Source organism: Janthinobacterium sp. J1-1 (assembly GCF_030944405.1).
GTDB lineage: Bacteria > Pseudomonadota > Gammaproteobacteria > Burkholderiales > Burkholderiaceae_D > Janthinobacterium.
In genome coordinates, this window is sequence record NZ_CP132339.1 from 5,346,398 (window position 1) to 5,403,575 (window position 57,178).

At 63.2% G+C, this 57,178-nt stretch carries 50 protein-coding genes and 2 pseudogenes (2 of these 52 cut by a window edge); 20 read left to right on the forward strand and 32 right to left on the reverse strand.

Going from position 1 to position 57,178, the window contains the following annotated elements:
• From Q8L25_RS24495 to Q8L25_RS24545, 11 genes are all read right to left on the reverse strand, one after another.
• Positions 1-285 carry the 5' portion of a hypothetical protein gene (locus Q8L25_RS24495; RefSeq protein ID WP_308921883.1) on the reverse strand. The gene continues 231 nt to the left of window position 1, outside the view, so the window shows 285 of its 516 coding nt (coding positions 1-285); its start codon is at positions 283-285; the stop codon falls past the left edge of the window.
• A gap of 111 nt (positions 286-396) precedes the next feature.
• Positions 397-2,046, reverse strand: coding sequence for a methyl-accepting chemotaxis protein (locus Q8L25_RS24500; protein ID WP_308921884.1), 1,650 nt, complete (start codon positions 2,044-2,046; stop codon positions 397-399).
• 166 nt (positions 2,047-2,212) lie between these two features.
• Positions 2,213-3,601 (reverse strand): copper oxidase, encoded by a 1,389-nt coding sequence (locus Q8L25_RS24505; RefSeq protein ID WP_308921885.1) that lies wholly within the window; start codon positions 3,599-3,601, stop codon positions 2,213-2,215.
• 2 nt (positions 3,602-3,603) lie between these two features.
• Positions 3,604-4,956 (reverse strand): TolC family protein, encoded by a 1,353-nt coding sequence (locus tag Q8L25_RS24510; protein WP_308921886.1) that lies wholly within the window; start codon positions 4,954-4,956, stop codon positions 3,604-3,606.
• Position 4,957: 1 nt separating this feature from the next.
• A complete protein-coding gene (locus Q8L25_RS24515; protein WP_308921887.1) occupies positions 4,958-5,299 on the reverse strand; it encodes a hypothetical protein in 342 nt (113 codons plus the stop codon).
• 89 nt (positions 5,300-5,388) lie between these two features.
• A complete protein-coding gene (locus Q8L25_RS24520) occupies positions 5,389-5,793 on the reverse strand; it encodes a hypothetical protein (RefSeq protein ID WP_308921888.1) in 405 nt (134 codons plus the stop codon).
• 41 nt (positions 5,794-5,834) lie between these two features.
• Positions 5,835-6,353: a hypothetical protein gene (locus Q8L25_RS24525; RefSeq protein ID WP_308921889.1), complete on the reverse strand. Its 519-nt coding sequence runs from the start codon at positions 6,351-6,353 to the stop codon at positions 5,835-5,837.
• Complete coding sequence (locus Q8L25_RS24530) at positions 6,350-7,921, reverse strand: sensor domain-containing diguanylate cyclase (RefSeq protein ID WP_308921890.1); 1,572 nt, start codon at positions 7,919-7,921, stop codon at positions 6,350-6,352. Before Q8L25_RS24530 ends, Q8L25_RS24525 begins: the two co-directional genes overlap by 4 nt.
• Positions 7,922-8,055: 134 nt before the next feature.
• Positions 8,056-8,613, reverse strand: a complete 558-nt coding sequence (locus Q8L25_RS24535; RefSeq protein WP_308921891.1) for an NAD(P)H-dependent oxidoreductase — start codon at positions 8,611-8,613, stop codon at positions 8,056-8,058.
• A gap of 99 nt (positions 8,614-8,712) precedes the next feature.
• Positions 8,713-9,870 carry an alanine racemase gene (alr, locus tag Q8L25_RS24540; RefSeq protein ID WP_308921892.1) on the reverse strand — a complete coding sequence of 386 codons (1,158 nt, stop codon included), beginning with the start codon at positions 9,868-9,870 and terminating at the stop codon, positions 8,713-8,715.
• A 6-nt stretch (positions 9,871-9,876) separates the two neighbouring features.
• Positions 9,877-11,166, reverse strand: a complete 1,290-nt coding sequence (locus Q8L25_RS24545) for a D-amino acid dehydrogenase (RefSeq protein ID WP_308921893.1) — start codon at positions 11,164-11,166, stop codon at positions 9,877-9,879.
• 115 nt (positions 11,167-11,281) lie between these two features.
• Between Q8L25_RS24545 and Q8L25_RS24550 the strand changes: the two genes are divergently transcribed.
• Positions 11,282-11,782 (forward strand): Lrp/AsnC ligand binding domain-containing protein, encoded by a 501-nt coding sequence (locus tag Q8L25_RS24550; RefSeq protein ID WP_065308736.1) that lies wholly within the window; start codon positions 11,282-11,284, stop codon positions 11,780-11,782.
• Between the two features lie 150 nt (positions 11,783-11,932).
• The gene (locus Q8L25_RS24555) at positions 11,933-12,280 is read left to right on the forward strand and encodes a hypothetical protein (protein WP_308921894.1); all 348 of its coding nucleotides are present in this window, start codon (positions 11,933-11,935) and stop codon (positions 12,278-12,280) included.
• Between the two features lie 3 nt (positions 12,281-12,283).
• On the opposite strand, the gene Q8L25_RS24560 is transcribed toward Q8L25_RS24555, so the two are convergent.
• Positions 12,284-12,577 carry a hypothetical protein gene (locus tag Q8L25_RS24560; protein ID WP_308925792.1) on the reverse strand — a complete coding sequence of 98 codons (294 nt, stop codon included), beginning with the start codon at positions 12,575-12,577 and terminating at the stop codon, positions 12,284-12,286.
• Positions 12,460-12,777: a methyl-accepting chemotaxis protein gene (locus tag Q8L25_RS24565; protein WP_308925793.1), complete on the reverse strand. Its 318-nt coding sequence runs from the start codon at positions 12,775-12,777 to the stop codon at positions 12,460-12,462. The genes Q8L25_RS24560 and Q8L25_RS24565 overlap by 118 nt, the downstream gene beginning before the upstream one ends.
• On the opposite strand from Q8L25_RS24565, the gene Q8L25_RS24570 reads away from it, so the two are divergent.
• The 3 genes from Q8L25_RS24570 (at position 12,680) to Q8L25_RS24580 (ending at position 16,455) form a co-directional block, all read left to right on the forward strand.
• Positions 12,680-13,093, forward strand: coding sequence for a hypothetical protein (locus tag Q8L25_RS24570; RefSeq protein WP_308925836.1), 414 nt, complete (start codon positions 12,680-12,682; stop codon positions 13,091-13,093). The genes Q8L25_RS24565 and Q8L25_RS24570 overlap by 98 nt on opposite strands.
• A 297-nt stretch (positions 13,094-13,390) precedes the next feature.
• Positions 13,391-15,070, forward strand: coding sequence for a PAS domain-containing methyl-accepting chemotaxis protein (locus Q8L25_RS24575; protein ID WP_308921895.1), 1,680 nt, complete (start codon positions 13,391-13,393; stop codon positions 15,068-15,070).
• A 2-nt stretch (positions 15,071-15,072) separates the two neighbouring features.
• The gene (locus tag Q8L25_RS24580; RefSeq protein ID WP_308921896.1) at positions 15,073-16,455 is read left to right on the forward strand and encodes a chemotaxis protein CheW; all 1,383 of its coding nucleotides are present in this window, start codon (positions 15,073-15,075) and stop codon (positions 16,453-16,455) included.
• On the opposite strand, the gene Q8L25_RS24585 is transcribed toward Q8L25_RS24580, so the two are convergent.
• Positions 16,389-17,402, reverse strand: coding sequence for a helix-turn-helix domain-containing protein (locus Q8L25_RS24585; protein WP_308921897.1), 1,014 nt, complete (start codon positions 17,400-17,402; stop codon positions 16,389-16,391). The genes Q8L25_RS24580 and Q8L25_RS24585 overlap by 67 nt on opposite strands.
• A gap of 94 nt (positions 17,403-17,496) precedes the next feature.
• On the opposite strand from Q8L25_RS24585, the gene Q8L25_RS24590 reads away from it, so the two are divergent.
• The gene (locus tag Q8L25_RS24590) at positions 17,497-18,123 is read left to right on the forward strand and encodes a cysteine hydrolase family protein (RefSeq protein WP_308921898.1); all 627 of its coding nucleotides are present in this window, start codon (positions 17,497-17,499) and stop codon (positions 18,121-18,123) included.
• A 26-nt stretch (positions 18,124-18,149) separates the two neighbouring features.
• Positions 18,150-18,701 carry a YdcF family protein gene (locus tag Q8L25_RS24595; RefSeq protein ID WP_308921899.1) on the forward strand — a complete coding sequence of 184 codons (552 nt, stop codon included), beginning with the start codon at positions 18,150-18,152 and terminating at the stop codon, positions 18,699-18,701.
• Positions 18,702-18,705: 4 nt separating this feature from the next.
• Here the strand turns inward: Q8L25_RS24595 and glpK are convergent, their stop codons facing one another.
• The 8 genes from glpK to glpD form a co-directional block, all read right to left on the reverse strand.
• Positions 18,706-20,199 (reverse strand): glycerol kinase GlpK, encoded by a 1,494-nt coding sequence (gene glpK / locus Q8L25_RS24600; RefSeq protein ID WP_308921900.1) that lies wholly within the window; start codon positions 20,197-20,199, stop codon positions 18,706-18,708.
• Between the two features lie 77 nt (positions 20,200-20,276).
• Positions 20,277-22,007 (reverse strand): ABC transporter substrate-binding protein, encoded by a 1,731-nt coding sequence (locus tag Q8L25_RS24605; RefSeq protein WP_308921901.1) that lies wholly within the window; start codon positions 22,005-22,007, stop codon positions 20,277-20,279.
• A 65-nt stretch (positions 22,008-22,072) separates the two neighbouring features.
• The gene (locus Q8L25_RS24610; RefSeq protein ID WP_308925794.1) at positions 22,073-22,348 is read right to left on the reverse strand and encodes a DUF2160 domain-containing protein; all 276 of its coding nucleotides are present in this window, start codon (positions 22,346-22,348) and stop codon (positions 22,073-22,075) included.
• Between the two features lie 31 nt (positions 22,349-22,379).
• The gene (locus tag Q8L25_RS24615; RefSeq protein ID WP_308925795.1) at positions 22,380-23,183 is read right to left on the reverse strand and encodes a carbohydrate ABC transporter permease; all 804 of its coding nucleotides are present in this window, start codon (positions 23,181-23,183) and stop codon (positions 22,380-22,382) included.
• Complete coding sequence (locus tag Q8L25_RS24620) at positions 23,183-24,052, reverse strand: sugar ABC transporter permease (protein ID WP_308921902.1); 870 nt, start codon at positions 24,050-24,052, stop codon at positions 23,183-23,185. Before Q8L25_RS24620 ends, Q8L25_RS24615 begins: the two co-directional genes overlap by 1 nt.
• Complete coding sequence (locus tag Q8L25_RS24625; protein WP_308921903.1) at positions 24,052-25,143, reverse strand: ABC transporter ATP-binding protein; 1,092 nt, start codon at positions 25,141-25,143, stop codon at positions 24,052-24,054. The genes Q8L25_RS24620 and Q8L25_RS24625 overlap by 1 nt, the downstream gene beginning before the upstream one ends.
• 1 nt (position 25,144) lies before the next feature.
• Entirely contained in the window at positions 25,145-26,236 is a 1,092-nt protein-coding gene (locus Q8L25_RS24630) for an ABC transporter ATP-binding protein (protein WP_308921904.1), read from the reverse strand.
• 76 nt (positions 26,237-26,312) lie between these two features.
• On the reverse strand, positions 26,313-27,821 hold the full coding sequence (glpD, locus tag Q8L25_RS24635; protein WP_308921905.1) for a glycerol-3-phosphate dehydrogenase: 1,509 nt from the start codon (positions 27,819-27,821) through the stop codon (positions 26,313-26,315).
• A gap of 167 nt (positions 27,822-27,988) precedes the next feature.
• Here glpD and Q8L25_RS24640 point away from each other — a divergent pair, with 167 nt between their 5' ends.
• Positions 27,989-28,750, forward strand: a complete 762-nt coding sequence (locus Q8L25_RS24640; protein WP_308921906.1) for a DeoR/GlpR family DNA-binding transcription regulator — start codon at positions 27,989-27,991, stop codon at positions 28,748-28,750.
• Positions 28,751-29,078: 328 nt separating this feature from the next.
• Complete coding sequence (locus Q8L25_RS24645) at positions 29,079-29,594, forward strand: MarR family transcriptional regulator (RefSeq protein ID WP_308921907.1); 516 nt, start codon at positions 29,079-29,081, stop codon at positions 29,592-29,594.
• Here Q8L25_RS24645 and Q8L25_RS24650 read toward each other — a convergent pair.
• Complete coding sequence (locus Q8L25_RS24650; protein WP_308921908.1) at positions 29,591-31,606, reverse strand: diguanylate cyclase domain-containing protein; 2,016 nt, start codon at positions 31,604-31,606, stop codon at positions 29,591-29,593. The genes Q8L25_RS24645 and Q8L25_RS24650 overlap by 4 nt on opposite strands.
• Before the next feature lie 144 nt (positions 31,607-31,750).
• On the reverse strand, positions 31,751-32,296 hold the full coding sequence (cysC, locus tag Q8L25_RS24655; RefSeq protein ID WP_374694198.1) for an adenylyl-sulfate kinase: 546 nt from the start codon (positions 32,294-32,296) through the stop codon (positions 31,751-31,753).
• Between the two features lie 299 nt (positions 32,297-32,595).
• Here cysC and Q8L25_RS24660 point away from each other — a divergent pair.
• The 3 genes and pseudogenes from Q8L25_RS24660 to Q8L25_RS24670 all read left to right on the forward strand — a co-directional run.
• A pseudogene (locus tag Q8L25_RS24660) lies at positions 32,596-33,626 on the forward strand (IS3 family transposase); the annotation flags it as partial.
• A 55-nt stretch (positions 33,627-33,681) separates the two neighbouring features.
• Positions 33,682-34,934, forward strand: a protein-coding gene (locus tag Q8L25_RS24665) for an IS3 family transposase (protein ID WP_308921909.1) whose coding sequence is annotated in 2 segments (ribosomal slippage) — positions 33,682-33,961 and positions 33,961-34,934 — 1,254 coding nt in all. Because the reading frame shifts where the segments join, the coding sequence is not laid out codon by codon here.
• A gap of 34 nt (positions 34,935-34,968) precedes the next feature.
• Positions 34,969-35,322 (forward strand): annotated as a pseudogene (locus tag Q8L25_RS24670) (transposase); the annotation flags it as partial.
• A 113-nt stretch (positions 35,323-35,435) separates the two neighbouring features.
• Here the strand turns inward: Q8L25_RS24670 and Q8L25_RS24675 are convergent.
• The 5 genes from Q8L25_RS24675 to Q8L25_RS24695 are packed head-to-tail and all read right to left on the reverse strand — an operon-like array spanning position 35,436 to position 43,611.
• Positions 35,436-38,132, reverse strand: a complete 2,697-nt coding sequence (locus Q8L25_RS24675; protein WP_308921910.1) for a molybdopterin-dependent oxidoreductase — start codon at positions 38,130-38,132, stop codon at positions 35,436-35,438.
• 22 nt (positions 38,133-38,154) lie between these two features.
• A complete protein-coding gene (locus Q8L25_RS24680; RefSeq protein ID WP_374694326.1) occupies positions 38,155-39,336 on the reverse strand; it encodes an NAD(P)/FAD-dependent oxidoreductase in 1,182 nt (393 codons plus the stop codon).
• 53 nt (positions 39,337-39,389) lie between these two features.
• Positions 39,390-39,752: a nitrite reductase small subunit NirD gene (nirD, locus tag Q8L25_RS24685; protein WP_308921912.1), complete on the reverse strand. Its 363-nt coding sequence runs from the start codon at positions 39,750-39,752 to the stop codon at positions 39,390-39,392.
• Between the two features lie 3 nt (positions 39,753-39,755).
• Positions 39,756-42,308, reverse strand: coding sequence for a nitrite reductase large subunit NirB (gene nirB, locus Q8L25_RS24690; RefSeq protein ID WP_308921913.1), 2,553 nt, complete (start codon positions 42,306-42,308; stop codon positions 39,756-39,758).
• A gap of 10 nt (positions 42,309-42,318) precedes the next feature.
• Positions 42,319-43,611, reverse strand: a complete 1,293-nt coding sequence (locus Q8L25_RS24695) for an MFS transporter (protein ID WP_308921914.1) — start codon at positions 43,609-43,611, stop codon at positions 42,319-42,321.
• 322 nt (positions 43,612-43,933) lie between these two features.
• On the opposite strand from Q8L25_RS24695, the gene Q8L25_RS24700 reads away from it, so the two are divergent.
• Positions 43,934-45,565, forward strand: coding sequence for a CehA/McbA family metallohydrolase (locus Q8L25_RS24700; protein ID WP_308921915.1), 1,632 nt, complete (start codon positions 43,934-43,936; stop codon positions 45,563-45,565).
• A 100-nt stretch (positions 45,566-45,665) separates the two neighbouring features.
• On the forward strand, positions 45,666-46,067 hold the full coding sequence (locus tag Q8L25_RS24705) for an RcnB family protein (protein WP_308921916.1): 402 nt from the start codon (positions 45,666-45,668) through the stop codon (positions 46,065-46,067).
• Here the strand turns inward: Q8L25_RS24705 and Q8L25_RS24710 are convergent.
• Positions 46,051-46,980, reverse strand: coding sequence for a LysR family transcriptional regulator (locus Q8L25_RS24710; protein WP_308921917.1), 930 nt, complete (start codon positions 46,978-46,980; stop codon positions 46,051-46,053). The genes Q8L25_RS24705 and Q8L25_RS24710 overlap by 17 nt on opposite strands.
• A gap of 131 nt (positions 46,981-47,111) precedes the next feature.
• Here Q8L25_RS24710 and Q8L25_RS24715 point away from each other — a divergent pair, with 131 nt between their 5' ends.
• The 4 genes from Q8L25_RS24715 to Q8L25_RS24730 all read left to right on the forward strand — a co-directional run bounded on the left by Q8L25_RS24715 (position 47,112) and on the right by Q8L25_RS24730 (position 52,043).
• The gene (locus tag Q8L25_RS24715) at positions 47,112-47,507 is read left to right on the forward strand and encodes a RidA family protein (protein ID WP_308925797.1); all 396 of its coding nucleotides are present in this window, start codon (positions 47,112-47,114) and stop codon (positions 47,505-47,507) included.
• A gap of 289 nt (positions 47,508-47,796) precedes the next feature.
• A complete protein-coding gene (locus tag Q8L25_RS24720; protein ID WP_308921918.1) occupies positions 47,797-48,891 on the forward strand; it encodes a type IV toxin-antitoxin system AbiEi family antitoxin in 1,095 nt (364 codons plus the stop codon).
• The gene (locus Q8L25_RS24725) at positions 48,885-49,748 is read left to right on the forward strand and encodes a hypothetical protein (RefSeq protein WP_308921919.1); all 864 of its coding nucleotides are present in this window, start codon (positions 48,885-48,887) and stop codon (positions 49,746-49,748) included. The genes Q8L25_RS24720 and Q8L25_RS24725 overlap by 7 nt, the downstream gene beginning before the upstream one ends.
• Before the next feature lie 180 nt (positions 49,749-49,928).
• Positions 49,929-52,043 (forward strand): prolyl oligopeptidase family serine peptidase, encoded by a 2,115-nt coding sequence (locus Q8L25_RS24730; RefSeq protein ID WP_308921920.1) that lies wholly within the window; start codon positions 49,929-49,931, stop codon positions 52,041-52,043.
• On the opposite strand, the gene Q8L25_RS24735 is transcribed toward Q8L25_RS24730, so the two are convergent.
• The gene (locus Q8L25_RS24735) at positions 52,044-52,667 is read right to left on the reverse strand and encodes a glutathione S-transferase family protein (RefSeq protein WP_308921921.1); all 624 of its coding nucleotides are present in this window, start codon (positions 52,665-52,667) and stop codon (positions 52,044-52,046) included.
• A gap of 211 nt (positions 52,668-52,878) precedes the next feature.
• On the opposite strand from Q8L25_RS24735, the gene Q8L25_RS24740 reads away from it, so the two are divergent.
• A complete protein-coding gene (locus tag Q8L25_RS24740; RefSeq protein WP_308921922.1) occupies positions 52,879-55,548 on the forward strand; it encodes a M1 family metallopeptidase in 2,670 nt (889 codons plus the stop codon).
• Positions 55,549-56,055: 507 nt separating this feature from the next.
• The gene (locus tag Q8L25_RS24745; protein ID WP_308921923.1) at positions 56,056-56,772 is read left to right on the forward strand and encodes a YceI family protein; all 717 of its coding nucleotides are present in this window, start codon (positions 56,056-56,058) and stop codon (positions 56,770-56,772) included.
• On the opposite strand, the gene Q8L25_RS24750 is transcribed toward Q8L25_RS24745, so the two are convergent.
• Positions 56,735-57,178, reverse strand: the 3' portion of a protein-coding gene (locus Q8L25_RS24750) for a LysE family translocator (protein WP_308925798.1). 186 nt of this gene lie beyond the right edge of the window; the window shows 444 of its 630 coding nt (coding positions 187-630); the start codon falls outside the window, past its right edge; its stop codon occupies positions 56,735-56,737. The two genes, Q8L25_RS24745 and Q8L25_RS24750, sit on opposite strands and share 38 nt — an antisense overlap.

A 57,178-nucleotide genomic window follows, 5' to 3' on the forward strand; every position in this document is an offset into this window, starting at 1 on the left:
GACAAAATAAACTTCTTGGTTACAGGCATTATACCGGCGGCAGTGCTTGGACCAGTTCCTGGCGTGGCCAGGCGGCACGCGCAGGTAGATCGGCCGCGCCGAATAATATTGCGGGCGTTCGACGATGACGGGCTGGGCGTAGATCAATTCCGGTGCGGGATAGTTGCCCACATCGATGCGCCCGTAAAAGCCGGGCTGGCCGATGCTGACCGTGACGGCGGCAGAGGCGGTGGCCGCGCTGGCGGCGGCCAGCAGCAGGCTGGCGGCAAGAACGAGGTTTTTCATGGGGACACTCCTTGATAGATGCCCCGATTGTAGTGCTCTGAGTAAAAACCGTATGTTCGCAAGGACACATAAGCACGCGCGGCCCGGCAGGCGGGCCGCGTGGCGGCTATCTCAGGCGAGGCGGCGCATGGGCTGCGGCCTGGCTGCGGGTGGACGGCGCAGCGGCGTGACATTGCTGGCCGCCACCGCGGCCGGCGCCGTGCCGTCCAGGCGAAACACGCTGACGATCTCGCTCAGGGCCGTGGCCTGGTCCTGCATCGATTCGGCAGCCGCGGCCGCCTGTTCCACCAGGGCCGCGTTCTGCTGCGTCACCTGGTCCATCTGCACGATGGCCATGTTGACCTGCTCGATGCCGGCGCTCTGTTCGCTGCTGGCGGCGGTAATGTCCTGCATGATATCGGCCACCCTGCGCACGCTGCCCACCACCTCTTCCATCGTCAGGCCGGCGTCACGCACCAGCTTGCTGCCCACCTCCACCTGCTCGACCGAGTCGCCGATCAGGGCCTTGATTTCCTTCGCCGCAGCGGCCGAGCGTTGCGCCAGGTTGCGCACTTCGGACGCCACCACGGCAAAGCCGCGTCCTTCCTCGCCGGCGCGCGCCGCTTCCACGGCCGCGTTCAGGGCAAGGATATTGGTCTGGAAGGCGATGCCGTCGATCACGCTGATGATGTCGACGATCTTGCGCGAGGAGGCGTTGATCGATTCCATGGTCCGCACCACCTGCCCCACCACGGCGCCGCCCTTGCCGGCCACGTCCGAGGCGGCGCCGGCCAGGGTATTGGCCTGGCGCGCATTTTCCGCATTCTGGCGCACGGTGGACGTGAGCTCTTCCATCGACGAGGCGGTTTCTTCCAGCGAACTGGCCTGCTCTTCCGTGCGCGACGACAGGTCCAGGTTGCCCTGCGCAATTTCACTGGACGCGGTGGCGATGGTTTCGGTGCCGGCGCGCACCTGGCTGACAATACCGACCAGCTTGTCGCGCATGGTTTTCATGGCAAACAGCAGGCTGCCGCTGTCGCCGTTGCGGGTATGGATGGCCATCGTCAGATCGCCTTCGGCAATCGCGCCGGCGATGCGGGCCGCATAGGCCGGCTCGCCCCCCAGCTGGCGTGTCAGGCCACGCGTGATCAGCGCACCGAGCGACAGGCCAGCCGCCACGCTGCCCAGCACCAGCGCGATCATGAAGCTGCGGCTGGTCTGGTAGACGCTGGAGGCCTGCTCGGCCGCTTCTTTCGCGCGCGTTTCCTTCTGGAGCGACAGTTTTTCCAGCACGCTGTCGAGTTCATTCGCATGCTCGCGCGTTTTATTGAGCAGGACGGTCAGTTCCGGGCTGCGCTGCGCCAGCGGCTCGGCCGCCGCCATCGTCAAGGCTTGGGCCATGGTGCTGGCATAGTCCGCCTCGACGGCGGCAAAACGGGCAAACAGTTCCCTGGCGGCTGGCGTGACGAACAGCGGCTGCGCCTTGGCCAGGTTTTCCTTGTTGGCGGCGAGGAACTTGGCGATGTCGGCGCGGCGCGTGGCGCGCTCTTCATCGGTGGTGGCCAGCAAAAAATTGCTGCGCGCGCGGCCCACCTTGATCAGGGCGATATTGGCTTCCTTGATATATGACAGGCCCAGCAATTCGTTGTGGTACATCTGGCCGGCCATGGTATCGATCTTGCCCATATTGTAAATGCCGATGCCGGCCACGATGGCGCCCAGCAAGGCCACGCAAAAAAACGCCGCCAGCAAGCGCGTCCCCACCTTCATTTGATTCAACATACTTTCTCCCATTCAGTATTGCTGCCTGCGCATTAACGCTTTGAATATAGAGAAAAAGCCGCCGAACATATGCTCGGATTGTCACCCCAAGACAATTCCTTAATCCTGCACAACACAATTGGTGGCCGATCGTGCTAATCAGACCACCAATCTTTACAAAAGAAAATCAGTGTCCGGCATGGCCAGTTGGCTTGCGTACACTCATTTCCACGGCACCCGATTTGATCGCGGCCGGCTTGCCCGCACCCTGCCCCCGCACCGGTTCCGGCAAGGCGCCCGTCCATTCATACGCGAGCGTACCTGTCGGGTGCCGGTACCAGCCCGGATCGCGGTAGTCGCCCGGTTTCTGGTCCTTGCGCACCTTGACGGTGGTAAACATGCCGCCCATGCCGATCGCGCCGAAAGGACCGTCACCGGCCATCATCGGCAGGGTATTGTCGGGAATCGGCATCTGCATCTCGCCCATGTCGGCCATGCCGCGCTCGCCCATCACCATATAGCCGGGCACCAGCTGGTTGATTTTCGCCGCCACGCCCTGGTGGTCGACGCCGATCATGGTCGGCACGTCGTGGCCCATGGCGTTCATCGTATGATGCGATTTGTGGCAATGAAAGGCCCAGTCGCCCGGGTCGGTGGCGGTAAATTCCACCGCGCGCATCTGCCCCACGGCGATGTCGGTGGTCACCTCGGGCCAGCGCGACTCGGGCCGGGTCCAGCCGCCATCGGTGCCGGTCACTTCGAACTCATGGCCGTGCATGTGGATCGGGTGATTCGTCATGGTCAGGTTGCCCACGCGCACGCGTACCTTGTCGCCCTGGCGCACCACCATCGGATCGATGCCGGGAAACACGCGGCTGTTGAAGGTGAACAGATTAAAATCCGTCATGGTCATGATCTTCGGCGTATAGCTGCCCGGATCGATATCGTAGTTACTCAACAAAAACACGAAATCACGGTCCACCTTCATGAAATTCGGGTCTTTCGGATGCGTCACCCAGAAACCCATCATGCCCATCGCCATCTGCGTCATTTCATCGGCATGCGGGTGGTACATAAAGGTGCCGGGGCGCTTGGCAACGAATTCATAGACAAAGGTCTTGCCGGGTGCAATGCCGGGCTGGGTCAGGCCCGTGACGCCATCCATGCCATTCGGCAAGCGCTGGCCATGCCAGTGCACGCTGGTGTGTTCCGGCAATTTATTCGTGACAAAGATGCGCACGCGGTCGCCCTCCACCACTTCGATGGTGGGACCGGGCGACTGGCCGTTATAGCCCCACAGATTGGCCATCATGCCGGGCGCCAGTTCGCGTACCACCGGTTCGGCCACCAGATGGAATTCCTTGACATTGTTATTCATGCGCCAAGGCAAGGACCAGCCGTTCAGGGTCACCACCGGATTGTAGGGCCGGCCATTCGGCGGCGGTGGCGGCGCCTGGGTCTCGGCACCAGCCATGCTGGCCGCTTCCGGCAAGGAGGCCGCGCCGACCCGGCTGACGGCCGCCGCACTCAAGGCGACGGCGCCCGCGTTCATGAAAAAGTTTCTACGTGTGATCATCATTATTCCTTGTTGGCTGCGCCGCTGCCATTGATGGCCGACTGCAATTCGGTTTGCGCGATCCAGAAGTCGCGCTGGGTTTCAATCGCGCCATTGACGCTGGCCACCTGCTCGCGCGCGTCCGACAGCAGTTCGAACACGCTGGCCAGCATGCCGTTGTAGCGCAGCAGCACCTCGTGTGAAATCGTTTTGCGCAGCGGCACCACTTCATCGCGGTAGTGGCGCGCCAGGTCATAGGCCGTGCGGTAGCTCGAATACGCCTCGCGTACCTGCGAGCGGGCATTGATGGCCGTGCCCGCCGTGCGCTGCAGCGCCTGCTCATAGACGGCCTGCGCGCGCGCGTGGCGGGCCGTGCCCCAGTCGAACAGCGGCAGTTCCAGCGATACCTCGTAGCCGTTTTCGCGCGGCGCGGTGCTGGTGCTCTTGTTGGTGTAACCGACGTCGAGCACATTCACAAAGCGCGTCACGTTCGACAGGCCCAGGGCGCTGGCGGTGGCTTGCGCGTCGCGTTTGCTCATCTGCACGTCGAGCCGCTGCTCCATCGCCTGCGCTTCGATATTGCCGGCCTCTTCCACCTTGGCCGGCAAATCCGGCAGCCGGTCGGGCAAGGTAAACGCTGTTTGCCGGCCCCACAGGCCCAGCAAGCGCGTCAGCCGTTCGCGCGCGGCCAATGCCTGGTGGCGCGCACGGGCCAGGTCGCTGACGGCATCGGCGTAAAACACTTGCTGGCGCGCCTGGTCCAGCCGGCTCCAGTTGCCGGCCTGCTGCAAGCGCGTGGCCAGCTGGGCGCCGGCCTCGGCCGACACCAGCGCGCGCCGCATGAACTGCTCGGTCTGCACGGCGGCCACCGCCGTGAAATACGCGCGGCGCGTGTCGCTGGCCAGTTGCACGGCGCTGCCTGCCGCCTGCAGCTTGGCCTGCTCGAAACGGCCGCGCTCGATATTCACGCGCATAGTCATCGTCAGCAGGCCGGCCAGGTCAAAAGTGACGCCACGGTCGATTTCACGGCCTTCGCTGCCGTGCGAGCGGCCGAACGACAGGCCGGGATTGCGCAGCCGGCCGGACTGCACCAGGTCGGCTTCGGAAGCACCGAGCGCGGCCAGGGACGCTTTCAGGCCCAGATTATTCATCAGCGCGATGCGCACGGCGCTGTCGGCATCCAGCGGCTGGGCCAGCAAGGGCGCCAGGCGGTCTTCGCCATTGCCTGCGGATAAGGCGGCTGGCGCGCCGCTGCGGGCGTCGGTGAGCGCCGCAACGTCGCGCAGGCCGCCATCGGGGCTGAAGCTGGTACAACCGGCCAGCAGCAAGGCGGCCGCCAGCGGACTCAAGCTTGGAAAAGTACGGAAGATGGCCATCTCAGTGCCCCTGGTGTTCATGATGCGGCTCGGCCGGGGCCTCGGGCGCAGCAGGCTTAGCCATTGGCATATTCATCGGCATATTCATCGGCATAGTCATCGGCATCTTGTGCCCTTTCATCATATGGCCCATATGGCCGCCGGCGTCGCCCACTTTCCGGTTGACGGCGCGCCAGGTCTGGTCGGGCGTGGCCTCGTCTTCGGCGGCGGGTTGATACGTTTCGAAAGCGGAACGGTAGACGATGGACGGCACGGATGCCTGCGCATCGTGCGGTGCGGGAGTTGCTGCATGGGCGGCCAGCGGCAGGCATGCGGCCAGGGCCAGGCTGAACAATTGCTTCATGGGTAATCTCGATAACAGGACGGTCGTGCGGCAAAGGCACGAAAATAAAACTCTGGCGCAGGGAAACTCCCCGCCAGGTTCACGGGCGGTCAGGCGGAGCGGGGGCTTCTGGGAGGACGTTCTGGCCCGGACGGGATATGGCCGGCAAACAGCGGCGACAGCGCGGCAGGCGGCTGCGGCGCGCCCAGCATCAATGGATGCAGCGCGGCCATCGGTGGCGGCGCCGTGGCGCCCACGGTGCAGGCGCCATGGTTGCCGCAATCATGACCATGACTCATGTCCATGGCTTTGCCGACATGGTCTTCCATATCGGCCATATCGGTCATGGCGTGGCAATGCGGCGCATCTTCCTGTGCCATCTTCATCGTCACTGCTGGACCTGGCTGTTGCAAACAGCAGCTGCGCATGGCTGCGGCGAAACCCTGCAAGGGCAGCGCGGCGACCAGCAGCCAGAGCAGCAAACGGACGAGGTGGCGATAAAAGACACGATTCATGGCAGCATGATAAACCTTGACATGGGAGGAAGGTCAAGCAGTTACGTCCGTTCGGCCAGCCAGATGATCCAGGTGCCGAAATAGCCCTGCCCTTCCAGCACGATCTCGCCTTCTGCGACATGCACTTTCCGCAGCGCGTTGACGGTAAAGTGACGCCGCCCGTCCGCGCCACGCGGATCGCCGCCGCGGCGCGGGCGGTAGAGTTCGGCGCCGCTGCACATGGCAATGGCGTCGAGCAGGTCGCGGTACAGATGATCGACCAGCAGCTCGGCCAGCAGCGGCTGGTGCCGCGCCAGCATGGTGGCAAGAGGGGGATAGCCGGCGTCGCGCAGGGCCGGCAGGTCGGACTCGTCCAGCACGGCGTCGTCTTCGCGGCAGGTCTGCACGAACGCATCGCAGGCCTCGCCCACCAGGCTGTCCAGCATGCCGGCAGGCAGCCGCAAGCGAAACGGCCGCAAGGGCAGCTCGCTGCGCTGGCCATAGCCCATGTCGCGGCAGCCGAGCCAGCGCGGGTCGAACGGCTGGCCGTCCACCTCGCAGCGAATGTTCAGCTTGTTCATCCGTGGCGCACCAGCGCGTCCCTGACGCCCACGCAATTGCGCCCGCGTTCCTTGGCCACGTACAGCGCCGCGTCGGCGCCCAGCAGGATGGAGGCGCTGTCGCTGTCCTGCTCGCTGGACGAGACCACGCCCAGCGAGACGGTCACAGCACCGGCGCCGGGAATCTCGGCCTCGGCGACCCGCGCGCGCAGCCGTTCGGCCACCTGCAAGGCGATGTCCAGGCTGGCGTCGGGCAGCAGCATGATGAATTCATCGCCACCATTGCGGCACAGCACGTCGGCGTCGCGCGAACAGGCGCGCATCAGGTGGGCCAGGCGCTGGATCACGGCGTCACCCACCGCATGGCCGCAACGGTCGTTGACCTGCTTGAAATGGTCGATATCGATGGCGATCACGGAAAACGGCCGCGCCTGCGCCTGCCACGCCTCCAGCGCGGCCGCCATGCCGCGCCGGTTGGCCAGCCCCGTCAACGGGTCGGTCTGCACGTCGGACTTGAGCTTGCCGATCTTTTTCTGCAACAACGACATGCCCAAGAGCAAGGCGCGCTTGATCTGCGCCGCTTCCAGGTACCACACGCCGATGCGGCCGATGCGCTCGGCCATGCCAGGCGCATCCATGCGGCTGGCGCCTTCGGCCAGTTGCACCAGCGGCCGCGAGATCAGGCGCGCCAGCCACCAGATCAATGGCAGGCTGAACAAGGCGATCGGCAGCGTATGCCAGAAGGTATTGAGCATCAGCTGCTTGAGCGGCGCCAGGGTGGCGGTCGTCGGGCGCTGCGCCACGATGCCCCAGCCCGTCGACGGCAGCACGGCGTAGCCTGCCAGCATGTCGACGCCGAGCGTATTGACCGTGCTGCCGCTCCCGCTTTCGCCGCGCACGATGGCGTCGATCACCACATTGGCGCCGGCGGTGGCACCGAGCCGGCCGGGATCGGGATGGTACAGCAGGCGCCGCCGCTGGTCGACCACATACAGATAGGAGCCGTCGCGGTAGTAGTGCTGGCCGAGCAGGCTGGAGAGAATATTTTTCTGTTTCAGGTAGATCGAGCCGCCCACATAGCCCAGGTAGTTTCCGCTCGCATCAAAGATGGGATGCGAGATAAAGATTACCAGGTTGCCCGCCGTCGACATATACGGCTGGGTGATCAGGGGACGGCGTTCGCGCAGCGCCTGCAGCGCCCCGCTTGACGCCAGCTGGCTGTTCTGCAAGGCCAGGGTTTCCGGCGAGACAGCCAGCACGATGCCGCGCGCGTTGACGATCAGCACGGAATTAAAACTGTTGGTCTGGCCGCGCAGGCGCTCGGCCTCGGCCGTCAGGGCGGAGGCATCGCCAAACCGGCGCGCCAGCAGGCCGGCGCTATACGCCAGTTGCTGGCGGTTCGACTGCAGGAAATCCTCGGTGCTGCCGGCCAGCTTGTGCGCATAGGCCTGGTTCGCTTCCAGGGTGGTATCGATCAGCAACTGCCGCTGCACCCGATACGTGGCGTAAAAGGTATTGGCCAGCGCGATGATGGCGCTGGCGAACGCCACCAGCACGATCAGCCGGCGCAGGTTTATTCGCAAAGGCAACTTGGGGTGATGCGGCATGAGGAGAACGCGCCTGAAAAAGACGCATTATACATATCTATAGAGCAACAAACGACGATGGCAACCGTTTGTTGTCCGCGATATCAAGGACGCGTCAAGTTCAGGCAATGGTGTGATCAGGCGTGAATCGCGTGCTTTTGCACCCACGACACATATTGCTTCATCCAGCCCTGGAAGAAGCCCAGGCTGGCCGCGCCGATATTGCCGTTTTCATCGAACAGGCCTTCCTTGGCCTGGATAAACATTTCCGGCTGGCCCAGCAGTGGCACGTCGAGGTAGGCCAGCACATTGCGCAAATGCTGCTGCGCCAGCGCGGTGCCGATGGCGCCGACCGACACGCCCAGCACGGCGCCCGGCTTGCCGGCCCACACGCTCTGGCCGTAAGGGCGCGAGCCATGGTCGATGGCGTTTTTCAGCACGCCGGGAATCGAGCGGTTGTATTCGGGAGTGATGAACAGCAGGGCCTGGGCATCGGCGATCTCGGTTTTCAGGCGCAATACTTGCGGTGCCTGGGCGCCGTCGTCGTCCTGGTTGTACAGCGGCAGGTCGCCGATCTCGATCTGCTTGAAGGAAAATTCAGGCGGCGCCAGCTTGACGATGGCGTCCGCCAGCTGGCGGTTGAAGGAATCCTTGCGCAGGCTGCCGACGATGATTGCAACTTGGTATTGACTCATGTAAATCCCCCTGTGGTGGTTAAAGAAAAGGCCTGAAGTGAAGATCACGACAGGCCTATCTTGCCATACAAGTATTGCCGGCGTCTGCACGCCAGAAGGTCAGGTGGCGCCTGACGCAAGACCTGCAAGACCTGTATACACGCGGAAATACCGTCCCCCGAGATTGGTCAGCACTTCATAGCCGATGGTATGGGCCATGGCGGCCACCGCATCGACCGGGTGTTCCGGGCAGATCAGGTCGACCAGCTGGCCCGGCGCGACCCGGCCGGCATCGATGTTGCTGACGTCGAGCGTGATCGAATCCATGGAAATGGCGCCCACCTGCGGCACGCGCACGCCATCGATCACCGCCACGCCCTGGTTGCTCATGCTGCGCAGCCAGCCATCGGCGTAACCGACGGACACGGTCGCCACCACGCACGGGCCGGTGGCCGTGTAGCGGCAACTGTAGCCGACATGGTCGCCGGCATTGATGCTGCGCGTCTGGATCACCTTGCCCTGCAGGCGCACCACCGATCGCAAGGGATTCGGCTCGCCCGCCTGCGGCGTGATGCCGTACAGGGCCGCGCCGGGGCGCACCAGGTCGAAATGGTAGTCGGGCGACAGGAACACGCCCGAGGAATTGGCCAGGCTGGCCGGATACTGCGGCAGGCGCGCGCGGATTTCCAGGAAGCGCGCCAGTTGCTGCGCGTTGGCCGGATGATAGCGCTCGTCGGCGCAGGCCAGGTGGCTCATGATATACCGCACCTTGATGCCATCAAGAAAATGCGCATCGGCCAGCCAGCCATCGATTTCCTGCGGCGACATGCCCATGCGCGACATGCCCGTATCGACCTGGACGATGGCGTCCAGCTCACGGTCGAGCGCGGCGGCATGCGCGCGCCAGCCGGCCACCTGTGGCTCGCTGTTGAGCACGGGGATCAAGCCATGCCGCGTGAATTCGCCTTCCGTGCCGACCGGCGGGCCGTGCAGCACAAAGATGGCGGCGTCCGGCGCCACGTGCGGACGCAGGCTGATGCCCTCTTCCAGGTGGGCGACAAAAAAATGCCGGCAACCCTCTTCATGCAGGGCCGCGGCCACCTGCGCCGCGCCGAGGCCATACGCGTCCGATTTCACCACCGCCGAACAGGCGGCCGGCTGCACGCACTCGCGCAACAGCCGGTAATTGGCGCGCACGGCGTCGATATCGATGGTCAGAATGGCGCCGCTGCGCGCCTGTGCCGCCACCTTGCTGCTTGCTTCTGTTACCTTGCTCATTTCTGCTTACGCCCCCGCATATTGCAGCTTGCCGCGCTGCTCCCCGCCATTGTAGCGGCCCACGGACAGGTCGTCGGCCTGGATCGCCGGCTGTTTCGACGACATCAGGTCGGCCAGCAACTGGGCCGAACCGCAGGACATGGTCCAGCCCAAGGTGCCGTGGCCCGTGTTCAGGTACAGATTGCGCAGCGGCGTGCGGCCGACGATGGGCGTGCCATCCGGCGTCATCGGGCGCAGCCCGGTCCAGAAGGTGGCCTGCGCCGTGTTGCCGCCGCCGGGAAACAGGTCGTTGACCACCATTTCCAGGGTTTCGCGACGGCGCGGGTTCAAACGCAGGTCGTAGCCGGCGATCTCGGCCATGCCGCCGACGCGGATGCGGTCGTCGAAACGCGTCACCGCGATCTTGTAGGTCTCGTCCAGGATGGTCGAGACGGGCGCCTTGGCCGCGTTGACGATGGGCACGGTGATCGAATAGCCCTTCAGCGGATACACGGGGATGCCCAGCAAGGGGTTCAGCAGGGTGGTCGAATAGGAACCCAGCGCCACCACGTAGGCGTCGGCCTTGACCACTTCGCCGCCGCACTGCACGCCGGCAATGCTGTCGCCCTGCGTCAGCAGCGCGTCGATCGATACGCCGTAGCGGAACTGCACGCCCAGGTTGACGGCCATGTCGGCCAGGCGGGTAGTGAACAACTGGCAGTCGCCGGTTTCATCGTTGGGCAGGCGCAGGCCGCCGAACAATTTGTCCTTGACACCTTCCAGGGCCGGTTCGGCGCGCGACAACTGATCGCGCTGCAACACTTCGAACGGCACGCCGGCGTCGCGCAGCACGTCGATATCCTTGGCCGCGTCGTTGTACTGCTTTTCAGTGCGGAACAATTGCATCGTGCCTTGCTGGCGGCCTTCGTAGGTGATGCCGGCCTCGGCCCGCAAGACCTTGAAGCAGTCGCGGCTGTACTCGGCCAGCCGCACCATGCGCTCCTTGTTGACGGCATAGGCGTCGGGGGTGCAGTTGCGCAGCATCTGCCACATCCATTTCAGCTGCGACAGGCTGCCGTCGAGCGAGATCGACAATGGCGCGTGGCGCTGCATCATCCATTTCACCGCTTTCAGGGGAATCCCGGGCGCCGCCCACGGCGAAGCGTAACCAGGAGAAATTTGCCCCGCATTGGCGAAGCTGGTTTCCAGTGCCGGACCCGGCTGGCGGTCGATGACGGTCACGTCATGTCCTGCCCGGGCCAGATAGTAAGCACTGGTGACGCCAATGACGCCGCTACCCAGAATCACGATACGCATAATTTCCTCTATTTATTTTAGGGCAGATTGCCAGATTTACCGCTATGATATTGGTAAGTGCCCAGCATATGTTCACGTATAAATCGAGATATTCAGCAAATAATCATAAAAATCCATGAGAATTCTAAAAGAATCGTCACGCGGCCTGGACAAGCTGGATCGGCACATCCTGCGCATCCTGCAACAGGACGGCCGCATCTCGATGAAAGACCTCGGTGAGCAGGTGGGTTTGTCGATCACGCCCTGCATCGAACGGGTCAAGCGCATGGAGCGCGACGGCGTCATCACGGGCTACCACGCCAAGGTCAATCCGGCCGCGCTGGGGGCAAAATTGCTGGTCTTTGTCGAGATTACCCTCAATCAAAAATCGGCGTCGGCCTTCGAGCAATTTCGCCGCGAAGTGCTGCAGATTCCCGAGGTGCAGGAATGCCATCTGGTGTCAGGCGATTTCGACTACCTGATCAAGGCGCGCATCCATGAAATGGCGGAGTACCGCAAATTGCTGGGCGACATGCTGCTGCAGCTGCCGGGCGCGGCGCAATCGAAAAGCTATGTGGTAATGGAAGAAATCAAGGAAACCCTGGCGGTCTCGACCGAAGTGCTGCAGGGCCGCTGAAAAGTAGCGACTACCGGCACCATCGGTATCGATTTGCGCGCCTTTATAGAATCCGGTAGCACATCGTTACAAACGCAAGCACACTCCCCCTCGACATCACGCCCGTCCCCTCTGAGATTGGAAGCAGTGATGCGCACCGGGACTACTGCTATGAACACATTCTTGAAACTGGCGTTTTCTTGCCTCGCGGGCCTCAGCGTGGCCATGTGCACCGCCAGCGAATACACCGTCAACCGCGCGCCCGCCAACGGCGCCATCTACCAGAATATTACTGTCGGCAAGACCACCCGCCTCGACCTCGACGCGGCCTTGGGCAGCGCCACGGTGGTCAGTTTCGACCCCGGCTATGAAGTCTGGGTCTACAAGAACCAACTGCAAGCGCCGTCCGCCAGCCGCTACCTGCCTCTGCTCAACGCCAAGGGCACGCGCGAAGTGGCCGTCATGTTCGACCGCGCCGGGGTGGTCAGGAAATTCCGCATCCACGAGCCGCGCGAATAGCGTCTATTGCAGCGCCGGCAACGCACCGGCCAGCACCTTGCGCGGCTGCGCCCGCGCCACCGGCCCGCTTTCTTCTGCCAGCAGGAAGGCACCCACCACGGCCGTCATCTGCACGGCCTGCTCCTTCAATCGTTCGGCCGCCGCGGCCGTGTCCTGCACCATGGCGGCATTTTCCTGCGTCATCTGATCCAGGTGGCACACGACGGTATTGATTTGCGCGATGCCCTCGCTCTGCTCGCCGGCCGCCACGCTGATTTCACCGATGATGGCCGCCACCTGCGCCACGCTGCCGACGATGTCGTGCATGGTATTGCCCGCCTCCTTGACCAGGCGCCCGCCCTGGCCGCTTCGACGGCGGCGTTCAAGGCCAGGATATTGGTCTGGAAAGCAATCGCGTCGATGGTGCCGAGGATGTCGGCGATCTTGCGCGAACTGGCGTGTATCACGTCCATGGTGTCGACCACCCTGGCCACCACCTCGGCGCGGCGCCCTGCCACCGTGGAGGCCGAGACCGACAGCTCGCTGGCCTGCCTGGCGGCGGCCGCCGTCTGCCCGACGCCCTCGGTCAGCTCTTCCATGGAAGCGGCGGTCCGCTCCAGGTTCGACGCCTGCTCTTCAGTGCGGGTGCTGAGACTGGCATTGGCCGAAGCGATCTCGATCGCGCCGGAGGTGATCGCATGCGCACTGGCACGCACCTGCCCCACCAGATTCGCCAGAGCAAGACGCATGGCGCCCAGCGAGCCCATCACGCTGCCCGGCGGCACCCCTGCTGCGCTTGACCCGGCCAGGCTGTGGACAACGCGTATTGGCTGAAAACTGTCTCGCTGTCGCTGCGAGGCGACAGCGAGCGCGATCTTAATGCCACGCAGCAACCCTCTAAATTTTATTTTATTTGATTTATTTAATTTTAAATTCAAACTATTCGTGTACTATTGTGAAAATATGTGAAATTTAATTTAATTTGACAGACCTGATGTTCTACCTTCCCATCACCATATGCCGTTCTTGCTGGCTGCCCCAGCAACCCGATCCGGCGCGGTCTGGCAATCAAGAAACATGGAGAGCGCAATGAACCACACGACAACGAGGGCGATAGGGCCGGCATGCGACATGGATAGCACCGGGCTGGTCAGGACACTGACCCGCACGCAGGGACTGCTGAAGTTTGATGCGCGCGGCATCGTGTGCGACGCGAACCAGCTTGCGCTGGACTTGTTCGGCTATCAGCGCGACGAACTGGTGGGCCAACATCACAATGTGCTGTGTCTCGCCACGCAGGAGCGCACGGGCGCAGAGCTGGAACTCTGGCGCCAGCTGGCAGCGGGCCAGTCGCAGTCAGGCAAATACCGCCGCATGGACCGGCAAGGCCGCGAGCTGTGGGTACACGCTCATTACGTAGCGCTGCCGGGCGATGGCGGGCCGGTCGATCAGGTCATAGCCTTGCTCGACGACATCAGCGCCGACATGCGCGCGCAACTGGACTTTTCTGGCAAGATCCAGGCCATCGAACGGGTCCAGGCGGTGATCGAGTTCAATCTGCAGGGCCAGATCCTGCGCGCCAACGACAATTTCCTGCGCGCCTTCAGCTATCAGGAGCAGGAACTGCTCGGGCAGCACCACCGCATGTTCTGTACCGACGAGGATGCGCAAGCGGCCGACTACCGGCAGTTCTGGGACAACCTCGGACACGGCCAGTTCCAGTCCGGCGAATTTCGCCGCATCGACAAGCACGGACGCGAAGTATGGATACAGGCATCGTATAACCCCATCCTCGATGCCGGCGGCAAACCCGTGAAAGTGGTCAAGTTTGCCACCGATATTACCGCCGCCAAGCGTCTCAGTTCGGACACGGCCGGCAAGATCGACGCCATCGCGCGTTCCCAGGGCGTGATCGAATTCGATATGCAAGGCAATATACTCACGGCGAATGGCAATTTCCTGCGCGCCGTCGGGTATACGCTGGACGAGGTCGTGGGGCAGCACCACAGCATGTTCTGCGACCCGCAACTGGTGCAGAGCGAAGACTATCGCCACTTCTGGGCAGACCTGGGTGAAGGCAAGTTCAAGAGCGCCCGCTTCCACCGGCTGGGCAAGCATGGCGCCGCCATCTGGCTGCAGGCCACCTACAATCCCGTGCTCGACACCGACGGCCGCGTCTTCAAGGTCGTCAAGTTTGCGATGGACATTACCCAGCAGGTCAAGCGCGAGCAGACCATCTGCAGCCGCGTCGCCGGCATGGGCGATGTCATGCAAGAACTTGCCGGCGCAATCGACAGCATCGGCAAGAGCGCCGCGCATGCGAACATCATCGCTCAGCAGACCGAGCAGTACGCACAGCAGGGGCGTGTATTGCTGGGCCAGTCGATCGAATCAATCCTGGAAATCCAGAAATCGTCGCAGGATGTGCACGACATCGTCAATACCATCAGCGAAATTGCCATCCAGACCAACTTGCTGGCCTTTAATGCGGCCGTCGAGGCGGCACGTGCCGGCGTGCACGGCCAGGGCTTTGCCGTGGTCGCCGACGAGGTTCGCAAGCTGGCGGAAAAATCGGGCACCGCCGCACGCAATATTGCACGCCTGATCGATACGACCATCAGCCGCGTCGACCAGTCCGGCAAGCTGTCCGAACAAGTGCGCCAGTCCTTCGAACAGATTCGCATGTCAGTGCATAACACCACCAAGTCCATCGGACTGATCGACGAGGCCACGGCAACCCAGGTCGATTCGAGCCGGCATGTAACGCAACTGCTGGCGGAGCTGCGTGCATCGACTACCCCGGCGCACTGACCATGGCAACCAGACACTATGCACAGGTGCGCATCGGTCCGCTATATCTGGGCATCGCGGCGTCTCATGTACGCCATGCGCTGCCGCGCCCCGCCGACCTGCAGCCCATGCCGCCTGGCGGCGGTCCCCTGGCCGGCGTGTTTTCCTACCAGGGCCAGGCAGTACCACTGATCGACCTGCGCCGCTGGCTCAATCAGCCTGCCGATACGGACTGCCCCTATATGGTCGTGCTGGCAGCCGATGGCCGCCTGGCCGCCCTGGCCGTCGATGCCATCGCCAGCGTACGGGAAATCGAGGCCGCTCACATAGAACAGGTAAGCCATAGCGAGGATACCGACCATTTTTTCCGCTACGTCGCGCGGCCCGCCGGCGACGACAAGATACTGAACCTGCTGGAGCCCGAGCGCCTGATGCGCCGTGCACAAGCGTGGAGCGATCAGGCCGGCACGCCCACTGTGAACGACCTGCCAGGCGCATTGGCGGCAGCCGGCGACAGTGTATCGCTGGCAACGTTCGAGCTGTCAGGCCGCGTGCTGGCGCTGCCGTCGACACTGATTGCGGCAGTGTTGCCTTGCCCGCCCCTCGACACCGTGTTCGGCTGGAATGGACAACTGGCGGGGGTGATCCACTGGCGCGGACGCGAAGTGTATGTCCTCAATGGCGCCATGTTCGACGGCGTCCTGCCGGCGCCAGCGGTGCTGCCGCCACTGCTGGCCGTACTGGAGCGCGACGGTCGCTGCCTGGGGGTGCGCCTGGACCGAACCCTGGCCGTCGCGGCAGTGCCTTCCGGCCAGATCCAGTACGGCACGGGCGGCCCCTGCGCCCATGCGCTGGTGACGGCAACGGTCACGCTACCACCCGGACCACCGCAACTGGTGCTCGATGACGCGGCACTGATGGCACTGTGTCCGCAGGCATCGCAAGCAAGCACACCCTCGGCGCCGGCGGCGGACACGCGCAGCGCCGACGCCTACATCGTCTGCGACGCAGGTGTGGAACTGGCCCTGCCGATGGCATCCATCGTCACCATCATCGTACCGCCCGCGGACATGCAGGCACCGACGTTCAATGCCACTGGCGCGCCCGACGGCAGTTGTACCTGGCAAGGGCGCATGCTGCCCCTGGTCGCGCTCGGCCCCGATGGCGTGCCGATCGAACGTATCGTGGTGCTCGAACACGGCGCGCGCCAGGTTGGCGTGGCGGTACGCAATCTCGTCACGCTGGTGCCAGCCCATGCCGCGATCAAACTGTCTTACCGTCAGTTCGGTGGCGGCACACACACGGTGATCACGGTCGACACGCCCGCAGGGCAGGCCAGCTATCGGGTGCTGGACCCGGCCACGCTGACAGCGCCTGGTGTCCTGTCCTCGAACAGCTTGCGATAAGCCGATGGCGACATCTGCAACGCGGCCCGAAAATGCTGGCGCAGCGACAGGGCCGTGCCAAAGCCGGCCGCTTGCGCCACCATATCGATCGAGACGGCACTTTTTTCCAGCATGCCCTGCGCGTGCGCCAGGCGCTGGGCCAGCAGCCATTGCTTGAACGAGGTCCCGGTCGCCTGGCGAAAATGCCGGGTAAAATTGCGCCGGCTCATGGCGGCCCGTTCGGCCAGCGCATCGATGCTGTGCACGGCGCCCAGGTGTGCGCTCACATGGGCCAGCACCTCGGCAAAGCGTCCTTCGCTGCCCGACACCGGCAGCGGCCGCTCGATAAATTGCGCCTGGCCACCCTGCCGGTGCGGCGCCACCAGCAGCCGGCGCGCCACGCGGTTGGCCAGTTCGGCGCCGGCCAGCTGGCGCAGCAGATACAAACAGCAATCGAGGCCGGCGGCCACGCCGGCCGAGGTCAGCACCTCGCCATCATCGACATACAGCATTTCCTGCTCCACCATCACCCGCGGATGGCGCGCCGCCAGCATCGCCGCCATGCCCCAGTGGGTGGTGGCCCGCTTGCCATCGAGCAACCCCGCCTGCGCCAGCGGAAACGCGCCCAGGCACAGGCCCACCATGCGTGCGCCGCGCCGGTGGGCGCCCTGCAGCGCCGTCACCAGCGATGCCGGCGCCGCGCGGCAATCGTCATGCCAGGACGGCATGATGACGATATCGGCCGTCTCCAGCAGCGACAGGTCATGCCCGGGCACGATGGCAAAGCCGGCCGCGGTGGGCAGCGGCGCGGCAATGGCGGCGCAGACCTTGACGGCAAACAGCGCCGCGTCGGGCTCGCCCACCTGCGCGCCAAACACCAGGCAAGGCACGGACAAATGAAACGGCGTGATGCCGTCATAGGCGATCACGGCAACTTGCAAGGGACGGCGAACGGAGAGTGTGAGCATGGCCCGATTGTATCGCAGACAGGCCTTCAGGCCACTGTCGGGCGCGTGCCGCATGGCTCAGAATGGTCCTCAGTCCACCTTGAAAGGAAACGCCATGTCCAACGCCACCCCGCGCCGCGCCCTGCTGGTCATCGATGTCCAGAACGAATATTTTACCGGCCAGCTGCCGATCGAATATCCACCGGTCGAACTTTCCCTGCCGAATATCACGGCCGCCATGCACGCCGCCCGCGCGGCCGGCGTGCCCGTGATCGTGGTGCAGCACGACGCGCCGGAAGGCTCGCCGGTTTTCGCCAAGGGCAGCGCCAGCTGGCAGTTGCACCCGCAAGTGGCCGCCATCGAAGCCGACCATCATCTCCACAAGACCATGGGCAGTGCCTTTGCCGGCACGGATCTGCGTACATGGCTCTCTGCCAAGAACATCGACACGCTGACCATCGTCGGCTACATGACGCACAATTGCGACGCGGCCACCATCTACCAGGCATCGCACGACGGCTTGCAGGTGGAATTCCTGATCGACGCCAGCGGTTCCCTGCCCTACGCTAACGCGGCCGGCCAGGCCAGCGCCGAGGAAATCCATCGCGTCTACCGCACCGTGTTCCATTCAAACTTTGCCGCCGTGGCCAGCACGGCCGACTGGCTCAAGGCGGTGCAGGAAGGCCAGCCTTTGGCCAAGGACAATATTTATCTGTCCAGCCAGCGCGCGCGCCAGGCTTGAAAAGCTGCCGGCAGGTATGATGCGCCATGCTCAAATACCTGCTGATTTTTCCCGCTACCCTGCTGCTGGCGTCGGCGGCCATCGTTGCCGCCGGTCTCGATGACCAGATCGCGCCGGCCGACATGATCGTGGTGCCCGGCAATACGGTGGCGCCGGACGGCACGCCCAGCCCGCGCCTGCAGGCGCGGCTCGATGTGGCGCTACAACAATTCAGGAACCGGCAGGCGCCGCGCATTTTCGTCAGCGGCGGCACCGGCAAGGAAGGGTTTGACGAAGCGGCCGCCATGGCCGGCTATCTGAAACGCCAGGGCGTGCCGGCGGCGGCGATTATCGAAGACAACCAGGGCCGGACCACGGAAGCGACGGCAAGGAACGCCGCCATCTACCTGCAAGCGCATGGCTTGACCACCGCCATGGTGGCCACCCAATACTTTCATGTGCCGCGCTTCCGGCTGGCGCTGGAGCGCGCCGGCGTCACTGTCAGCGCCCAGGTGCACGCCCCCTATGGCGAGCTGCGCGACCTGTACTCGACACCGCGCGAAGCCATCGGCTACGCGGTGTACTATCTGAAAAAGTGATACCTCATTCGCTCCAGTCGCGCGACCGTTCCACCGCCCGTTGCCATTTATGCAGGCGCGTCAGCCGCTCGTCGTCCGCCATTTTTGGGTCGAAACGGCGCGCCACCCGCCATTGCGAGGCGATCTCGTCGAGCGAACTCCAGAAGCCCACGGCCAGGCCGGCCAGGTAGGCCGCGCCCAGCGCCGTCGTTTCCGTCACTTCGGGTCGCACCACCGGCACGTTCAGGATGTCTGACTGGAACTGCATCAGCATGTCGTTGCGGGCGGCGCCACCATCGACGCGCAGTTCGGATAGCGCAATACCGGCGTCATCCTGCATCGCCGACAGCACGTCGACGTTCTGGTAGGCCACGCCTTCGAGCGCCGCGCGCGCGATATGCGCCTTGCCGGTGCCGCGCGTGATGCCGATCAGGGTGCCGCGCGCATACGGGTCCCAGTACGGCGCGCCCAGGCCGGCAAACGCCGGCACGAAGACCAGGCCGCCCGTGTCGGGCACGCTGGTGGCCAGCGCTTCGACTTCGGACGAGTGCTCGATGATGCCCAGGCCATCGCGCATCCATTGCACGGCGGCACCGGCGACAAAAGCGCTGCCTTCGAGCAGGTAATCGGTGCTGTCGGGGCCGTTACCGAGGCGCCAGCCGACCGTGCTCAGCAAGCGGTTTTTCGATGGCAGCGGCTTCTTGCCGACATTCATCAGCATGAAGCAGCCGGTGCCATAGGTATTTTTCGCCATGCCCGGTTTCAAACAGGCCTGGCCGAAGGTGGCGGCCTGCTGGTCGCCCGCGATGCCGGCGATCGGCAAGGACACGCCCAGCAACTCGGCATGCGTGTGGGCGGCCACGCCGCTCGACGGCACCACTTGCGGCAACAAGGAGGCGGGAATATCGAGCAGCGCCAGCAGGTCGCCATCCCATTGCTGGGCATGAATATTGAACAGCATGGTGCGCGAGGCATTGCTGGTGTCGGTAAGATGGGCGCCGCTCAGCTTCCAGATCAGCCAGCTGTCGATGGTGCCGAAGGCCAGCTCGCCCCGTTCGGCCCGCGCGCGGGCGCCGGGCACGTTGTCGAGCAGCCATTTGAGTTTGGTGGCGGAAAAATACGCGTCCAGCACCAGCCCGGTTTTTTGCTGGATCAGTTCGGCCTTGCCTTCCGCCTGCAATTGCTCGCAGAAGGCGGCGTTGCGGCGGTCTTGCCAGACGATGGCGTTGGCCACCGGCTGGCCCGTGGCGCGGTCCCACAGCACCGTGGTTTCGCGCTGGTTGGCGACGCCGATGGCTGCCACGTCCGCTGCAGCCACGCCGCTGTCGCGCATGACCTGGCGCAGCACGCCCAGCTGCGAGTCCCAGATCTCGTTCGCGTCGTGTTCGACCCAACCCGGCTGCGGAAAGATCTGGCGAAATTCGCCCTGGGCGCAGGCGTGCAGGTGGCCGGCATGGTCAAACAGGATGGCGCGCGAACTGGTGGTGCCCTGGTCTAAAGCGAGTATGTATTTAGTCATTGTCTGCTACTACAAAAAAACCGGTAAAAACAGGCGCAAGCGACTGGGTGCTTGCGCCCTCATGACAGCGCGGCAGTTTATCTTACCTTGCCTTCTTTCCAAGCTTGCAGCAATTTATCGTAGGCGATGGTCTCTCCTTTTGGTTTTTCATTGGCCAGCTTTTTCCATGGTGCGTGCTGGTCCGACAGATACTGGTTAGGGTCGCCCTTGGCATTCAGTTTCGGTGCACACGCCTTCATGCCGGCCCGCTGCAGGCGCGCCATGACCTGGTCCATTTCCTCGGCCAGGTTGTCCATCGCGGCCTGCGGCGATTTTTCGCCGGTGATCGCGGTGGCCACGTTCTTCCACCACAGCTGCGCCAGCTTCGGATAATCGGGCACATTGTTGCCGGTCGGCGTCCAGGCCACGCGGGCCGGGCTGCGGTAGAACTCGATCAGGCCGCCGTATTCATTGGCGTGCTTCGTGAAATACTCGTGGCGGATATCGGAATCGCGGATGAACGTCACGCCGACGATGGATTTTTTCAGCGACACGGTTTTCGAGGTCACGAATTGCGCGTACAGCCAGGCGGCGGCCTTGCGGTCGTCCGGCGTCGACTTGAACAGGAACCAGGAACCGACGTCCTGGTAGCCGTTCTGCATGCCATCCTTCCAGTACGGGCCGTGCGGTGACGGCGCCATGCGCCATTTCGGCGTGCCGTCCTTGTTCACCACCGGCAAGCCCGGCTTCACCATGCCGGCCGTAAAGGCCGTGTACCAGAAAATCTGCTGGGCAATTTCGCCCTGGGCCGGTACCGGGCCGGACTCGGAGAAATTCATGCCGTTCGCTTGCGGCGGCGCGTATTTCTTCATCCAGTCGATATATTTGGTCAGCGCAAACACGGCCGCCGGCGAATTGGTGGCGCCGCCGCGCGACATCGAGGCGCCCACCGGTGTGCACTTGTCGGGGGCCACCTTGATGCCCCACTCGTCGATCGGCATGCCGTTCGGAATGCCCTTGTCGGCCGCGCCGGCCATCGACAGCCAGGCATCGGTAAAGCGCCAGCCCAGCGATGGATCTTTCTTGCCGTAATCCATGTGGCCGTACACCTTCTTGCCATCGATTTCTTTCACGTCATTGGTAAAGAAGTCGGCGATGTCTTCATAGGCGGACCAGTTCTGCGGCACGCCCAGCTCATAGCCATACTTGGCCTTGAACTTGGCCTGCAAGTCCTTGCGCGCGAACCAGTCGGCGCGGAACCAATACAGGTTGGCGAACTGCTGGTCGGGCAGCTGATACACCTTGCCGTCCGGCGCGGTGGTAAAGCTGATGCCGATAAAGTCCTTCAGGTCCAGGCCGGGATTGGTGAACTCCTTGCCCTTGGCCGCCATATAGTCGGACAGCGGCTCGACGGCGCCGTAGCGGTAGTGGGTGCCGATCAGGTCGGAATCCGAGATCCAGCCGTCATAGATGCTTTTGCCCGACTGCATGGAGGTCTGCAGCTTTTCCACTACATCGCCTTCCTGGATGATGTCGTGGCGCACCTTGATGCCGGTGATTTCCTCGAAGGCCTTGGCCAGCGTCTTCGATTCGTAGACGTGGGTGTCGATGGTTTCCGACACCACGGAAATTTCCTTGATGCCCTTGGCTTTCAGCTTGGCGGCCGCGTCGATAAACCATTTCATTTCATCGAGCTGCTGCTGCTTGCTCAGGCTGGAAGGCTGGAATTCCTTGTCGATCCAGGTTTGCGCCTGCTTGACGTCGGCCAGGGCCGCACCCGACACCAGCAGCGCGGCTGCCGCCGCCAGGACTGTACACTGCAATTTCATCGTGATTCTCCTTTATAGTTGTCATCCGCGCTGCCGAAAGCGGCACGGTGTTCGCATCTACGACTTCATCCCCAACGCATCACTACCAATAACAGTACAAAACTGATTGCCGCTCCTATGGTTTGTTGAAATTCGGTAAAACCGGCCCAGGCCAGGTTGACATACGCCGCCGCCAGCAGGCCGACGAACAGGCGGTCGCCGCGCGTGGTCGGCATCGGCAGGAAACCTTTTCGTTCGATGCTGGGCGAACGGATCTGCCAGATCGTCATGCCGGCCAGCATCAAGCCGATGCAGCAAAAAAAGATCGCTACTTCCGGCGTCCATGCCATCCAGCCGAACAGGCTGGCTGTGCTGTCTACATTTGGTTCCATCTCACACCCTCCCCATGGCAAAACCCTTGGCGATGTAATGCCGCACGAACCAGATCACCAGCGCGCCGGGCACGATGGTCAAGACACCGGCCGCCGCCAGCACGCCCCAGTCCATGCCGGCCGCCGACACGGTGCGCGTCATGGTGGCGGCGATCGGCTTGGCGTTGACCGACGTCAAGGTGCGCGCCAGCAGCAGTTCGACCCAGCTGAACATGAAGCAGAAAAAGGCCGTCACGCCCACGCCGGACTTGATCATCGGCAGGAAAATCTGCACGAAAAAGCGCGGAAAGCTGTAGCCGTCGATATATGCCGTCTCGTCGATTTCCTTCGGCACGCCCGTCATGAAGCCTTCCAGTATCCATACGGCCAGCGGCACGTTGAACACCATGTGCGCCAGCGCCACGGCCAGGTGGGTGTCCATCAGGCCGACAGTGGAATACAGCTGGAAGAACGGCACCAGGAACACGGCCGGCGGCGTCATGCGGTTGGTCAGCAGCCAGAAGAACAAATGCTTGTCGCCGACAAAGTTATAGCGCGAGAACGCATACGCGGCCGGCAAGGCGACGGTGACCGACAGCACCATGTTCAATGCCACATAGATCATCGAGTTGATATAGCCGCTGTACCAGGACGGGTCGGTAAAGATGGTGTGGTAGTTGGCAAACGTCAGCTGCTGCGGCCACAGGCTCAACACGCCGACGATTTCCTCATTGGTTTTCAAGGACATGTTCAACATCCAGTAGATCGGCAACATGGACGCGACCAGGAAGGCAAGCAGGATGGCGCCACTGATTTTCTTGTTCATCATTTCTGGTCTCCCGTACCCACGCGTTGCATCCAGGTGTACAGCACGAAGCAGAACAGCAGGATGATCAGGAAGTAAATCAGCGAGAAGGCCGAGGCCGGTCCCAGATCGAACTGCCCCACGGCTTTCTGTGTCAGGTATTGCGACAAAAAGGTGGTGGCATTGCCCGGTCCGCCGCCGGTCAGCACGAACGGTTCCGTATAGATCATGAAGCTGTCCATAAAGCGCAGCAGCACGGCGATCATCAGCACATTGCGCAATTTCGGCAGCTGGATATAGCGGAACACGGCCAGCCGCGAGGCGCCGTCGATGCGTGCCGCCTGGTAATAGGCGTCGGGTATCGCGCGCAGGCCCGCATAGCACAGCAGCGCGACCAGCGGCGTCCAGTGCCAGATATCCATCACCATCACGGTCAGCCAGGCGTCGAGCGAATTGCCGTTGTAGTTATAGGCGATGCCCAGCGCATTGAGGGTATAGCCCATCAGCCCGATATCGCCGCGGCCGAAGATCTGCCAGATGGTGCCGACCACGTTCCAGGGGATCAGCAGCGGCAGCGCGATCAGCACCAGCGCCAGCGACGCCTTCCAGCCATCGGCCGGCATGCACAGGGCGATCAATATGCCCAGCGGAATCTGGATCGCCAGCACGGAACCCGAGAACAGCAGCTGGCGCAGCAAGGCGCTGTGCAGGTCGCCGTCGAGCATCACCATGCGGAACCATTCGGTGCCGACAAACACTTTTTGCGTGGGACTCAAAATATCCTGCACGGAATAATTTACCACCGTCATCAGCGGCAAAATCGCGGAAAACGCCACGCACAACAGCACGGGCAAAATCAGAAACCAGGCACGGTTGTTATCGGTTTTCATCAAGCCACCCGTTTGTCGTTAAGGTAGTACAAGGTGCGCTCAGGCGGAAAGCGCAAGCGCACGGACTGGCCCGCCACCGCGTCGATGGCGCGCAGTTTGGCCGCCACCGTCACGCTGCCCAGCTGGAACTCGGCCAGGTAGTGCGTGCCCATATTGCGCACGGCCAGCACGGTGGCGGCCAGGGTATCGGCGCCAGCCTGGCCAGCGCTCACGCACTCGACAAACTCGGGCCGCACGCCCACGGTGATCTTGCCCTGCGCACCCGACAATGCCGCGCGCGCCGGTTCGGACAAGGCCAGGAATTGTCCCGCCACCCGTGCCTGGCCATCTACGACCGTACATTCAAGCAAGTTCATGCCGGGGTTGCCGATAAAGTAGCCGACAAAAGTATGCTCGGGCGCTTCGAACAGCGCCTGCGCGCTGCCGGTCTGCACCACTTCGCCTTGCGTCATCACCACTACCTGGTCGGCAAAGGTCAGCGCTTCGACCTGGTCGTGCGTGACGTAGATCAGGGAGAGCTTCAGTTCGTGATGGATTTCCTTGAGTTTGCGGCGCAGCAGCCATTTCAGGTGCGGATCGATCACCGTCAGCGGTTCGTCGAACAGCACGGCGGCCACGTCGGGCCGCACCAGGCCACGGCCCAGCGAGATCTTCTGCTTGGCGTCCACCGACAGGCCGCTGGCGCGCATTTTCAGGTCGCTCGACAATTCCAGCATCTGCGCCACCTGCTGCACCCGCTTCCTGACTTCGGCTTCCTTCCAGCCGCGATTGCGCAGCGGAAAAGCCAGGTTGTCGTGCACGGTCATGGTGTCGTAGATAACGGGAAACTGAAACACCTGCGCGATATTGCGTGCCTCGGTCGGCAGTTGCGTCACGTCCTTGCCGTCGAACAGCACCTTGCCATGCGACGGTTTCACCAGGCCGGAAATAATATTGAGCAAGGTGGTCTTGCCGCAACCGGACGGCCCCAGCAAGGCATAGGCGCCGCCGTCCTGCCAGCTCATGCTCATCGGCCGCAGCGCGTAGTCGGCGGGCGCGGAAGGGTTCGGTTTGTAGGCGTGGGCCAGGTCGACCAGTTCGATACGCGCCATGTCACGCTCCTCCCTGTGGCGCGAACAGCAGGCCGCCATCGGCGCCAAAGATGAACAGCGATTGCGGCTGGCAATACACGGTGCAGGCGCTGCCGATGTCGAGATTGTGCACGCCGCCCAGTTGCGCCACCAGCGCCAGGGCGCCGCGCCGCGCGTGGACATAGGTTTCCGAACCGCTGATTTCGGCCAGGTCCACCTGCGCCGCGATCGCCAGGTCATCGCCGGACTGCGGCGCCAGGTGCAGGCTGTGGGCGCGCACGCCGAGGGTGATTTGCCGCTGGCCGGCCAGCGCCGCCAGTTGCTGTTGACTCAAGGGAATCGACAGGCCATCGGCGGCCTGCGCCACGCCGTGCGCGTCGAGCTGGGCGTCGATCAGGTTGATCGGCGGATCGCTGAAGGTGCGCGCCACGGCGATGCTGTTGGGCGCATTGAAGACGTCGAGCGTGCGGCCCTGCTGCAGCAAGCGGCCTTCGTGCAGCACCGCCACATGGCCGCCCAGCTGCAGCGCTTCGAGCGGCTCGGTGGTGGCATAGACCACGGTGGTGCTGCCGCTGGAAAACAGTTCCGTCAGTTCGCGCCGCAATTCCTCGCGCAACTTGTAGTCGAGATTGACCAGCGGCTCGTCGAGCAGCAGCAGGGAGGCATCCTTGATCAGCGCGCGGCCCAGCGCCGTGCGCTGCTGCTGGCCGCCCGACAATTCGCCGGGCCGGCGTTCCAGGTAGGGCGTGATATGCAGGCGCTCGGCCAGCGCCAGCACCTTGCCGCGGATCTGCGCTTCCGGCTCCTTGCGCAGGCGCAGGGGCGACGCCATATTGTCGTAGACGGAAAAAGCGGGGTAATTGATGAATTGCTGGTAGACCATGGCCAGGTTGCGCCGGCTGACAGGCACGCCCGTCACGTCGACGCCATCGGCCACCACCTTGCCGGACGTGGGCTTGTCCAGCCCCGCCATCACGCGCATCAAGGTGGTCTTGCCGGCACGCGTGGTGCCCAGCAGCACATTGATGGCGCCCGGCACCAGCGCCAGCGACATCGGATACAGATAAGTGTCAGCACCCTGCTGCTTGCTGATCTCGCTCAAGTCAAGTTGCACGTCGTCTCCTCCAGGTATGGTCGCCGCGCCCTCTGTCGGGGCATGGTCGCTTGCCGCTTGCTACTACTACGTACTGCTACAGGGGATGCGCCGCCAGCCAGGCATCGAGCAGCTGCTCCGTACCGGCCGGCAAATGCAAGCCCAGCTTGGAGCGCCGCCACAAGATGTCGGCGGCGCTGACGGCCCATTCATGGCGCCGCAAATAATCGACCTCGGCCGCGTACAGCCCGCTGGCCACCTCCTCGCCCATCTGCGCCACGCTGGCGCGCCCGTCGAGCAGCGCATGGATGCGCGTGCCATAGGCGCGCGCGTAACGCGCCACCAGCCTGGCCGGCAGCCAGCCATATTGGCGCTGCAAGCCGGTAATAAAGGCGCCGAACTCGCTCACCGCGCGGTTGTCGGGCACCTTGCCGAACACGTCGCCGCCCGGCAGGCAGGCTTGCGCCGTCCATGGCCCCCGCTTGTTTTCGAGCAAGGGCGCCAGCAGGTCGACCGCCTCTTCCGCCAGCTTGCGGAAGGTGGTGATCTTGCCGCCGAAAATACTCAGCAGCGGCGCGCCTTCGCGGTCCAGCTCGAAGCGGTAATCGCGCGTCACGGCTTTGGCTTGCGCCGATGCATCTTCGACCAGCGGCCGCACGCCGGAATAGGTCCAGACCACGTCGGCAGGCACGATGGGCTTGCTGAAATAGTAACTGGAAAGTTGGCATAAGTAACTAATTTCCGCCTCGTCGATCGTAACTTTCCCGCTGTCGCCCTGGTAATCGAGATCGGTGGTGCCGATCAGGGTGAAATCGTTCTCGTAAGGAATCGCAAACACGATGCGCCCGTCCGGGTGCTGGAAGATATAAGCGTGATCATGCTCGAACAGGCGCTTGACGACGATATGGCTACCCTTGATCAGGCGCAAATGGCGGCCCTGGGCGGTGGGCGCCGCCTGCTTCAGGAAGTCGGCCGTCCACGGGCCGGTGGCGTTGACCACGCTGCGCGCGCGCACCTGCACCGTGCCGCCATCGCCTTGCTGCAGGCTGGCCTGCCAGTGATCGGCCTCGCGCACCAGCTTGGCGCAGCGCGTGCGCGTCAGGACCGTGGCGCCCTTCTCCTTCGCATCAAGGGCGTTGAGCAGCACCAGGCGGGCGTCGTCGACCCAGCCGTCGGAGTAGACAAAACCGCGCTTGAACTGCGGCTTCAAGGGCTGGCCGGCCGCATGGCGGTTCAGGGTGATGCTGCTGGAGGCCGGCAGCAGTTCACGTTTCGCCAGCATATCGTACAGAAACAGGCCGGCACGGATCAGCCAGGCCGGGCGCTGGCCCTGGGCATGCGGCATCACGAAACGCAGCGGCCACATGATGTGGGGCGCCGAGCGCAGCAGCACTTCGCGCTCGATCAGGGCCTTGCGCACCAGACCGAATTCATAATATTCGAGGTAGCGCAGGCCGCCGTGGATCAGCTTGGTCGAAGCGGACGAGGTATGCGACGCCAGGTCATCCTTTTCGCACAGCACCACCGACAGGCCGCGCCCCGCCGCATCGCGCGCGATCCCGGCGCCATTGATGCCGCCGCCGACCACCAGCAGATCGCATTCCATCCTCGTGCTCGCCTGTGCTGCCACCATCAAAACTCCATGTCGTTGTAATCAATAAAGATATAATTCATATGCCAGATGAATAAGATTACGCCAGAATACGAACTCATGGCAACATATTTTCATCATTACCTGTTCGTTTCTGTTCGTTTATAAAGAAAGAATGCACCATGATCCTCAATCCCCGCCAGCGCAGCCTGCTCGACGCCGTGCGCCAGCACCTGACCGTGTCGGTCGAAGAACTGGCCCAGCAATTGAAAGTGACGCCGCAGACCGTGCGCCGCGACGTCAAGCAGATGGAGGAAGCGCGGCTGCTGGCCCGCTACCATGGCGGCGTCGGCCTGCCCTCGTCGGTGGAAAACATCGATTACAGCCAGCGCCAGGTACTCAACAGCGAAGCGAAGCGCCGCATCGCCGCCGCCGTCGCGCTGCAGGTGCCGCATGGCTGTTCGCTGCTGATCAATATCGGCACCACCACCGAGGAAGTGGCGCGCGCGCTGGGCCAGCACACGGGCTTGCACGTGGTGACCAACAACCTCAACGTGGCCGCCATCCTGGCCGACAATCCCGGCTGCGAAGTGATCGTCGCCGGCGGCGTGGTGCGCGGACGCGACCGCGGCATCGTCGGCGAAGCCACCATCGACTTCATCCGCCAGTTCAAGGTCGATATCGGCATCATCGGCATTTCCAGCATCGACGAGGACGGCAGCCTGCGCGACTTCGACGCGCGCGAAGTGAAGGTGGCGCAAGCCATCATCGAGCAGTCGCGCGAAGTGTGGCTGGTGGCCGACCAGCACAAGTTCGGCCGCAAGGCCCTGGTGCGCCTGGCCGACCTGGCCCAGGTCGACATGTTGTTTACCGACGCCCCGCCGCCGGCGCTGTTTGCCCAGGTCTTGCGCGACGCCGCCGTCAAGCTGGTGGTGGCCGGCTGAGGTTCTGAGGTCCTTTCCGGGCAGGAAAATGGCGGTGCAATGCCGCCATGTGTGGACAATCTCACTTAACGCAATGAAATAGTTAGCAAAACCCAAAAATCCTGTTACCATTGAGGCAACAAGAGTTGGTTTTTTAATCTTCCTCTCTGGCAACACTATTGCATGCTTGCCATGACTGGTCGCGACGGTAGCGGAAGGAAGAAAAACTTGTGGCGCAGCGCTCTCCCGGCAACGGCGGGAACGCCGCCTCCCGCACGCATACCGACAACCATGCACTCGACCGCAAGCGCCCCGACCCTGCCCGATGCTGCCCAGTGAAGGAAAACAGATGAACCACAATATTGAATCGGCCACCATGCCGGCCCCCGCCAGTGCCACCAACGCGGCCAATGCGGCCAGCGTCAGCGAGCTGGAAGCCCACCTGGGCTACTGGCTGCGTTTTGTTTCCAACCATGTGTCGCACAGCTTCCAGAAAAAAGCCGAAGCCAATGGCGTGACGGTGTCCGAATGGGTGGTGCTGCGCGAAATGTTCCGCCTCGGCTGCACCTCGCCCACCGTGCTGGCGCAAGTGGCCGGCATGAGCAAGGGCGCCGTCTCGAAACTGATCGACCGCCTGGAAGGCAAGGGCATGGTCAGCAAATCGATCCTGCTGGCCGACCGCCGCCAGCACTCGATCGAGCTGACCAGCGAAGGCGAAGCGCTGGTGCCGGTGCTGGCTGGCATGGCCGACCAGAACGACGAGGAATTCTTCGGCCAGTTGCCGCCGGAATTGCGCGAGAACCTGCTGGTGGCGATGAAGGAAGTGGCGCGCACGCACCAGCTCAAGAGCGAGCCGCTGAACTAGACGCTGCCGTCCATCAAGGCCACGCCATCGCGGCCCTGGCCCTTGGCCTGGTACAGCGCCTGGTCCGCCAGGTTCAGCAGTTGTTCCGGCGTCAGCTCGCCTTCGTGGTAGATGGCGATGCCGATGCTGGTGGTCACGCTCAAAGGGCCGCTGTCCAGCGCGAACGGCACACGGATGGCGTCGACGATCTTGGCGCCGATCTGGCGCACTTCCGCCGCACTCCTGACGCCCTCGAACACGATCACGAACTCGTCGCCGGCCAGGCGCGCCACCAGGTCGCTGGCGCGCACGCTGCGCAGCAAGCGCTGGGCAAATTCCTTGAGCACTTCGTCGCCGGCCTGGTGGCCCAGGCTGTCGTTGATCGCCTTGAAGCGGTCGATATCGAGATAGGCCAGCGCCATCGACGCATCCGCCGCTTGCGCGCGCGCCATGGTTTGCGCCAGGTGTTCGTCGAAACGGCGCCGGTTGGCGATGCCCGTCAGGGTATCGGTGCCGGCGGCGAAGCGCAGCGCCGACTGCACCGCCTTGACCTTGGTGATTTCATGGATCAGGCCATACACGCCGATCACCACGCCACGCTCGTCGACGTCGGGCACGTAGCTGGTCTGGAAGGCGCGGCCGTTGCCGGCGCGCTCGGGTGCGCCGTCATCGACCGTGAATTCATATTCCACCTCCTCGCCGGCAAACGCGCGCCGCAGGTACTGCTCGCGCAGCTGATAGGCCGCTTCGCCCAGCACCTCGCTGATCGAGCGCATCATGCCCTCCTTGGCCGAGATGCCGAACCATTTTTCAAACGTGGCGTTGATGAACTGGTAGCGGTGTTCGCGGTCGATATACACGATCACCACCGGCACGTGATCGGTCAGCAGTTTCAAGCGCCGTTCGCTGTCGCGCGTCTGTGTCTCGGCCAGTTCGCGTTCGGCCACCAGGGTATAGAAATCGCGGCTCAAGTCGCCGATCTCGTCGCGCCGCTCGATCTGCAGCGCCTCGATGCCGAGCCGGTGGCGGCGGATCTGGTGCACCTGGCTGCGCAGGCGTTCGAGCGGACGCAGCAGGCGCAATACCACGCGCCAGCCGGCCAGGCCCGCCAGCGCCGCCAGCACCAGCGCCGCCAGCAAGATCTTGCTGCGGATGGCGCGCAGCGGCGCGAAGGCATCGCGCGTGGGGTAGACCGAGGCCAGTATCCAGCCGGTGCTGGCGATGCGATGGTAGGCAAACAGGGCGTCGTCGCCATGGCTGGTCTTGCCCGCCATCGCCCCCTGGAAGCCTTGCATGGCGCTGCGGGTCGGCACGCTGGGCGGGCACAGCGCGCCGATATGGCGCATGATCAGCGACTTGTCGGGATGCTCGATGACGATGCCCTGTTCCGTCATGATGTACAGATGGCCGCCCGGTCCCGGCTTGAGCGCGTCGAGCCGGCCCAGGAAATCGGGCTGGCGCAAGTTGACACTGGCCGCCAGCACCAGGCGCACCTGGCCGCGCGCATCGAACACGGGTTGCGTGACGACGACGATGGGCATGCCGGAGATGCTGCCTTGCAGCGGCTCGGAAACGACCGAGCGCTTCCGCTCCAGGGTCTGCGTGAAATAGGGGCGGTCCTTGACCGTTGCGCCGGCGCGCGGCTTGACCGGGCCAAGGCTTGCCAGCACGCTGCCGTCGAGACCGACCAGGCCGGCCGTGAAAAACTCCTTGCCAAGCACCGTCTGGGCGGACAGGAAGCGCTGCAGGCCGGCCTGGTCATGCACGTCCTGCGCGGCCAGGCTGTCGGCCATCACGCGCAGCACATCGCGCTTGGTCGCCAGCTCTTCATCGATGAACACGGCGGCGCTGGCCAGCGAGGCATATTGCTGCTGGCTCGTCACGCCGCGCATGTCGCGCTCGGCCACGGCCAGGGTGGCCAGCGCCAGCAGCGCGACGGCGCCCAGCACCAGCAGGAAGACAACCACGCTCATGCGCGCCTTCAGGCTGGCGGGCAGGGTTTTGCCGATGCTCTTGCGTAGTCTCGTTTTCATGGAATCAGGGGTCCGGGACTTCCTGGCGCTGCGCCCCTGCTATCGTCGTCGCCAGTCCTGGCGCGTGCACCGGCAGGCAAAAAAATAATATTGCTTTACGATATAATACCAAATTGTCCATGCCCATGGGCGACACGGGCAGACTTACAACAGGGTCGCATGCGCCAGCAGATGGCGGTACAACTGGCCGGCCGAGTCCTCCAGCGCCTGTTGCTCGGTATCGAGCGTCAGTGCCGGCGACAGCGGCGCTTCATAGGGGGCGGAGACGCCCGTGAATTGCGGAATCTGGCCGGCGCGGGCGCGCGCATACAGGCCCTTGGGATCGCGCGCTTCGCACACCTGCACCGGCGTGCTGACATGCACTTCGATGAAGTGGGCGGCGCCGATGATGGCGGCGGCCATGGCGCGGTCGGCGCGGTTGGGTGAAATCAGGGCCGCGATCACCACCAGCCCCGCCTCGTTCATCAGGCGCGCCACTTCGGCCGTGCGGCGGATGTTTTCATGCCGGTCCTGCGGCGTGAAGCCCAGGTCGCGGTTCAGGCCATGGCGCAGCAGGTCGCCATCGAGCACCGTGACGGCGCGCCCGTCGGCCTTCAGGCGCTGCGCCAGCGCCCCGGCTATGCTGGTCTTGCCGGCGCCGCTCAATCCCGTCAGCCAGACCGTGGCCGCCCTGCTTTGTGCTTGCTTCATCTGCTCTCCTGTCGTGACAGGAAATATAACAAAGCAGGAACAAAAAAGACAGCTTATGCCGTAGTGCCGTTCAGTTAGTGTCCCTACGCTCCCGGCAAACCTGCAAAACGGATTAAAAACCCGGTCGCCCGCACAGGCACACCGGGCCAAGCGCGCCTGAAAAATGTCGAGGGCAAGGCGCAGCGACGCAGACAGTACGCATGGTCGGCGAGGAGCTGCAACGCCGCCATCGGCATTTTCTCAGGCGCGCGTCTCTGAACTGACCCCCGAAAGTTGGACACGAACTTTCGGGGTTTTTTATGGCAAAGTACAGTATGCAATTCAAACTGGACGTTATCCAGCAATGTGTACGAGGTGAAGCAGGAGCCAAGACGGTCGCCCGCCAGTACGGCATCCATCATTCGATGGTTGAACATTGGCTCTCTTTGTATAACGTTCATGGGCAAGCTGGTTTGGAGAAGAAGTTTACCCACTATCCGGTAGAGCGGCGCTTGCAGGTATTGGAGCACATGTGGGCCAACAAACTCTCTTATCGCCAGACTGCAGCAGTATTTAATATCCGCGGCGGGAAATGCATCTCGCTATGGGAGCGCTGCTATCATAGTGGCGGTATAGACGCTCTGAAGCCGCGACAGCGCGGCAAACCTAAAAATATGCCTACCCCTCAGTCGCCTCAGCCTGTAACCCACGTAGATGATGAAACTCGTAGCCGCGAAGAACTGCTCGCGGAGGTCAACTTCTTGCGCATGGAGAATGCCTACCTAAAAAAGTTGAAAGCCTTGGTTCAGCAGCAGCAAGAGCAGCAGACAACAGTGCGAAAAAAGCACAAGTAGTCGCTGAACTAAGGCAGCAATTTTCTCTGACAGACTTACTCAAGCTGGCCGGCCTGCCGCGCAGTACCTTTTACTATCAGCAAAAGGTTGCGCAGGTGGCCGACAAGCATGATGCATTGAAGCAGAAAATTCGAACCATTTTCGCACGCCACAAGGGGCGTTATGGATATCGACGCGTGACACTCGCTCTTCGGCAGTTGGGCCAGCAAGTCAACCATAAGACGGTACAACGCCAGATGACCCAGCTGGGCTTGAGGTCATTGGTACGGCCGAAGAAATATCGCTCGTACAAGGGCGAAGTTGGCCAGCCAGCGACCAATATCTTGCAGCGTCAATTTCAGGCAGAGGTAGCGAATCAGAAATGGGTAACGGACGTGACGGAGTTTAACGTCGCTGGCGAGAAGCTGTATCTGTCGCCGGTGATGGACTTGTATAACGGTGAAATCGTTGCGTTTGAAACGGCTAGGCGGCCCGTGTTCACGCTGGTGAGTATAGTGGATCCCGAATCTGAGACGATGGTTTAAGCTGTGGTCCGTGAAAGGATGACAGCAAATGAGTGAAGGTAAAAAACGTCGGGTACACACGGCCGAGTTTAAGGCCAAGGTCGGTCTGGAGGCCGTTCGCGGCGTCAAGACGGTGACGGAGATCGCGCAAGAGTTCGGCGTGCATCCGGTGCTGGTGGGCCAGTGGAAAAAGGAAATCCTGGAGAACGCCGGCGCGCTGTTCGACACCAAGCGCGGCCCCAAGCCGATCGATGAAAGCAGTCCCGAGGACAAACTATACGGCGAGATCGGTCGGCTGAAGATGGAAGTGGACTGGCTTAAAAAAAAGCTGGGGCCGTGAGCCAGGAGGCGCGCTTGGGCTGGATCGAAGCCGGGCACGAGAAGCTGCCGCTGACGCGCCAATGCGAGCTGGCAAGCGTGCCGCGCGCGACGGTGTACCGCCGGATCGACGCGGCATCCCGGCAGGCATGCGAGGACGAGAGCGACCTGAAGCTGAGCGCGCTGATTGACGAGGAATACACCAGTCGGCCTTTTTATGGCAGCAGGCGCATGGTCGTGTTCCTGCGCGCGACGGGCCATGTAGTCAACCGCAAGCGCGTGCAGCGTCTGATGCGCGGCATGGGGCTGGCGGGCATGGCGCCGGGGCCGAATACGAGCCGAGCGCATCCGCAGCACAAGGTCTATCCGTACCTGTTGCGCGGTGTGCCCGTGACGCGTCCTAATCACGTATGGTCGACCGATATCACCTACATCCGGTTGGCGCGGGGCTTCGCGTATTTGGTGGCGATCATCGACTGGTACAGCCGCAAGTTGCTGTCCTGGCGCCTCAGCAACAGCATGGACGCGTCGTTCTGCGTGGACTGCCTGGAGGACGCCTTGCGCCAGCATGGCAAGCCGGAGTTGTTCAACAGCGATCAGGGTTCGCAGTTCACCAGCACGGGCTTCACCGACGTGCTCAAGCGCGAAGGCGTCGCCATCAGCATGGACGGGCGCGGTCGGGCGCTGGACAACATCTTCGTCGAGCGGCTGTGGCGCAACGTGAAGTACGAGGATGTGTATCTGAAAGGATACGCCAATATGGCGGAATTGACGGTGGGCCTGGCGCAGTATTTCGCGTTCTATAACGCTGAGCGGCCGCACCAATCGCTGAGCTACCAGACGCCCGACCAAGTCTACCGCGACGGGGTTGGCGGCGGTGCGCTGATCGTCGACCGGTTTGGTGACGACAAGAAGAAGTCACAGGAAGAGAGCAATACGGGTCAGCGCCGAGCAGCTGGAGCAGTGGAAACGGGCACAGCTTAAATTAGTCGGGAAAGTGTCTTGACTGATGGATCCACTTTTGAGCTCCATGCTCCAGAAGGCGCTGACCAAACTGAAAGCGAAAGACAAACCTTTGCTACATTCTGACCAGGGATGGCAATATCGGATGCCTGCATACCAGAAAATGCTGAGCGATAAGGGGCTGGAACAAAGTATGTCCCGCAAAGGAAACTGCCTCGACAACGCAGCCATGGAAAGCTTCTTCGCCGTGCTCAAGACCGAGTTCTTCTATCTGAATAAATTTACTAGTGTCGAGGAACTACAGCGGGGCATCAAAAAGTACATTCACTACTATAATCATGACCGTATCAAGCTCAAGCTAAAAGGGCTGAGTCCTGTGCAGTACAGAACTCAGTTCTTGATCAGCTAGCAAATTAAACCGTCCAACTATTTGGGGTCAGTTCACTCCGGCACGCCATTTTTACGTTTCTAATCCTTACGCATTGACATGCGTCTGACAGCTTAACTGAACGGCATTACAGCCTATGCCGCGCGCTCGGCCAGCGCTTCGGCCGCCACCACCGCGATCAGCTGGCGTATCTCCGGCACGCAGGAACCGCAATTGCCGCCCGCCTTGACGCAGGCAGTCACCTGCGCCGTCGTCGTCAGGTGATCCTTGCGGATGGCGGCGCAGATCGTGTTGCGGCCCACGCCAAAACACGAGCACACGGTGGGGCCGGCGTCCATGCCTTTGGCAATCGGCTGGCCCAGCAGCACGCCGGCACGGTCCGCCGCGTCGAGCTGCGCGTGCGCGAACAGGCCGGCCAGCCAGGCGCGCGACGGCAGGTCCGGGCGTGGCGACACATACACGCATTGCGCAATGCGCCCCTCTTCCAGGTGCACCGCGCGATAGACTCCCGCGCTGGCGTCGGCATAATCGAGCCAGTCGGCATCAAGATCCGTCACGCCCAGCAAATCGCGCGCCCAGCCGGCCAGGTCGTCGAGGCGATGGCGCCCTGCCAGCTCGTAGCGCAGGAATTGCTCGCCCTGCACCCGCGTCCAGTGCGCCACGCCGTCCAGCTTCAACGGTGTGCGGCTCAATACAAACGCATGCCAGTGCACGCGGAACTGTTCGATGCGGACCGGCGTATGCTTGAATTCCGGTTCACCCGAGACGGGATCGACCACCGGATTGACGACGGCTCCCACGCGCGCGTCGGAGGCATTGGCGTCGCTCCAGTGGATCGGCACGAACACCTGGCCGCGCGCGATGCCGCCGCCATGCACCACGCGCGCCACCATCGCGCCCCAGCGGCTGGAAATGCGCGCCAGCTCGCCTTCGCGCACGCTGTACAGCAGCGCGTCCTGCGGGTGGATGTCGATGAACGATTCGGCGATATGGCCCGACAAGCGGGCCGCCTTGCCGGTGCGCGTCATGGTATGCCACTGGTCGCGCACCCTGCCCGTATTGAGCACCAGCGGAAAATCCTCGTCAGGCAGGTTGTGCGGCGCGCGCGGCGTGGTGGCGATAAAGCGCGCACGCCCGTCGGCATGGGCAAAGCAGCCGTCGCCGAACAAACGTGGCTGATTTTGCGGCCATTGCTGCGGCGACAAAGCCTCGTAGCGCGCCGCGTCCAGCGCCACCAGGTGCGACAGGTTGAACAGGCGCGCCGTCTCGCCCTCGTTGCGGAAGGAGGACAGGCGCGCATGCTCGTCGAAAATCGCTTGCGGCGAGGTGAAATCGAAGCCCTCGTAACCCATGCGCGTGGCCACCTGGCACAGCACCTGCCAGTCGGCGCGCGCCTCGCCCGGCGCCGGCAAAAAAGCGCGCTGGCGCGAGATGCGGCGCTCGGAGTTGGTCACCGTACCGTCTTTTTCACCCCAGCCCAGGGCCGGCAGCAGCACGTCGGCATACGCATTGGTATCGGACTGCGCGCTGATGTCGGACACCACCACCAGTTCGCACTGGTCCAGCGCGCGGCGCACCTGGTCGGCGTCGGGCATGCTGACCAGCGGATTGGTGGCGATGATCCACACGGCTTTGACGGTGCCCGCCTCGATGGCCTGGAACAGCTCGACCGCTTTCAGGCCCGGTTTGCCGGCGATGGCGGGCGAATCCCAGAAGGTCTGCACGGCTTCGCGGTGCCGTGGTTTGTCCAGGTCCAGGTGGGCCGCCAGCATATTGGCCAGGCCGCCCACTTCGCGCCCGCCCATGGCGTTCGGCTGGCCCGTCAGCGAGAACGGCCCCATGCCGGGCTGGCCGATGCGCCCCGTCGCCAGATGGCAGTTGATGATGCTGTTGACCTTGTCGGTGCCGCTCGACGACTGGTTCACGCCCTGCGAATAGGCGGTGACGACCTTGCGCGTGGCGGCGAAATCGCGGTAGAACGCCAGCAGCGCCTGCGGATCGACCTTGCAGATTTTCGCCACCTGCAAGGGATCGGCACAGTCGACATGGGCGGCCGCCAGCGCTGTATCGAGACCGCTGCTGTGCTTCGTGACGAAATCGTCGGCGATCACGCCCTCTTTCGCCAGATGGCACAGCAGGCCGTTGAACAGCCACACATCGGTGCCGGGTTTGACGGGCAGGTGCAGGTCGGCCAGCTCGCAGGTGGCCGTGCGGCGCGGGTCGATCACCACCAGTTTCATCTGTGGCCGGCTTTCCCTGATGCGCGCGATGCGCTGGAACAAAATCGGATGGCACCAGGCCGTGTTGGAGCCCACCAGCACCACCATGTCGGCCAGTTCCAGGTCCTCGTAGCAGCCCGGCACGATGTCTTCGCCGAACGCGCGCTTGTGGCCGGCCACCGCCGACGACATGCACAGGCGGGAATTGGTGTCGATATTGGCGCTGCCGACATAGCCTTTCATCAGCTTGTTGGCGACATAATAATCTTCCGTCAGCAGCTGGCCCGAGACATACAGCGCCACCGCATCGGCACCGTGTTGATCGATGATGGCGCGCAGGCCGCCGGCGACCTTGTCGAGCGCGGCATCCCAGGAGACGCGCGCCAGCGCGCCGTTCTCGCCATCCTGGCGCACCTGCGGGTAGAGCAGGCGCTGATCCAGGTCGACGGTATCGCCCAGGGCCGAGCCCTTCACGCACAGCCGGCCCAGGTTGGCCGGATGGCTGGCGTCGCCGGCGATGCGGATCGCCCCATCGGGCAAACGGGTCGCTTCGACGCCGCAGCCGACGCCGCAATAAGGGCAAGTGGTTTTCACGGGCGTGCTGATGGTCATGGGGCTGTCCTGTTCTGCAATGTCAGGCGGCCTGGCCGCACAAGGCCTGGCCAAACAAAAGGTGCGAGCGCAGGCGGCTGATGTCGCTGCGCTTCTGTATCAGGTCGAAATACCAGGGGCCGTCCTGCACCTCGCCATACAGCACGGCGCCTGCCAAGCGGTTGCCCTGCACCACCAGGCGCTTGTAGACGCCGCGGCGCGGATCGCGCAGCACCAGGTCTTCGCTGCCCTCGCCGCCGATGATGTCGCCGGCCGAATACAGGTCGATGCCGGTCACTTTCAGTTTCGTCGCGCTGGCCTGCTGCACATAGCGGCGATGGCCGGCGCCGGCCAGGTGCGCGCCGCAGACGCGCGCCTGCTCCCAGATCGGCGCCACCAGGCCGAACGTGGCGCGCCGGTGCTGCACGCATTCGCCGACGGCATACACACGCGGATCATAAGTTTGCAGGCAGTCATCGACGACGATGGCGCGCTCGCAGTGCAGGCCGGCTTCCCTGGCCAGCATGATGTTCGGCCGTACGCCGGCCGTCATCACCACCAGGTCGGCCGGGATGGAGCTGCCGTCGGCAAAGCGCACGCCCTGCACGCGGCCGGTGCCGAGGATTTCGGCGGTCTGCGCATGCATCAGAAAACGCAGGCCCCGCGCTTCCAGTGCCGTTTTCAACAACATCGAGGCCGGGGCATCGAGCTGCTGGTTCATCAGGCTGCCGCTCATGTGGACCACGGTGACGTCCATGCCCTGGCGCTGCAGGCCGTTGGCCGCTTCCAGTCCCAGCAGGCCACCGCCGATCACCACCGCGTGGCGGTGCTCGCGCGCCGCGCGCAGCATGGTGTCGACGTCGTCGATATCGCGAAAGCCGATCACGCCTGGCAGTTCATGGCCCGGCACCGGCACGATGAATGGCGTGGAGCCGGTCGCCAGCAGCAGGCGGTCATAGCTCACCTTGATGCCCGACAGCGATTGCACGGTGCGCGCCTTGCGGTCGATGCGCACCACCGGGTCGCCCGCATGCAGGGTGATGCCGTTCTGCGCATACCACTCGCGCGTGTGCAGCATGATGTCATCCACCGTCTTTTCGCCAGCCAGCACCGGCGACAGCAAAATGCGGTTGTAATTGCCGTGCGGCTCGGCGCCGAAGACGGTGATGTCGTACAGGTCCGGGGCCAGTTTCAGCAATTCCTCCACCGTGCGCATGCCGGCCATGCCGTTGCCGACCACCACCAAGGATGGCCGGGCGTTGGCATTGACTGCGGCATTCACAGCGCCACCCACACCATGCCGCCGAACACGCGCGTTGGCCAGGCGGCCACCGAATGCTCGGGCGCTTCGATGCACTCGCCCGTGTGCAGGTCGAAATGCTGCTTGTAGATAGGCGAGGCGACCACGATGCGCTCCCCTAAACTGCCCACCAGGCCGCGCGACAGCACCGAGGCGCCCGCGTTCGGGTCGACATTATCGATGGCGAAGATCTTCGGGCTGCTGTCGCCGATGCGGAAGACGGCCACATGGCGGCCCTTCAGCAGCGCGCACACGCCCGTGTCGGGCACGATATCGTCGAGCTGGCAGATGGCCATCCAGTTGTCGGCGGTGACGCCGGAAAGTTCGTTAATCGCGTTCATGAATCAAGCCTCCACGGCAAGGATGGGGATCACGGTACTGCGGCGTTCAAGTTCGGTGGCGGGACGGATCTGGCCGCGCTCTTCGACAAACACCACGTTTTCATCGTTCTTGTCGCTGTTGACGAAATGGCGGAAACGCTGGCGCACGGCCGGGTCGTTGACGGCCATCTTCCACTCGCACGCATAGGTGTCGACCACGTGCTGCATGTCCGCTTCGAGTTCGGCGCCCAGGCCCAGGCTGTCGTCGATGATCACGCGCTTCAGGTAATCGAGGCCGCCTTCGAGATTGTCGCGCCACACGCTGGTGCGCTGCAGGCGGTCGGCCGTGCGCACATAGAACATCAGAAAGCGGTCGACATAGCGCACCAGGGTGGCTTCATCGAGATCCGACGCAATCAGCTCCGCATGGCGCGGCTTCATGCCGCCATTGCCGCACACGTACAGATTCCAGCCTTTTTCGGTGGCGATCAGGCCGATATCCTTGCCTTGCGCTTCGGCGCATTCGCGGGTGCAGCCGGACACGCCGAACTTGATCTTGTGCGGCGTGCGCAAGCCCTTGTAGCGGTTTTCCAGTTCGATTGCAAAGCCCACGCTGTCGGCCACACCGTAACGGCACCAGGTCGAGCCGACGCACGATTTCACCGTGCGCAGCGACTTGCCGTAGGCGTGGCCCGACTCGAAACCGGCCGCGATCAGTTCTTCCCAGATCGCCGGCAACTGATCCACGCGCGCGCCGAACAGGTCGACCCGCTGGCCGCCCGTGATCTTGGTGTACAGGCCGTATTTTTTCGCCACCGTGCCGACCGCGATCAGGCCATCGGCCGTCACTTCGCCGCCGGCCATGCGCGGCACCACCGAATACGTGCCGTCCTTCTGGATATTGCCGAGAAAATAATCGTTGCTGTCCTGCAGGCTGGCATGCACGGGCGTGAGCACGAAATCGTTCCAGCAAGAGGCCAGGATATTGGCCGCCAAAGGCTTGCACACGTCGCAACCGAGACCGTGGCCGTGCGCGGCCAGCAGCGCATTGAAACTGCGGATCTTGCCGACCCGGACCAGGTGGTGCAGCTCCTGGCGCGTGTAGGCAAAATGTTCGCAGACATGGTTGTTGACCGCCATGCCCTGCTTCTTCATTTCCGCCTTCATGATCTGCGTCACCAGCGGCACGCAGCCGCCGCAGGCCGTACCGGCTTTCGTGCAGGATTTCAAAGCGCCGATGGTGGTGGCGCCATCGGCCACCGCCGCGCACAGCGCGCCTTTCGAGACGTCATTGCACGAGCAGATCTGCGCGCCGTCGGGCAAGGCGTCCACGCCCAGGCCCACCTTCTGCTGGCCATCCGCCTGCGGCAGGATCAGGAATTCCGGTGATTCCGGCAGCTCGATTTTATTGAGCATCATCTGCAGCAGGGTGCCGTATTCGCTGGCGTCGCCCACCATCACGCCGCCCAGCAGGTATTTGCCGCAGTCGGAGACGACGATTTTCTTGTAGATCTGCTTGCGCTCGTCCATGAACTGGTAGGAGCGGCTGCCCGGCGCATTGCCGTGCGGGTCGCCCAGGCTGGCCACGTCCACGCCCATCAGTTTGAGCTTGGTGCTCATGTCGGCGCCCTTGAACGACGCCTCGCCCTCCTCCTGCAGCACATGGCGCGCCGCGATGCGGGCCATTTCGTAGCCGGGCGCCACCAGGCCGAAAATCAGCCCACCCCACAGCGCGCATTCGCCGATGGCGTAGACGTCCGGGTCGGACGTGACGCAGCTGTCGTCGATGGCGATGCCGCCGCGCGGGCCCACTTCCAGGCCGCAGGCGCGCGCCAGCTCGTCACGCGGGCGAATGCCGGCCGAGAAGACGATCATGTCCGCTTCCAGGTGGCTGCCGTCGGCAAACTGCATGCGGTGCGTGGCCGCCTCGCCGTCGACGATGGCCAGCGTGTTCTTTTGCGTGTGGACGGTGACGCCAAGTTCCTCGATCTTGCGGCGCAGCACGCGCGCGCCGCCTTCATCGACCTGCACCGCCATCAGGCGCGGCGCGAATTCCACCACGTGGGTCTCGAGTTTCAGGTCGCGCAGCGCTTTTGCGCATTCCAGGCCCAGCAGCCCCCCGCCGATCACCACGCCGGTCCTGGATTTGTCGCCCCAGGCCAGCATCGCTTCCAGGTCTTCGATGGTGCGGTAGACGAAGCAGCCGTCGCGGTCCTTGCCCGGCAGCGGCGGCACGAACGGGGTCGAGCCGGTGGCGAAGACCAGCTTGTCGTAGGCGAGGAGCTCGCCGGTGCTGACGGTGACGGTTTTCGCCGCCCGATCGACCGCGATGGCACGCGCATTCAACTTCAACGCCACATTGCCCCGGTCGAAAAAGCCGGGCGCCACCAGCGACAGGTCGTCCGCCGATTTGCCACTGAAAAACTCGGACAGGTGCACACGGTCGTAGGCCGGGCGCGGCTCTTCGCACAGTACCGTCACCGACAAACGCGTATTGTTTTCCAGCGCCAGGCGTTCGAGGAATTTATGCCCGACCATGCCATGGCCCAGGACGACGATTTTCAGGGGGTTGCTCATCTTCTTCTCCTCAGGCCGCAGCCATCTTCGATTCGGCTGTGCTACTGGTAAAACGCACGGCAATGGCACACAGCGCCGACACCACCACCAGCACGCTCAAAATGATCAGGGTCTGGCGGATATCGCCGGTGCCCTTCATCAGGAAACCGGCCGCCACCGCACCGACATTGCCGCCGGCGCCGATAATGCCGGCCACGCCGCCCAGCGCCTTGCTGTCGATAAACGGCACCAGCGCATAGGTGGCGCCGCAAGCCATATGGGTGAACAGGCCAAACACCAGCATGGCGATCACGGCCCAGGTGACGCTGTCGACCTTGGCGAACCACAGCAGGCCCACGCCTTCGCCGATCATCAGCATGAACAGCAGGGTGACGCGGCTGTTCAGGTTGCCGCGCAGCGCCAGCTTGTCGGACATCCAGCCACCCAGGGCGCGGGCAAACAGGGCCAGCAGGCCAAAGCTGCCGGCGGCCAGGCCAGCCGATTTCAGGGACAGGCCGAAATGGTCGACGTAGTAGACGGCGGCGATATTGTGGATAAAGATTTCGATGCCGAAGCAGGCGCCGTAGGTAACGAACAGCAGCCACACGCGGTAGTTGGCGCTGGCGGCCTTGAAGCTGGCCCAGCCGCCCTTTTTGCCGCCTTCGATGGCGATGCCGGCCTTGCGCAGGTCCGAGTAATTGCCTTCCGGGCAGTCCTGCGTAAAGCGCCAGTAGAGGGCGGCCATCACCAGCATCAGCACGCCCGGCACCAGCAGCGCCACGCGCCAGCCCAGCGATTCGGACACGCCCAACATCACCAGTGCGCCCAGCATCAGCGGCATCAGCGCCTGCGCCGCACCGCCGCCCGCATTGCCCCAGCCGGCGGCGGCCGCATTGGCCGTGCCGACCACGCGCGGCGCGAACATCACCGAGGTGTGGTACTGGGTGATGACAAAACTCGCACCGACCGCGCCGATGCCGAGGCGGAAGAACAGGAAGCTTTCATAACTTTGCGAAGCGGCCACGCCCAGCACGGGAATCGCGCCCAGCAGCAGCAGGCCGGTATAGGTCTTGCGCGGACCGTAGCGGTCGCACATGGGGCCGACGATCAGGCGCACCAGGATGGTGATGGCGACGGCGGCGATATTGATATTGGCCACCTGCGCCAGCGACAGGCCGAACTCGCCCTTGATGATGGGCATCAGCGGCGCGCAGGCGAACCAGGCGAAAAAGCAGACGAAGAACGCCATCCAGGTCAGGTGGAAGGCGCGCATGGGTGGCGTGGCGAGGGAAAAGAGGGTGATGCTGGTAGCTTTGCTGGCCATGATGGTTCCCGAAGTATCCCGTTAGAAAAACAAAAACGGCGCCCGCTCCCACCGATCATGAAATCAGTTTGAGCGGACGCCGTTGTCCATGGTGGTCCGTCGTTGGACCGTTGTTTGTTCAGGGGATCGCCGTTGATCCGTTTCTATTCTTTAGCAAGCGCCGTGCCAGGTTTTCCCAGGGGCTGGCGTATCAAATGCAGCCCGTTTGCGCCCTGTCATGGCATATCGCGGTGCAGCATTGCCACTTCGTGGTGCATGAGGGGAACCGAAACATGGCAGAGCTTGTCTAAATACTATTGGAGTCATCCCGATGGAGGCGATCATGCCTGGACGATGGCGGCAAATGGTGGCCGGTGCCGCGTGTGCGCTGGCCTTTTCGGTGATGTCCTGGCCCGCGCAGGCGGCCGAACCGAAGGAACACAGCGAACTGGAAGCGACCGTGGCCGCGCCGTTCCACGCGGCACCGGCCCAACGCCGCACGCAGGCGCGCACGTTTGTCGTGCAGTTCGATCATCCCGATGGCGCAAGCACACACAGCGTCGACTGGCGCCTGACGCTGTCCGGCCCCGGGCCGCAGGGGTTGCTGCGCCGCAGCTGGTCGGGGCGGCAAGTTCTGGATGGCGGCAGCGCCACCTTGCGCCTGCACTGGGACGGCCGCGGCAGCGATGGCCGCCGCGCGCCGGCAGGCCTGTACGAGCTGCGCCTGGTGGCGGGCAGCGGCGACGATATTGTGGAGCAGCAATGGCAGATCGCCGTCGACCGTGGCGCGCCGGCCTCGTCGCGCATGGCCGCCATGGCGTCCATGTCCACACCAAAGGTCGACAACACCTTCCCCTATCGCGTCGTCTACGCTAACCTGCACAGCCAGACCCGCCACAGCGACGGCGGCGCCGCGACGGGTGCCTGCAAGGGCGCGCAGGAGCCGCAATCGGCGCCCTATGGCCCGCTCGACGCCTACCGCTATGCGCAACAGCATGGGCTGGACGTGCTGCTCACTTCCGAGCACAACCATATGTATGACGGCTCGGATGGCACCAATGCGGCGGCCGAGCCGTTCGACGCGATCGCCCTGTACCACGCCGGCCTGGCCGAAGCGGCCGCCTACACCACGGCCCACCCCGGCTTCCTGGCCCTGTACGGCATGGAATGGGGCGTGATCAACAAGGGCGGCCACCTGAACATCTTCAACAGCGAGCAGTTGCTGGGCTGGGAAAAAAATGGCCGTGGACAATTGCTGGCGGAAATCAACACGCCGAAAGGCGATTATGCCGGCCTGTACACCCTGATGCGCGAGCGCGGCTGGCTGGGCCAGTTCAACCACCCGGCCCGTTCGGGCCAGTTCCTGGTGGGTGGCGAGCCGCTCGGCTTTACGCCCGATGGCGATGCCGCCATGGTGTTGTGCGAAGTGATGAACACCTCGGCTTTTTCCACCAACGAGCAGGAAACGGAAACCCGGCGCAGCAATTTCGAGGCGGCCTGCAACAAGGCCCTGGCGGCCGGCTACCACCTGGCCTTCAGCAGCAACCAGGACAATCACTGCGCCAACTGGGGCGCCGCCTACGGCAACCGCACCGCCATCTTGATCGATCGCGACGCCGCCCTGTCGCGCGAGAGCCTGTTCGAAGCCCTGCGCGCGCGGCGCGTGTTTGCCACCATGGACAAGCATGCGCGACTGATCTTCACGGCCAACGGCAGGATGATGGGCGAACGCTTCGACAATCGCGGCCCCTTGCAACTGGCCGTCGGTTTCAGCAATACGCGCGGGCGCCGGGTGGCCGCCATCACCGTGTTCCAGGGCGTACCGGGCGGCAACGGCAGCGTCACCGCGCTGTCGGACCAGGCCAGCCTGAGCCTGACGCCCTCGCCCGGCCCCCACTTCTACTATGCGCGCGTGACGCAGGACGACGGCAACCTGCTGTGGTCGGCGCCCGTGTGGGTCAACCAGCTGCCTTGAAGACTACGTGCGCTAGCAGACTGAAGCCGTGCAGCAAGGGTGGTCTACTGCAACTATTGGCCAGCTGCCCTGCTCGGTCCTGTCAAAAAAGGAACACCACATGAATAAGAAAATCCTCGTCTCCTCCCTGATCGCAGCCTTCATGGTTTGCAGCACATCGGCCTTTGCCCAGGACCGCCATGACCGGAATGACCACCGGCCACAACAGCAAGACCAGCATGACCAGCGTGGCGAGCGCCACGATGAGCGCGGCAACGACCATGCGCGTCCGAACAACGGCAACCCGCGTGCCAGCAACCGCGGCGTCGGTCCGCGCCACAATCTGTACAAGGGCAATCGCTTGCCGCCCGAGTACCGCAACCGGAAACATGTCGTCAACGACTGGCGCGCCCGCCGCCTGAGCGCGCCGCCACGTGGCCACCAGTGGATAAAGGTCGATAACGACTATGTGCTGATGGCGGCCGCCACCGGCCTGATCGCGCAGATTATTCTGGGGAATTGATTTTGCCGACCGGCGCATGCCGGTCCATCAGTGCCACTACCCAATCGATAAACACGCGCAGCTTCTTGCTGACATGACGGTTGGGTGGATAGGCCAGGAACAAGGGCATCGGCTCGATGGTCCACGCCGCAAACAGCGCTACCAGCTCGCCCGCCGCCACATGCTTTTTCGCCATATAGTCCGGCAGCCACAAGACCCCCAAGCCCGCTACCCCCGCCGCCAGATAGGCGTTGCCATCGTCAATCGACAATATGTATCGCCCCTGTATCCTGACGGTCTCGCCGCCGCGCTGCATCACGTGCGGAAACCCGTTGCCACGCCTCGACCAACGAAAACGCACGATGCTGTGCCGCTCGTCTTCCAGCTCACCGGGATGCACCGGCGTGCCCGCCCGTTCCAGATAGCTGGGCGCCGCATACACGCCCAACTGCAAGTCGGCCAGCTTGCGCGCCATCAGCGACTGGTCGCTCATTTCACCGCCGCGTATCACGCAATCGACATTGTCGCCGATCACATCGACCATGCGGTCGCTGGCGCCCATGTCGAGCACGATATCGGGATACAAGACATGGAACTGCGGCAGCGCCGGCACAAGCAGCATGGCCGCAAGCGGACTGGGCACGTCCACCCGCAGCTGGCCGCGCGGCAATGCCGACGCATTCGGCAGGCTGGTTTCCACGTCTTCCAGCGCCGCCAGCACCTCGACGATACGCTCGTAATACACGGCGCCATCGGCCGTCACATTCACCTTGCGCGTGGTGCGGTTGAGCAGCTTCAGGCGCAAACGGGCTTCGAGCTGCTGCACCAGCTGCGTCACCGTGGTGCGGCTCATGTGCAGCGTCTGCGCCGCCTTGGTAAAGCTGCCCGTCTCGACCACCCGCGCGAAAGCGCTCATTGCGTCAAACCTGTCCATATACGCTCCTTGCTCTGATTGTTTGGATTATACAAACAGTCTAGCGCACCGTTGCCTGTTTATCGGCAGGCCGCAGGCGCTTACAGTGAGCTCTTCCGCAGCCTCGCGCTGCATGACGACAGGAGTGAATGATGAGCAAACGTGACGTAATTTTTCCACCCGGCCGCCAAGCCCTGTATGAAAAGAACCGCTATTCGCCGGCCGTGCGCGCCAACGGCCTGCTGTTCGTCTCCGGCCAGGTCGGCAGCCTCGAAGACGGCTCGCCCGAACCCGAGCTCGAAGCGCAGGTACGGCGCGCCTTCGACAACCTGAACGCCATCCTCGCGGCGGCCGACTGCACCTTCGACGACGTGCAGGACGTGACCATCTTTATCGTCAATCCCGAAGCGAACTTCCAGCGCATCTGGGATATCGTGCAGGCCGACTACTGGGGCGCGGCGCCGCATCCGACAGTGACGGCCGTGGGCGTGACGTGGTTGTATGGATTTGACTTCGAGATCAAGGTGGTGGCCAGGCTGCCGGCCTGAGGCCGCACTGCACGCCGCCCGACACTGCCAAGGCGCCGCTGGACGACCAAAGCCGTATCTTCTTATCAAGTAGGCCAGCGCGGCAATATGTGGCGCTGGCCCTATCTCCGCTGTTTAGAAAGCGGCAAGAACCACCATGGCTCCTGGCAGGGCCTTCCCGGGTGCCCCACCGCGCTCGGGAAAAAACCTCAATCGCCTTTTATGTTTCAACCGTTTTTCAGCAAACGCTGAAACATGCCTTTTTACTGAAATATTTGATTTATTTCACTAAAAGGGCTATTTTCAACCTATGCTGAAAAAAAATCCGGTTTCATCCGATAGCTATCCTCAGGCCGTCGAAGCGCGCGCTTGCAATGAGATGTCCGCACTCCTCTCATTGATTCCCCACGTCCAGATCGGGCATATCGATATCCATCCTCCACATGATACGGTCGACTTCACAATCGACGTTCGTACAAGTGGCGGTAACGACGACAACTGGTTGATTGGATGTGAAGTAAAATCCATCGGGCAACCTCGCCACGCCGAAATTGCTGCCCTGAGGCTGAAAGACTGGGCATCCCGCATGCCCGGCAATACGGTAACGATGTTTATCGCACCCTATCTTTCCCCTGCGGTACGTCAACTGTGCAAGGATCGACAGGTAGCTTATCTCGACTTCGCTGGCAATTGTCTGCTGCAATTTTCCAACGTGTATATCGAGCGTTCTGTTGCGGAAGTGCCGCCTGCCGTGCAACGTGAACTTAAATCCATCTACAAGCCCAAATCAGCCCGTGTGCTTCATCTTTTGCTCAGTAGCATCGGGCAAAAATGGAAGGTCCAGGACCTCGCGGACAAAAGCGGAGTCAGCTTGGGCCAGGTCAGTAATATTCGAAAAGCTTTGCTGGAACGAGGATGGGCGTCAGTCTCGAACGGCGGAATGGCGCTGACTGAGCCAAGTGCTCTTCTTGACGAATGGCAAACTGTGTATGAGGGTGTGAAAGGCCAGACTGACAGTTATTACACAACACTGCATGGGCGAGCATTGGAAGATGCTATCCGGCAAACGCTCAGTCATACAAACGACTATGCAAGCTCAGCCGTATTATCGTCCTTTTCGGCCGCCGGCTTCATCGCGCCATATGCAAGGACCGGCAAGACTTATCTATACGCTGACGAGTACGGACTGAACTCTGTAGTAGAGGGGTTGGGACTCAAACTGGCCATGAACGGAAATGTACAAATTACCGTGCCGTCCGACCATGGCCCTTTTTTGAATACCATTTCGCCGGCCGCCGATATTGTCTGCACCAGTCCCGTTCAAACCTATCTTGATCTCTATGTCTCAGGCGAACGCGGACAAGAGGCTGCACAACATCTCCGAGAGGCAAAACTTCTATGGTGACCAGCAACGAACCGCAACATGCAAGCGATTATGAACAGCGCGCGACCGAGGCAGTAAAGTCGGTGTTGGTGGAAATGGGGCAGATCCTCGGCTCCTATCGCGGAAAATTCACCGTCGTCGGAGGGTCCGTGCCATGGCTTTTACTGGCAGCGGATGACATGGAGCATGTCGGCACCATGGATGTCGATATCGCTCTTTCAGCCGAAGCACTGGGCGACGGCGAGTACGCTGAACTCGTAGGATCACTTGTCTCCCACGGCTATCATTATCATGACGGCCGCAGGAAATTTCAGTTACGCCGCACGGTACCTGATGTGGACGGCATGGGATCCATCGATGTGATCGTTGACTTCCTGATGCCACGGGATGCAACCATCTTGAAAAACAATCCACCCCTCGTCGATGATTTTGCCGTTATCCGCGCCAGCGGAGCCGACCTGGCAGTAAAGTACTTCGAACTTGTGCAGGTAAGAGGCAAGATGCCAAATGGTGGCGCCAACCAGGTGGAAATTGCGGTGTGTTCAATACCAGCTTTTCTGGCGATGAAAGGGCATGCGATGCAAGGAAGGTACAAGCAAAAAGATGCCTACGACATCTACTACTCGGTCCGAAATTATCCTGATGGCATAGGTGCACTGGCCGCGAAATGCGCAGAATTGCTTGCTCACGAAAGTGGAAAGCAAGGCTATGATTTCATCAATCAGAAGTTTGACGCTCTGGATGGCTACGGACCTAGCTGTGTCAGGCAGTTTGTCGCGGACTCTGGAGTACTGGATGGGCGGACTCCGGACGAGTGGCAACAGGACGCATTCGGACAGGTCGATGCTTTGATGCATGCGATGAAACTGCGCGGGTGATCTGCATCGGCAGTAGATTCCACGGTCTCGTGCCATTCCAGCAAACAATATTGGAAAAGCATGGTTTTTGCCGGGCTAGCGCCCTTGGCCTCTGGTTCCAGTCTGGAATCCATGGCAACATGGCTGCGCCGTTCTGACAAGCAACGCGCAACAACCGACCATAGTCAAGGAACCCTGTCCATGTCTTTTTATCGCAAGTTTGCCGGCAGCATGCTGCTCGGCATGGCCGCAGCGGGCGCCGCCCATGCGCAAGCGCCGTCTACCGCCGCCGCTTCCACGCCCCCCACCGATCCGCTGCAATGGCTGGAAGAAGTCGCCGGCGAAAAACCGATGGCCTGGGTGCACCAGCATAATGCCGTCAGCACCAAGGAACTGGAAGGCAAGCCAACATTCCCGGCCTTGCAGGCGCGGCTGAAGACCATCCTCAATTCGAAAGAGCGCATTCCGTATGTGAGCAAGGAAGGCGAGTATTACTATAATTTCTGGCGCGACGCCCAGCATGTGCGCGGCATCTGGCGCCGCACCACGCTGGCGCAGTTCCAGCTGCCGGAGCCGGCCTGGGAAACCGTGATCGACCTCGACCAGCTGTCCGCCGGCGAGAACGAAAACTGGGTCTGGGGCGGCGCGTCCTGCCTGTATCCGAAAGGCGAACGCTGCCTCATTTCGCTGTCGCGCGGCGGCGGCGACGCCAAGGTGGTGCGCGAATACGATGTCGCCAAACGCGCCTTCGTGGCGGACGGTTTCACCCTGCCCGAAGCGAAAAGCAACGCCAGCTGGATCAACGACGACACCCTGTTCGTGTCCACCGATTTCGGCCCCGGTTCGATGACCAGCTCGGGCTATCCGCGCATCATCAAAGAGTGGAAGCGCGGCACGCCATTGGAGCAGGCCAAAACGCTGTACGAAGCCAGGCCGGACGACATGAGCGCCGGCGCCTACAAGGATTTCACGCCCGGCCATGAATACCAGTTTGTCGAGCGCCAGATCGATTTCTACAGCGGCGAGATGTTCCTGCGCGAAGGCGACAGCCTGAACAAGGTACCGAAACCGGACGACGCCACGGCCGCTACCATGCGCGACCAGCTGGTGATCAACCTGCGCTCGGACTGGAAAGTCAACGGCACGACCTACCCGCAAGGCGCCGTACTGGCGACCGATTTCAAGTCCTTCATGCAGGGCAAGCAGGAATTCGAGGTGCTGTTTGCGCCCACCGCCACCTCCTCGCTCGACAATATGTCGGCGACCAAATCGGCCATCTTGCTGACCACGCTGGACAAGGTGAAAAACCGCCTGACGGAACTGCGCCATGTGAATGGCAAATGGCAGCGCCGCGTGGTCGACGCGCCCAAGCTGGGCACCCTGGCGGCCAGCCCGCTCGATGCGGTCGACTCGGACCAGTACTTCCTGACCGTGACCGATTTCCTGACCCCCACCACGCTGTACCTGGCCACGGCCGGCAGCGACCAGCGCACGAAGATCAAGTCGCTGCCCGCCTATTTCGACGCCAGTCCGTACAAGGTGGAACAGTTCGAATCGACCTCGAAGGATGGCACCAAAGTGCCGTATTTCGTCATCATGAACAAGAAGACCAGATACGACGGCAAGAACCCCACCGTGCTGTACGGCTATGGCGGCTTCGAAGTCTCGCTCAAGCCCAGCTACAGCAGCATTACCGGCACTGCCTGGCTGAGCCAGGGCGGCGTGTACGTGCTGGCCAATATCCGCGGCGGCGGCGAATTCGGCCCGCGCTGGCACCAGGCGGCGCTGAAGGAAAACCGCCAGCGCGCCTATGACGATTTCATCTCGGTGGCGCAGGACCTGATCAAGCGCAAGCTGACCAGCCCGCGCCACCTGGGCATCATGGGCGGCAGCAATGGCGGCCTGCTGGTGGGCGCCGTGCTGACGCAGCGGCCGGACCTGTTCAACGCCGTGGTCAGCCAGGTGCCGCTGCTCGACATGCGCCGCTATAACAAGCTGCTGGCCGGCGCTTCCTGGATGGGCGAATATGGCGACCCGGACGTGCCGGAACAATGGGCCTACATCAGCAAGTACTCGCCCTACCAGAACGTCTTCAAGGATAAAAAATATCCGCGCGTATTCTTTACCACCTCGACCCGCGACGACCGGGTCCACCCCGGCCACGCGCGCAAGATGGTGGCCAAGATGGAAGAGCAAGGCCACGACGTGCTGTACTGGGAAAATACGGAAGGCGGCCATGCGGGCGCCGCCAATAACGACCAGCAGGCGCTGATGTGGGCGCTGACGTATACCTTCCTGCAGGGGCAGTTGAAATAATTACCTGGCTTGCGCGCTTGGCCGCTCGGCAATCCGGTCGCGCCAGGCTTGCAGATGTTCCAACCCTTCCGCGCCCGGCCGGTATTTCATCAGGCCGCGCGCGAATTCCAGCGCGCAGAACGCGGTGATGTCGGCGATGGTAAACCGCGCGCCGGCCACATACGGCTGGCGCGCCAGCAATTGATCCAGCCACTGCGCCGTCTCGCGCATCTTGGCGCCCTGCGCCGCGCCAAAGTCGGGGAACTGCGGATTTTCCAGCACCGCCAGCGCCGGATGGCTGTGGCGCACGCAGTTGGCCACGCCCAGGAACAGATGCAGTTCCACCCGGCGGTCGGCCATTTCGATAAAGGCGCGCTCCTCGAACCCTTCGCCCATCAGGTTCGGTTCCGGCTGCAGCCCTTCCAGATAGGTACAGATGGCGCGCGTTTCGGCCAGCACGCGCCCGTCCGGCAGCTCCAGCGCCGGCACCCTGCCCATCGGATTTTTTTCCAAAAATCCCGGATCGCGGTGCTGGCCCGCCATCAGGTCGAGCGAGACTTCCGCGATGCCGGCGATGCCTTTTTCGGCGATGAACATGGTGACGCGGCGTGGATTGGGCGTGCGGGGGCTGACATACAGTTTCATGGGGGTCTCCGGGTTGTCGTCTTGTTTATTACAGCTTGTATCTTATCAGCCGCCGCAGGCGCCGGCGTTTGACTTTGCCCCGGTTTACAACTAGATTGCTGGACGGGAATGCTGGCCACGCCATGCCGACGCCAGCGCACCCACCCCTCTTCCATTGCGCCATCCGCTTACAAGGCCGGCTGGCGCCACACTCTTTATCAACAGGGTTTTCATGCACCGCAATCTTTCACGCAACCGTATCGCCGCCGCCGTCATCCTCGCGCTGGCGTCCTTGACCAGCCATGCCGCGCATGCAACGGCGCCTCAGGCGTCGGCCAGCCACGCCCTTTCCACCACCACGCAATTGCCGCGCGGCGTCACGCCCAGCCACTACGCGCTGTCACTGACGCCCGATGCGCAGGCGGCCACGTTTACGGCCAATGTGGTGATCACGGTGGACGTCGCCGCGCCGACCAACGCAGTTACCCTCAATGCGCTGGAACTGGCCTTTGTCGGTGCCACCGCCGAAGGCGCGGGCGGCACGCAGCAGGCCAGCAAGATCGATGTCGATGCGGCCACGCAGACGGCCACCCTGCATTTTGCCCAGCCGCTGGCCAAGGGCAAGCATACGCTGGCGATCAGCTACAGCGGCAAGATCGGCACCCAGGCCACCGGCCTGTTCTCGCTCGACTACGATATGCCGACCGGCCGCCAGCGCGCGCTGTACACGCAGTTTGAAAACTCGGACGCGCGCAGCGTGATCCCGTCGTGGGATGAACCCGACTACAAGGCCACCTTCGCGCTCGACGTGACGGTGCCAAGCACCCAGATGGCGGTCGGCAACATGCCCGTTGCCAGCAGCACGGACCTGGGCAATGGCAAGAAGCGCGTGACGTTTGCAGTCACGCCGCGCATGTCGACCTATCTGCTGTTCTTCGGCCTGGGCGACTTCGAGCGCGCCACGGCCATGGCCGACGGCACCGAAGTGGGCGTGATCACCAAGAAAGGCGCGCTGGCGCAAAGCCGCTTCGCGCTCGACGAGTCGGCCGCCCTGCTGCGCGAATACAACGATTATTTCGGCGTGCGCTACCCGCTGCCGAAGCTGGACAATATCGCCGCGCCGGGCCGCAGCCAGTTCTTCGGCGCCATGGAAAACTGGGGCGCCGTGTTCACCTTCGAATACAGCCTGTTGCTGGACCCGGCCATTTCCACCCAGTCGGACAAGGAAAACATCTACACCACCTTGTCGCACGAAATGGCGCACCAGTGGTTCGGCGACCTGGTCACCATGCGCTGGTGGGACGACCTGTGGCTGAACGAAGGCTTTGCCTCGTGGATGGAAAGCCGCACCACCGAACGCATGCACCCGGAATGGAATACGGCCTTGTCCAGCGTGCGCGTGCGCGAAGGCGCGATGAGCCGCGACGCGCTGGCCACCACGCACCCGGTGGTGCAGCGCATCGCCACCGTCGAACAGGCCAGCCAGGCCTTCGATACCATCACCTATCAAAAAGGCGAGTCGGTGATCCGCATGCTGGAAGCCTATGTGGGCGCCGACACCTGGCGCACGGCCGTGCGCAACTATATGCGCAAGCACGCCTACGGCAATACCGTGTCGAACGACCTGTGGCGCGAAGTCGACGCCGCCGCCGGCAAGCCGGTCAGCGCGATCGCGCACGATTTCACCCTGCAGCCTGGCGTGCCATTGATACGCGTGGGCGAGGCCGTCTGCAAGGCCGGCAATACCAGCGTCACCCTGACGCAAGGCGAATTTACCAAGGACCGCGAACAGAAAAAACCGCTGTCCTGGCGCGTGCCGGTGATCGCGCAAACCGTCGGCAATGCAAAACAGGCAAGAGTGCTGGTACAGAACGGCAAGGCGACATTGAGCGTGCCCGGCTGCGGCCCGCTGCTGGTGAACGCCGGCCAGAGCGGCTACTACCGCACTCTGTATGCGCCGAAACAGGCCGGTGCGCTGGCGGCAAGCTTTGCCCGGCTGCCCGCCATCGACCAGCTGGGCCTGCTGTCGGACAGCCAGTCGCTGGGCCTGGCCGGCCTGCAAAACCCGGCCGACTTCCTGGAGCTGGTGAAAGCCACGCCGTTGGCCGCCGACCCGCAAGTGTGGGGCAAGGTGGCCAGCGCCTTGAATGGCTTGCACGACCAATATGCGGGCGACCAGGCGCGCCAGCGCCGCTTCGATACCTGGGCCATCGCCCGTCTGGCCCCGGTGATGGCGCAGACCGGCTGGCAGGCGCGCGAAGGCGAGGCGGCCACGGTGGCCACCTTGCGCAGCCAGCTGATCGGCACCCTGAGCGACCTGGGCGACCCCGCCGTGATCGCCGAAGCCCGCCGCCGCCATGCCGTGCGCGTCAGCGACCCAGCCGCCATGCCGGCCGCGCTGCGCCGCACCATCCTGGGCGTGGTGGCCCAGCACGCCGACAGCGCCACCTGGGACCAGTTGCACGCCGAAGCGCAGGCCGAGAAAACGCCGCTGATCCGCAACCAGCTGTACGACCTGCTGGCCTCGAGCGACGACACGGCCCTGGCCCAGCGCGCCCTGGCGCTGGCGCTGACGGACGAACCGGGCCTCACCAACAGCCCGGCCATGATCAGCCGCGTGGCGCGTGCCCACCCGGACCTGGCGTTTGACTTTGCGCTGGCCCATATCGACCAGGTGAACCAGCGCATCGACGCCAGCTCGCGCAGCCGCTACTTCCCGCGCCTGGCCGCCGCTTCCGGCGAAGCAGCCATGCTGGGCAAGCTGGACGCCTACGCCAAGGCCCACCTGGCCGCCACCGCGCGCGGCGACGCCGACACCTCGATTGCCGATATCCAGTACCGCATCAAGGTGCGGGCGCAACGGCTGCCGGCGATCGACAAGTGGCTGGCTACGCAGAGTTAAACCCCAGTCATTCAAGGGTTAACAATCAGCAAAAAAAAACCGGCTTCGCACTAAGCGGCAGCCGGTTGAAACGCTTGTTCAGAGCGCAGGGATAAACAGGGGGCAGTGATTCAGGCAATACACCGCGGTACGGTACGTACAACATATTCGTGCCGGTCATTGAGGTGTCCGGCAACCTTGCGCCCGGTGATGTCCGTGCGCCATGTACGTACTATGCCAGTCCTGCCTTTGATCAGGCTTAGGACTTCATTAAGCCCGCCTGATTTTCCACCCCGTTATTATTTCCCTGCTGAATTGGTGCCGATGGTTGAGCTCACCGGCTAAGCTGTTGAGTCATATGGGCATCCTATCGCTCCCGGAGCGTAGTGATCTGCGCCACACATGCTGTGCCAACAAAAAGAGAATAACAGCGCGATATGACGCCAGTATGACGTGCGCCAACTGTGTGCTTTCTGTCCATGCCGCAATCGCTTACCATCAGCACATTATCTTTGCCTGGGAACCACCATGCGCCATCTTGGCCTGCCTTTATTAATGACCTGCTTGCTGCTGGCCGCCTGCACCCCGCTGGCCGTCACGCCACCGGTCCCCGCCAGCCCGGCGGCGGCCAGCGTGCCGCTGGCGCCGCCTGCCAGGGGGGAAAAGCTGTTGACCATCGATACCCAAGCCACCTTGCTGACGATTACCGTACGGCGCGGCGGCGCGCTGGCGCGGCTGGGGCACGATCATGTGGTGGCCAGCCGCACGGTCACGGGCTGGGTGGCGCCGGACTTGAAACAGGCCGACTTCCAGTTCCGGCTCGACGCCATGAGCGTCGATGAAAGCGCGCTGCGTACCAGGGCCGGGCTGGAAACCACGCCATCGGCCGAGGCGATTGCCGGCACGCGCCACAATATGCTGGTGCGCGTGCTGGATGCCGAACGCTATCCGGAGGTCAGGGTGCGGGCGACATTGCAGGCCAGCGGCAACGCCGTCGACGCCGCCATCACCCTGCACGGCGTGACGCGCCAGGTGGTGGTGCCCGTCACGCTGGCGCAGGCGCCCGATGGCAGCCGCTTGCGCGCCAGCGGCGCCCTGGTGCTGAAACAGAGCGACTTCGACATCGTGCCGTTCGCCATCCTCGGTGGCGCCATGGCGGTGCAGGACCCGATGGAGCTGGCTTTCGATATCACCGCCACTGCCCCGGCTAGCGCGCCAGGATCAGCCTCAGCCCCAGCGCAATGAAGATGGTGCCGGCCACGCGGTCCAGCCACAGGCCGGCGCGCGGGCGGCGGTTGAGCCACTTGCCGACGGCGCCAGAAAAGTAGCCGAGCAGGCCGAACAGCACGCAAGCCTGGGCCGTGAAGACCAGGCCAAGCTGCGCTGTTTGCCAGCTGGCATTGCCTTGTGAAGCCACCACGAATTGCGGCAGGAACGACAAAAAGAACAGCACGACTTTCGGATTGATACTGTTGGCGAACAATCCCTTGGCAAACAGGCGCCCCAGCGATTCGTCGGGCAAGGCTGCCGCGCCATCGACTTTGGCGCCGCCGCGGCTGCGAATAGCGCCGATGCCCAGCCACACCAGGTACAGGCCGCCGGCCACTTTCAGCACCGTAAACGCCGTCGGCGAGGCCGCCAGCAGGGCCGA

What these genes read in the sequence shown, in the direction of transcription:
- Q8L25_RS24500 (WP_308921884.1), bottom strand. Translation starts at nt 2,046, where the DNA reads ATGTTGAATCAAATGAAGGTGGGGACGCGCTTGCTGGCGGCGTTTTTT.
- Q8L25_RS24505 (WP_308921885.1), bottom strand. Translation starts at nt 3,601, where the DNA reads ATGATCACACGTAGAAACTTTTTCATGAACGCGGGCGCCGTCGCCTTG.
- Q8L25_RS24510 (WP_308921886.1), bottom strand. Translation starts at nt 4,956, where the DNA reads ATGGCCATCTTCCGTACTTTTCCAAGCTTGAGTCCGCTGGCGGCCGCC.
- Q8L25_RS24515 (WP_308921887.1), bottom strand. Translation starts at nt 5,299, where the DNA reads ATGAAGCAATTGTTCAGCCTGGCCCTGGCCGCATGCCTGCCGCTGGCC.
- Q8L25_RS24520 (WP_308921888.1), bottom strand. Translation starts at nt 5,793, where the DNA reads ATGAATCGTGTCTTTTATCGCCACCTCGTCCGTTTGCTGCTCTGGCTG.
- Q8L25_RS24525 (WP_308921889.1), bottom strand. Translation starts at nt 6,353, where the DNA reads ATGAACAAGCTGAACATTCGCTGCGAGGTGGACGGCCAGCCGTTCGAC.
- Q8L25_RS24535 (WP_308921891.1), bottom strand. Translation starts at nt 8,613, where the DNA reads ATGAGTCAATACCAAGTTGCAATCATCGTCGGCAGCCTGCGCAAGGAT.
- alr (WP_308921892.1), bottom strand. Translation starts at nt 9,870, where the DNA reads ATGAGCAAGGTAACAGAAGCAAGCAGCAAGGTGGCGGCACAGGCGCGC.
- Q8L25_RS24545 (WP_308921893.1), bottom strand. Translation starts at nt 11,166, where the DNA reads ATGCGTATCGTGATTCTGGGTAGCGGCGTCATTGGCGTCACCAGTGCT.
- Q8L25_RS24550 (WP_065308736.1), top strand. Translation starts at nt 11,282, where the DNA reads ATGAGAATTCTAAAAGAATCGTCACGCGGCCTGGACAAGCTGGATCGG.
- Q8L25_RS24555 (WP_308921894.1), top strand. Translation starts at nt 11,933, where the DNA reads ATGAACACATTCTTGAAACTGGCGTTTTCTTGCCTCGCGGGCCTCAGC.
- Q8L25_RS24570 (WP_308925836.1), top strand. Translation starts at nt 12,680, where the DNA reads ATGGTGCCGAGGATGTCGGCGATCTTGCGCGAACTGGCGTGTATCACG.
- Q8L25_RS24575 (WP_308921895.1), top strand. Translation starts at nt 13,391, where the DNA reads ATGGATAGCACCGGGCTGGTCAGGACACTGACCCGCACGCAGGGACTG.
- Q8L25_RS24580 (WP_308921896.1), top strand. Translation starts at nt 15,073, where the DNA reads ATGGCAACCAGACACTATGCACAGGTGCGCATCGGTCCGCTATATCTG.
- Q8L25_RS24585 (WP_308921897.1), bottom strand. Translation starts at nt 17,402, where the DNA reads ATGCTCACACTCTCCGTTCGCCGTCCCTTGCAAGTTGCCGTGATCGCC.
- Q8L25_RS24590 (WP_308921898.1), top strand. Translation starts at nt 17,497, where the DNA reads ATGTCCAACGCCACCCCGCGCCGCGCCCTGCTGGTCATCGATGTCCAG.
- Q8L25_RS24595 (WP_308921899.1), top strand. Translation starts at nt 18,150, where the DNA reads ATGCTCAAATACCTGCTGATTTTTCCCGCTACCCTGCTGCTGGCGTCG.
- glpK (WP_308921900.1), bottom strand. Translation starts at nt 20,199, where the DNA reads ATGACTAAATACATACTCGCTTTAGACCAGGGCACCACCAGTTCGCGC.
- Q8L25_RS24605 (WP_308921901.1), bottom strand. Translation starts at nt 22,007, where the DNA reads ATGAAATTGCAGTGTACAGTCCTGGCGGCGGCAGCCGCGCTGCTGGTG.
- Q8L25_RS24615 (WP_308925795.1), bottom strand. Translation starts at nt 23,183, where the DNA reads ATGAACAAGAAAATCAGTGGCGCCATCCTGCTTGCCTTCCTGGTCGCG.
- Q8L25_RS24620 (WP_308921902.1), bottom strand. Translation starts at nt 24,052, where the DNA reads ATGAAAACCGATAACAACCGTGCCTGGTTTCTGATTTTGCCCGTGCTG.
- Q8L25_RS24625 (WP_308921903.1), bottom strand. Translation starts at nt 25,143, where the DNA reads ATGGCGCGTATCGAACTGGTCGACCTGGCCCACGCCTACAAACCGAAC.
- glpD (WP_308921905.1), bottom strand. Translation starts at nt 27,821, where the DNA reads ATGGAATGCGATCTGCTGGTGGTCGGCGGCGGCATCAATGGCGCCGGG.
- Q8L25_RS24640 (WP_308921906.1), top strand. Translation starts at nt 27,989, where the DNA reads ATGATCCTCAATCCCCGCCAGCGCAGCCTGCTCGACGCCGTGCGCCAG.
- Q8L25_RS24645 (WP_308921907.1), top strand. Translation starts at nt 29,079, where the DNA reads ATGAACCACAATATTGAATCGGCCACCATGCCGGCCCCCGCCAGTGCC.
- Q8L25_RS24650 (WP_308921908.1), bottom strand. Translation starts at nt 31,606, where the DNA reads ATGAAAACGAGACTACGCAAGAGCATCGGCAAAACCCTGCCCGCCAGC.
- cysC (WP_374694198.1), bottom strand. Translation starts at nt 32,296, where the DNA reads ATGAAGCAAGCACAAAGCAGGGCGGCCACGGTCTGGCTGACGGGATTG.
- Q8L25_RS24675 (WP_308921910.1), bottom strand. Translation starts at nt 38,132, where the DNA reads ATGACCATCAGCACGCCCGTGAAAACCACTTGCCCTTATTGCGGCGTC.
- Q8L25_RS24680 (WP_374694326.1), bottom strand. Translation starts at nt 39,336, where the DNA reads ATGGCCGGCATGCGCACGGTGGAGGAATTGCTGAAACTGGCCCCGGAC.
- nirD (WP_308921912.1), bottom strand. Translation starts at nt 39,752, where the DNA reads ATGAACGCGATTAACGAACTTTCCGGCGTCACCGCCGACAACTGGATG.
- nirB (WP_308921913.1), bottom strand. Translation starts at nt 42,308, where the DNA reads ATGAGCAACCCCCTGAAAATCGTCGTCCTGGGCCATGGCATGGTCGGG.
- Q8L25_RS24695 (WP_308921914.1), bottom strand. Translation starts at nt 43,611, where the DNA reads ATGGCCAGCAAAGCTACCAGCATCACCCTCTTTTCCCTCGCCACGCCA.
- Q8L25_RS24700 (WP_308921915.1), top strand. Translation starts at nt 43,934, where the DNA reads ATGCCTGGACGATGGCGGCAAATGGTGGCCGGTGCCGCGTGTGCGCTG.
- Q8L25_RS24705 (WP_308921916.1), top strand. Translation starts at nt 45,666, where the DNA reads ATGAATAAGAAAATCCTCGTCTCCTCCCTGATCGCAGCCTTCATGGTT.
- Q8L25_RS24710 (WP_308921917.1), bottom strand. Translation starts at nt 46,980, where the DNA reads ATGGACAGGTTTGACGCAATGAGCGCTTTCGCGCGGGTGGTCGAGACG.
- Q8L25_RS24715 (WP_308925797.1), top strand. Translation starts at nt 47,112, where the DNA reads ATGAGCAAACGTGACGTAATTTTTCCACCCGGCCGCCAAGCCCTGTAT.
- Q8L25_RS24720 (WP_308921918.1), top strand. Translation starts at nt 47,797, where the DNA reads ATGCTGAAAAAAAATCCGGTTTCATCCGATAGCTATCCTCAGGCCGTC.
- Q8L25_RS24725 (WP_308921919.1), top strand. Translation starts at nt 48,885, where the DNA reads ATGGTGACCAGCAACGAACCGCAACATGCAAGCGATTATGAACAGCGC.
- Q8L25_RS24730 (WP_308921920.1), top strand. Translation starts at nt 49,929, where the DNA reads ATGTCTTTTTATCGCAAGTTTGCCGGCAGCATGCTGCTCGGCATGGCC.
- Q8L25_RS24735 (WP_308921921.1), bottom strand. Translation starts at nt 52,667, where the DNA reads ATGAAACTGTATGTCAGCCCCCGCACGCCCAATCCACGCCGCGTCACC.
- Q8L25_RS24740 (WP_308921922.1), top strand. Translation starts at nt 52,879, where the DNA reads ATGCACCGCAATCTTTCACGCAACCGTATCGCCGCCGCCGTCATCCTC.
- Q8L25_RS24745 (WP_308921923.1), top strand. Translation starts at nt 56,056, where the DNA reads ATGCGCCATCTTGGCCTGCCTTTATTAATGACCTGCTTGCTGCTGGCC.